Genomic DNA, 56,943 nt, shown 5'->3' on the forward strand with positions numbered 1-56,943 from the left:
AGATGTGTATAAGAGACAGGGCCTTGCCGCGAGCACCCTTCGCGCGCCAGCGCGCTTCCCACCGCCAAAGTGACCCGGGTCACGCTTGGTGAATTTTATGTGCATTTTCGGTGTCTACACGCTTCATGCGTGCTATAAAGTTCGCCACCTTCGTGGGTCCGTGCGTGCTAACGGACTTCCGAGACCGTGCCAAGTATAGGATTAATCTGAATTTTCGGCCTGGGAGGCCAGGTAAAGGAACAGATCCCGCAACGTGGGGTCGGAGAGTGACGCAGCAGCGCCCCGCAGGTGACGGGCCGCCGATGCGGAAAGCGGTTTGTGCCGGTCGGGAATCACTTCCACGGGCGGTAGGGGGGCCACTTTCACGGCAACCGAGTGGGCTTTCGCGCCGATGGCGCGGGCGGCCTCGAGGATCTGCGCCTGGTAAAGGCGCACCCGCGAAGCCCAGGCCGACGAGGGCGCAAGGAAGACGAGCCTGCCGTCGCGCAGGTCCGCGAAGCGGACCTGGTCGCACAACGGCGATGGCAGCGTCGCGCGCAGCTGGCGGTCCAGGCGGTCGAGTTCGCGGGCCCGTTGGGCCAGCGATGCGACGGGCCCGACGTCGCCGACGGACTTGAGTCCGTTGGTCGAGCGGCGGGACGGACTGGGCGGCGGTGGCATGGGCCGGCTTTGACTATTCGATGTGGAACGTATGCAGATCATACTCGTGTCTCGCGGCCAGAAAGGGCCGAAAACGATCGACCTGGCCTGCCGGCGCCTGCGCTGCAAGGTCGTGGCGGTCGCCCTGGCGGCGTTTATAGGCATCGCCGGCACCGGCGCCGGTGTGGCCCTGGCGGTAGCCGGTCCCAAGGCGTCCGCGCTCGGCGACATCGGTCATCTCAAGCAGCAGGTGGGCGACCAGGACGCGCGCGTGGCGGAGATCAAGCGCGATGCCCAGCGCGACCTCGATGCGCTGGCCGTGAAGCTCGGCCAGCTGCAGGCGCAATCCATCCGTCTCAATGCGCTGGGAGAGCGGCTGACCCAGGTCGGCAAGCTCGACGACGGCGAATTCGACTTCGACGACGAGCCGCCCCAAGGCGGCCCCGAACTGACCCTGGACACGCCCGCCTACACGTTGCCGGCCTCGCTCGGCGAAAGCATCGATCGCCTGGCCGGGCAGTTCGATACCCAGCAGGCACAGCTCGAAGCCCTGCGCGACATGCTGATGGATCGCAGCATCGAATCTAGCCTCCGGCCCACGGGCATGCCGGTGAACGGCTACATCTCCTCCTATTTCGGAGGGCGCCCCGACCCGTTCAGCGGGCATGCCGCCCGCCATACGGGCATCGACATCGCCGCGCCGAAGGGTACGCCCGTGACTGCCGTGGCCGAAGGCATGGTCACCTTCGCCGGTCAGCGCACCGGCTATGGCAACGTGGTCGAAATCGACCACGGCAACGGCTACATGACCCGCTACGCTCATAACAGCGGCATCGTGGCGCAGGTAGGGCAGCGGGTCCGGGTCGGCGACGTCATCGCCCAGGCCGGTTCCACCGGTCGCTCCACCGGCTCCCACGTCCATTTCGAGGTCTGGTACCACGACCGCGTCGTGAACCCGCTGGCGTACGTCCGCAGCCATCGCTGAAGGGCCGACGCCGGGCTTGAATCCCGGCCCGGCCGCCGCCACCCCGAGGAAAGCCGGGGGCGCCCGTAGTATGATCGTCCCTTCGTGCCGGCCGGCCATCGGCCTTCCGGCAACCTTTTCGTTTCAGATCCGGATGATCGATGTTCAATCGTGCCCTGACGAGTATTTTCGGCAGCCGTAACGAGCGTGTGCTGCGCGACCTCTCCAAGACGGTCAAGCGCATCAACGCCCTCGAGCCGGAGTTCGAAAAGCTTTCCGACGACGCCCTGCGTGGCAAGACCGACGAATTCCGCCAGCGCGTCGCCGCCGGCGAAACGCTCGACAAGCTGCTGCCCGAGGCATTCGCGGTCACCCGCGAGGCCGCCAAGCGCGTGCTCGGCATGCGCCATTACGACGTGCAGCTGATCGGCGGCATGGTGCTGCATGCCGGCCGCATCGCCGAAATGCGCACGGGCGAGGGCAAGACCCTGGTCGGCACCCTGCCGGTGTACCTCAATGCCCTCGAGGGCAAGGGTGTGCACGTGGTCACGGTGAACGACTACCTGGCGCGTCGCGACTCGGCCCAGATGGGCAAGCTGTACAACTTCCTGGGCCTTACGGTCGGTGTCGTGTATCCGGGCATGGACCACGCCGACAAGCGCAGCGCCTACCAGGCGGACATCACGTACGGTACGAACAACGAATTCGGTTTCGACTACCTGCGCGACAACATGGCGCTCAGTAAGGAGCAGCGCAACCAGCGCGGCCTGCACTACGCCATCGTCGACGAGGTCGACTCCATCCTGATCGACGAGGCGCGTACGCCGCTCATCATCTCCGGTCCCGCCGAGGATTCCCCGCAGCTCTACATCGCGGTGAACAAGGTCGTGCCGCACCTCACCCGGCAGGAAAAGGAAGACGGCCCCGGCGATTACTTCGTCGACGAGAAGCAGAAGCAGGTGCACATGTCCGAAGAGGGCATGGAACACGCCGAGCAGCTGCTGCGCGATGCCGGCGTCATCGACCCCGACAGCGGCCTGTACGATTCCAAGAACCTGGCCGTCGTTCATCACATGAACGCGGCCCTGCGCGCAAACGCCATCTACCAGCGCGACGTCGACTACATCGTGCGCGACGGCGAAGTCATCATCGTCGACGAGTTCACCGGCCGCACCCTGGCCGGCCGCCGCTGGTCGGACGGCCTGCACCAGGCGGTGGAAGCGAAGGAAGGCGTGCCCATCCAGCGCGAGAACCAGACGCTCGCCACGGTCACGTTCCAGAACCTGTTCCGCATGTACAAGAAACTGGCCGGCATGACCGGTACGGCCGACACGGAAGCCTACGAGTTCCAGACGGTGTATGGCTTGGAAGTGGTCGTCATCCCGACCCACAAGCCGATGATCCGCGTGGACAACCCGGACTCCGTCTTCCTCGCGCCCGAAGCCAAGTACAAGGCGGTCATCGCCGACATCAAGGCATGCCACGAGCGCGGCCAGCCCGTGCTGGTGGGCACGGCGTCCATCGACGTTTCCGAACTGGTGTCGGGCCTCCTGCGCAAGGAAGGCATTCCGCACGAGGTGCTGAACGCGAAGCAGCACGAGCGCGAGGCGCACATCGTCGCCCAGGCCGGCGCGCCGGGTGCGGTCACCATCGCCACGAACATGGCTGGCCGCGGCACCGACATCGTGCTGGGCGGCAGCCTCGAGGCGGCATTGGCCGCCCTTCCGGAAGGTGCGTCCGACGCCGATCGCCAGAAGGTACGCGAGGACTGGAAGAAGCGCCACGAACAGGTGCTGGCCGCCGGTGGTCTGCACATCATCGGTACCGAGCGCCACGAATCCCGGCGTATCGACAACCAGCTGCGCGGCCGCTCCGGACGCCAGGGCGATCCGGGCTCGTCGCGCTTCTACCTGTCGCTGCAGGACAACCTCATGCGCATCTTCGGCGGCGAGCGCATCGGCCGCTGGATGCAGATGTTCGGCATGAAGGAAGACGAAGCGCTGGAAGACCGGCTCATCACGCGCCAGATCGAGAAGGTGCAGCGCAAGGTCGAGCAGCACAACTTCGACATCCGCAAGAACCTCCTCGAGTTCGACGACGTCGCCAACGACCAGCGCAAGGTGATCTACGCGCAGCGCGACGAACTGCTGGAAACCGACGACATCTCCGACATGATCGTCGACGTCCGCCAGGACGTGGTGACGGCGCTGGTGCGCAAGTACGTGCCGGCCGACAGCATTGACGACCAGTGGGACATCGCCGGTCTCGATCGCGAGTTGGCGAGCGAACTGAACCTCCGTCTGGACGTCGCCCATTGGCTGGAAGGCCAGCAGGACGCGGACGCCGACTCGATCCTCGAACACGTGCGCGAAGGCGTCGATGCACTGTTCGCCGAGAAGGAAGCCCAGGTCGGTGCCGAGACGATGCGCTCGCTCGAGAAGCACGTGATGCTGTCGGTCGTCGACAACGCCTGGAAGGAACACCTTGCCAGCATGGATTACCTGCGCCAGGGCATCTACCTGCGCGGTTACGCGCAGAAGCAGCCCAAGCAGGAGTTCAAGCGCGAGTCGTTCGAACTGTTTGCCGAGATGCTCGACCGCATCAAGGGCGAAGTCGTGCAGATGCTGGCCCGCATCCGTATCCGCAGCGAAGAGGAAGTGCTCGCGATGGAGGCGGAGCAGCAGCGCATGGCGGAAGCGCAGCGCCTGCAATTCCAGCACGCCGACGCGCAGGCCATCGGCCAGGGCGACGGCAACGTCACTGCCGCGGCTCCGGCCATGGCGCCGGTGCTCAACGATGGACCGAAGGTAGGCCGGAACGATCCATGCCCCTGTGGTTCAGGCAAGAAGTACAAGCATTGCCACGGTCAGCTCAGTTGATATGAAAAACCCGCCGAAAGGCGGGTTTTTCATTTGGATCAATCGTCTGGCTCAGTCACCGCCGCCCTTCGGCTTCTGTCGATACGGCTCGGCATCCACGGTGATGTAGATTGGCTCGGGCGAGTCGAGGCGCATGGCGGTGAGCTGTCCGCCCCAGACGCAGCCGGTATCGATGGCGTAGACGCCAAGACCCGCGAAGCGGCCGAGTGCCGACCAGTGGCCGCAGACGATCTTCGTTTCGCGGCGGCGCACACCGGGCACTTCGAACCACGGGTAAAGGCCGGGCTTCTGCGTACCGGGTACGCCCTTGCCCTCGAAATCGATGCGGCCGTTGACGTCGCAGTAGCGCATGCGCGTGAGCGTGTTGATGGTGGCGCGATGGCGCTCCACGCCCTGGAGACGATTGTTCCAGCCCGGCGGACGGTTACCGAACAGGTTCTTGAGGAGGCGCTGGTGACGCGGACCGCCGAGTTCGCGTTCGACCTCGAGCGCCGCACGCTGCGCCTGGCGAAGGGTCCACATGGGCGCGAGCCCGGCGTGGATCATCGTCCAGCCCAGCGCTTCGTCGTGGTGCAGCAGTTTCTGCATGCGCAGCCACTCGAGCAGCACCGGTGCATCGTCGGCGAAGAGCACTTCGCGAAGTTCCGGGTTCACCCTCGCTTGCGCGTCTTCTCGCCGCTGCCCGATCGCGAGAAGCGAGAGGTCATGGTTGCCCAGGGTGATGATCGACTGGTCGCGCAGCGAATGGATGAGCCGCAGCGTGGCGAGGGATTCGCCACCGCGGTTCACCAGGTCGCCACAGAACCAGAGCTTGTCGGCGGAAGGATCGAAACGGAGCTTGTCCAGCAGGCGCTGGAGTTCGGGATAGCAGCCCTGGACGTCGCCGATTGCGTATACGGCCATCAGTCCGGTTGCTCCAGCGGTGTTCCCTTATGGCCGTTCCCGGCGTGCGCGCAGTCCATGGTTTCGATCCTAGTGGAGCGTGCGGGGTATCGAAAGCACGAATGTGGGAATCGGCGCATCGAAATGCGTGCCGTCGTCCGCCACCATGCGATAGCTGCCTCCCATGGTGCCAACCGCGGTTTCCAGGACGGCGCCGGAGGTGTATTCGAACGAGTCGCCCGGACGCATCCACGGTTGTTCGCCGACGACACCGTCGCCGCGTACTTCCTCGACCTTGCCGTTCGCATCGGTGATGACCCAGTGCCGTGTCAGCAGTTGGGCGCCGGTTTGGCCGGCGTTGCGCAGCGTGATCGTATAGGCGAACACGTAGCGGTTGTCCGTCGGTTGCGATTGGTCGGGAACGAAGCGGGTTTCGACCTCCACGTCGATCGTGTAGGGGGATTTGGAATTCATGTAGGGATTGTCGGGGACGCGGAGGGGGTGGGCAAGTGTGCCCCGAAACCACGGTTACATCACGTTCGCGAGCTTCACGAAATCCGTGGGTGCCAGTGTTTCCGCCCTCGCCCTGGGATCGATGCCCACGGCGCGAATGCCGGCCTCGTCGACCATGCCCTTCAGCGTGTTCGAGAGGGTCTTGCGGCGCATCGCGAAAGCCGCCTTCACAATCGCGTGAATTTTTGCCGGATCGCCCGCTGGGAGCTGTTCGGGAGGCAGAGGTACCAGCCGCACCACGGCGGAGTCGACCTTCGGCGGCGGCCGGAAGGCCCCCGGCGGCACCGTGAAGAGCGGCGTCACGCGGCAGGCCAGCTGGAGCATCACGCTGAGTCGCCCGTACACCTTGCTTCCCGGCTCGGCCGCCATGCGGTCCACCACTTCCTTCTGGAGCATGAAGTGCATGTCCTGGATGGCGGCCGCGTGCTCCACGCAATGGAACAGGATGGGGCTGGAAATGTAATAGGGCAGGTTGCCGGCTATGCGCAGGCGTTCCGCACCCAGTTCCCGAGCGAGTGCGGTGAAGTCGACCTTCAGGACGTCGGAATGGACGATTCGCAGGTCGCCGATCGGCGCGGCCCGCTGCTGGAGGCCGGGAATGAGGTCGGTGTCGAGTTCGATGGCCGTCATGCGCTTCGCCACGGCGAGGAGCGGCATGGTCATGGCGCCTTCGCCCGGACCGATTTCGACGACGGTGTCGCCGTCCTTCGGGGCGATCGAGGACACGATCCGGTCGATGTAGCGCTTCTCGTGGAGGAAGTGCTGTCCGAAACTTTTCTTGGGGCGTGCGTTCATGGCTGCCTGCGCTGCCGGGCGAGATCCATGGCCATGCGGGTGGCTGCGAACAGGCTGGCGGGGTCCGCCGTGCCGCTGCCGGCACGGTCCAGCGCGGTGCCATGGTCCACCGAGGTACGGATGAAGGGGAGGCCGAGGGTCACGTTCACCGTGCTGTCGAACGCTTCGCTCTTGAGCACCGGCAGGGCCTGGTCGTGGTACATGGCCAGCACGGCGTCGTAGCGGTCGCGCATGGCCGGAACGAATGCGGTGTCCGCCGGCAGGGGACCCATGAGGTCGACGCCTTCTGCGCGTAGCCGTTCGAGCACGGGCACGATGGTATCGATCTCTTCGCGGCCCATGTGTCCGCCTTCGCCCGCGTGCGGGTTGAGGCCCAGCACCGCGATACGCGGCTGCGGGATGCCGAAAAGCGACACCAGGGCCGTTCGCACGATGCGAAGAGTGCGCTCGAGCAGGGCCGGGGTTATCGCCGAAGGCACGGCCGACAGCGGCAGGTGGGTAGTGGCCAGGGTCACGCGGAGCCGGGGCCCGGCGAGCATCATCACCACCTCGGCCGACGCGCGCTCGGCGAAGAACTCCGTGTGGCCGCTGAAGGCGATGCCGGCATCGTTGATGCTGGATTTCTGGACGGGTCCGGTCACCACGCCGTCGAAGTCGCCGGCAAGGCACCCGTCGGCTGCGAGAGCCAGCATGTGCAGGACGTGCCGTGCATTGCGCGGGTCCGGGCGGCCCGGCGATTCGTGAACGCCGAGAGGCACGTGGCGAATCCTGATCTGCCCGGAAGGGCGTGAGGCAATGCGCTTGCCGTCGTCGTCGACGATGTGCAGCGCCAGGCCGCATGCGGCAGCGGCACGGTGCAGGAGTTCCCGGTCGGTGATGGCGACGAGGTCGGCGGCGCAATCGCTTGCGGCGAGGCGGGCGACCAGCTCGGGTCCCACCCCGGCAGGCTCACCGGTGGTGACGGCGAGCCGTGGCAGGGTGGTCGCAGTCATGGCTTACGGCGTGGCCGAAGCCTGCTTGTCGTCCGGGTCCTTCAACTCCGGCACGCGGATGTCGACGAACGAGGTCGAACGCAGTTCGCGGAGGTAGTTCTCGTAGGCTTCGTCGGCCTTGCGGTTGCCGATGGCCTGGCGCGCCTGGTCGCGCTGCAACTGGTCGGTAAGGTCGCTCTGGCGCGAACCCAGGCGCTGCAGCACGATCCAGCCGGCATCGGTCTGGATGGGGTGCGACACCTCGTTGTCCTTCAGCTGGTCGATCTGGGTGCCGATGGCCTGGCCCCAGGCGTCCTTCACGAACCAGCCCATGTCGCCGCCGTTGTTGGCCGTGGTCGTGTCCTTGGACTCGTCCTTGGCCAGCTTGGCGAAGTCTTCCTTCTTGTCGACGACGCGGGTGTACAGATCCTGCGCCTTCTTCTCCGCCTGCTCCGGCGTGACGATTTCGGACGGTTTGATGAGGATCTGGCGGGCGTGGTATTCGGTGACGATCTGCCGGCCCGGCTGGCGTGTTTCCACCAGCTTCAGGATGTGGAAGCCGGTAGGACCGCGAAGGGCGGGAGTGGTTTCGCCGGCCTTCAACGTGGAGACGGCGTCGGCGAACGCCGGCGGTACCTCGTCGAGGCGGCGCCAGCCGAGATCGCCGCCGTCGAGGGCGTCGGGCGCGTCGGAGTACCGGATGGCGGCGGCGTTGAAGTCCATGCCACCCTTGATGGCCTTGATGGCTTCCTCGGCCTTGGTCTGGGCCTGCGCGATATCGCTGGCGCCGCCACCGGCCGGGGTGCTGATCTGGATGTGCGCGAGGTGGACTTCACCCGCCTTGTAGGTGGGGCTGGCGAGCAGGTTGTTCACTTCCGCGTCGGTGACGGTGACCTGGTCGCGGACCACGCTCTCGTGCAGCTTCTGCGCGACGATCTGGTCGGACAGCTGCTGGCGGAACGCCGCATAGCTGAAGCCGTCCTGTTCGACCGCGGCGCGCAGCTGGTCGAGGCTCATCTTGTTCTGCTGGGCCACGTTGCCGGCGGCCTGGTCGATGTCCTGGTCGGACACGCGGATGCCCTGGTCGCTGGCGCGCTGGACCTGCAGGCGCATGAGGATCAGGCGGTCGAGCACCTGGCGGGCCAGGACGTCCTTCGGGGGCAGCTGGCCTGGATTGGAGGCGTACTGGCGCACGATGGCGTTGATGGCTTCGTCGAGCTCGCTCTGCAGGATGACGTCCTCTTCCACGACCGCCACGATCCGGTCGAGCGAGCCGTTGCCGACGCTCATGTTGCCCTGGGTGGGCTGCGCCGAGGGCATCAGCTGGGCGTGGGCGGGAGGCACGGCCACCAGGAAGGAGGTGGCGAGCAGGGAGTACGCGAGGATCTGCTTCATCGAATAGGGAGCCCGGGGCACCTGCCCCATTTATTGATAGCCAAGGATAGCACGGCGCAGGTAGGCGCCCGACTGCGGGTTGAGCGAGCCCAAGCCCTTGAATTCAACCTCGAACATGACCGCGTTATCGGTCTTCCGCAGGTAGTCGTGCACGTAGTGCCGGCCGAGTACCCGGAAGGCGACGCAGCAGCTGTTGTATTCCACGCCCGCAGCGGCCTCCAGCGTGCGGTGCGAGAAGGTGAACGTACTGTAGGGGGTACCATTGGGGAGGGCGCCTTGCAGGACGTCGCGACGGGCGAAGACCCAACGGGCCAGCGCACGCCACCGTTCCGAGATGGGAAAGACCACCGAAGTGTCGAATTGTTCCATCACGTTGCGGCGGTACCGGTAGGAGAAGTTGACGATGCCGTCGCCCCTGATGCGCCGCTGCAACTGGACGGTGGCGAGGTCGGTCTCGCGACCCTGCTGGAATGGCAGGCCCTGGTCGTTCGGGTATGGGTTTGGCCGCTTGTTCGGGTCCCACTGGTAGGAGCTGTTCAGGCGCCACTTGTCGTTCAGCTGGATAGCCAGTTGTGCCACGTAGTTCGACTTGGAGAAGTCGGTGGTCAGCACGCCCGGCATCTGCACCTTCTGGTCGCTGAAATACTTGATCTGGCCGATGCTTGCCGAAAGGCGCTCCACGCCGCTGTCGTCCAGCAGGCGGGTGGTGAGTGCCGCCGTGAGGTTGTTCGCGTCCATCTGCCGGTCGGCACCGGAGAAGCGGTTCGTGGTGAACAGCTGCCAGAAGTCGAACGACATCTCGTTGGTGTCGAAGGTCGGCAGGTTGTTCTGGTTCCGGTACGGCACGTAGAGGTAGTAGATGCGTGGCTCGAGCGTCTGGGTGTAGTCGCTGCCGAAGAGACTGGTGTGCCGGTCGAAGATCAGGCCGGCGTCGAGGCTGCCGATGGGCACCGAGCGCGACGGGCTCTGCTCCGGGTAGGCGGCCCGGTTGTAGTCCGAATCCAGCCGGTACGCCGTGTAGCGGTATTCCACGCGCGGCCGGACGAACCAGGAGGCGCCAGAGAAGTCGGCGGCAAGATACGGCGCGAGATCCAGGCGGTTGCCGTCGATCTGGCCCGGGGCCCTGTCCACTTTGCGGAAGGCTACGGCTTCGCTATCGACACCGACATCGAGCCAGCCGTTTACGGGTGCTTCCAGATTGAAGATAGCCCGCGGCCAGCGGCGATAAGGCACCACGTAGTTCGGCAACGAGGCATCCACGTTCTGGTAGTCGTCGGCGCCGAGGGCCGCGCTCCAGTACTTGCCGGATTTCGTGATGTACGCGCTCGACGAGAGAATGCCGATCGCGGATTGGTAGAGGTCGTTGCTGAAGTCGCGGAAGTACTGATTGTCGGAGGCGCGATTGATGTTCGCGCCGAAATTGAACCCGTCGCCGAGGTTGGTCGAGTTGGTGATATGGACGAAGTACCGCTGCTTGGACCCGTCGCGGTCGCTGGTGTTGCTTTCGTCATCGTCGGGCCCCCTGTCGCGGGCCATGTAGTTCACCTCGAAGGTGCCGTTGGAACGCGGCAGCAGGTAGCGGAATTCCGCGCCCAGCATGAAGCCGCGGTCGCTGTAATAGCCCGGCGTGATCGTGGCGTCGTAGTTCGGCGCGAGATTCAGGTAGTAGGGCAGGTTGAGGAACAGGCCCGAACGGCTGCTCGACCCGAACGTCGGGTAGAGGAAACCGCTCTTGCGCCGGTCGTCCAGCGGGAACGTGAAGTAGGGCAGGTACATGAACGGCACGCCCTTGAAGCGCATGGTGGCGCTGCGCGCCTCGCCGACGCCCGTTTCCTTGTTGAGGTTCATCGTCTTCGCACGGAACTCCCACATGCGGCTGCCGACGTCGCACGTGGAGTACGTGGCGAGGGTGAACCTGCCATGTTGCGGGTCCATCACCTTCGCATGGTCGGCCACGCCGTTGCCGCGCGATTGCAGCAGCTGGTAGCGGACGTTATAGGCATCGCCCTGATTGGGCGTGGTGGTGCCGGTCATGCGGTCGGCCGACACGAGCATGCCGGCTTCCTGGTACTTCACGTCGCCGCGTGCGTCGTAGGCGGTGGAGTCGGAGTTGTAGGTGACGTCCTGTGCGCGGAGCACCTGGTCGGCACGTTCCATGCGGACGCCGCCGGTCATGTGATAGACGTTCGGCTCAGGGCTCTCGACCTTCACGCCGCCCTGGTTCCCGTCGTCGATGCCGGAGTGGACATCGGTCACCGCCGTATCGCGCAGCGACGTGTCCTTGGTGATCGAAGGCTCATAGAAATCGAGCATCGCGTTCGGCCGGCACAGCGCATAGCTGACCGGACGGGGCGGGCAGATGAACGAGCCCAGCGGGCAGGTTTCCGCGGCGACCGGTGCGGCGGGAGCGGCGACGGTGCGCGTTTCCCCCTGGGCCGGCGCGCTCTGGGCGGGCGCCTCGAAGGCGTAGCCGGAAACGATGAAGGCGACGGCGGTCGCCAGCAGGCGGCGTTTAGGCAGGATGCTGATGCGTGACGTCACGGGCGCGGTCTTATCCGGTCGAAAGGCGGCCAACTTAGCAGAATCGCCAGCCCCACCGCACGATGGCACGTCGCCCATGAGCATGATTCCCTGAAAGGCGCGGTCCGCATGGCCGCACCGGCCCGGCGAGCTTACACCGGGAGGACGCCCGGCAGCTTTCCCGTGTCTTACCCGCGCGGGCGGCGTTCGTGCTCCCAGAGCACCTCGCCGTGGCCGCTGCGGCGCGCCATGACGCGCGCCATCACGAAGAGCAAGTCTGAAAGGCGGTTCAGGTAGCGCCGTGCCTCGGGGCGGACATCCTCCTCTCGTCCGAGCGCCACCACTTCGCGTTCCGCGCGGCGACAAATGGTGCGAGCAAGGTGGCAGGTGGCCGCCGCCATGCCGCCGCCGGGCAGTATGAAGTCCTTCAACGGCGGAAGGTCCGCGTTGAAGCCGTCCAGTACCGTTTCCAGGCGGTCGATGTCCTTCGCCTGGATCATTGCCATGCCGGGGATGCAGAGCTCTCCGCCGAGGTCGAACAATTCATGCTGGATCTGGAGCAGGGCTTCGCGCATGTCGTCGTCCAGACTTTCCGCGGCGACGATCATGCCGATGGCGCTGTTCAGTTCGTCCACTGTGCCGTAGGCCGCCACGCGGAGCGAGTCCTTGCCGGTGCGGCTGCCATCGCCCAGGCCGGTGCTGCCGTCGTCGCCGGTGCGTGTGTAGATCTTGGAAAGTCGATTACCCATGCGCGGATTCTAGAGTGTCCTTGGCGGCGCGGGGGTATGATTCGCGCATGAGCCAGTCCGAACCCATCCTCATCGTCGGCGGGGGCCTGGTCGGCGCCAGCCTCGCCATCGCACTCGACACGGCGGGCCTCCCGGCCGTACTCATCGAGGCGTCGGCACCCCGCATCGGCGAGCAGCCCAGCTACGACGAGCGCAACCTTGCCCTTGCCCGGGCGACGGTGAACGGCCTCGATGCCATCGGCGTCTGGGACCATGCCAGCCATCGTGCCACGCCCATCCGCCACATCCATACCAGCCGCGCCGGCGACTTCGGCAGCGTACGCATGGACGCGGCGGCCGAAGGTGTCGATGTCCTTGGCTGGACACTGCCGGCGCGGGAATTGGGCGCGGCGCTCCTGCGGCGACTCGAGGATTGCCGCCATCTCGTGCGCATGGCCCCCGCGCGCGTGGAGTCCATTGCGCCCACCGCCGCCGGCTGGACGGTGAGCGTGCTCAGCGGGAACGAGAGGCGCGACATATCGACGCCCCTGCTGGTCGCGGCTGACGGAACCGGCTCCGGCGTTCGCACTCAGTTGGGCATTGGTGTGCACGAACACGACTACGAGCAGGCGCTCTTCGTCACCACGATGATGCCCGAGCGCGATCCCCAGGGCAGGGCCTTCGAACGCTTCACCGACGACGGGCCTGTCGCCGTTCTGCCGCTCGCCGACCGCCGGGTGGGCGTGGTCCTTACCGTAGCGGCCGATCGGGCCGGCGAGGTGGCCGCGCTCGACGATGCTGCGTACGCGGCGTTGGTGCAGGAGCGTTTCGGTTGGCGCCTGGGCCGGCTGAGCCGGCCGGGCAAGCGGGTGCCATACCCCATTCGCCGGGTGGCCGCGACGTCGCTGACGTCCACGCGCGCCGTGCTCGTGGGGAATGCGGCGCAGACCATACATCCCATCGGCGCGCAAGGCTTCAACCTCGGGCTGCGCGACGCCCTCACGCTCGCCGAACTGGTGGCGTCGGCCGCCGATCCCGGCGGCGCGCCCATGCTGGCGGAATACGTCCGACGCCGCACGCCCGATCGCGAAGGCACCATGGCGATGAGCCATGGCCTGGTGCGCCTTGCCTGCATGGACCAGCCGCTCCTCGGCCCCCTGCGCTCGGTAGCCATGCTGGCGTTCGATCGGCTGCCGCCGTTGCGGCACGCCCTGAGCCGTCGCGGCATGGGATTCCGTCCGCATGCGCCGCTGGCCGTGAGGGAGAAGACCCCGTGAGTGATTCCTGGAACGATCCGTCGCCACGCCGGCGCGGCCAGGTCCTGGACGTGGCTGTGGTCGGCGGTGGCATGGTGGGCGCCGCGACCGCGCTGGCCCTCGCACGCGCCGGATTTTCCGCCGCGCTCGTCGACGCGCGCGAGCCCCCGCCGTGGGCCGTGGCGAACGAGGTGGACCTGCGCGTGGTCGGTCTCGCACCCTCATCGATCGCCTTGCTCGACGACTTGGGCGTCTGGCACGCCATCGCTTCCGCGCGCGCGTCCGGCTACGACCGCATGGTGGTCTGGGACGCGGAGAGCGGCGCCACGATCCGCTTCGACGCCGCCGACGAAGGCCGCGATGTGCTGGGTTACATCGTCGAAAACTCCCTTGTGCAGGCTTGCCTGTGGCACGCCCTCGACGATGCGGGGGTGCGCCGGATCGTTCCCGCCGAGGTGGTGGGACTGTCGCAGCGAGAAGACCGCGCACAACTGGAACTGGCTGACGGCCAGATGGTTTCGGCGCGTCTGGTGGTCGCAGCTGATGGCGCGGAATCGCCCTTGCGCGCGATGGCCGGCATCGGCACGCATGGCCGGGACTATGCACAGCGTGGCGTTGTCGCGCACGTGGAAACGGCGCGTCCGCACGAGCGCACCGCCTGGCAGCGATTCCTTCCCACCGGCCCCCTCGCGATGCTTCCCCTGGCCGACGGGCGCAGTTCGATCGTCTGGTCCTTGCCCGAGGCCGAGGCGGTGCGCGTCCTCGCCCTGGACGACGACGGGTTCCGTGAAGCGCTGGGTGTCGCCAGCGACTTCCGCCTCGGCCCCATCGCGGCCGTGACGCGCCGGGCTGCCTTCCCGCTGCGCCTCAAGCTGGCCGATCGTTATGATGCCGACCGCATGGTGCTCCTCGGCGACGCGGCACATGCGGTGCATCCGCTGGCGGGGCAGGGCGTGAACCTCGGATTGCGCGACGTCGTGGAACTGCGCGACACGCTGGTACACGCGCGTGACCTCGGCCGCGACATCGCCGCCGCGCACGTACTGCGCCGCTATGCCCGGCGTCGCCGGAGCGCCGACGGCCTCGATGCGTGGTCGTTCGATGCGCTGGCGCGCATCTATGCGTGGCAGGCTCCCCCGCTGGTGGCGGCGCGCGCCGCCGGAGTCAGGATCATGGACGCGCTCGGCCCGTTGAAGCGCAAGCTGGCAAGGCACGCCGCCGGCCTCTGAGTCGCGGCTCCCCCGGGCGCGGCGGACATCGCGACAGGCGGGTCCCGGGCGCCTATGCTTGGCGCACTTTCCACAGGGAGTCACGCCATGCGACGTTCATTGCTCATCCTGTCCTTGCTTGCCTTCGGTCACGTCGGAGCCGCCGCGGCGGCGATGGTCGCCAAGCCCGTGCAATGGACCGACCACGGCGTGACCTACAAGAGCTTCCTCGTCTACGACGACGCCGTGTCCGCGAAGCGCCCGGGGCTTGTGATGGTGCCGAACTGGTTCGGCGTGAACGACGTGGCGGTGGCCAAGGCCAAGGAAATCGCCGGGAAGGATTACGTGATCCTCCTCACCGACATGTACGGCGGCGATATCCGTCCCGCCAATGAAAAAGAGGCGGGCGCCGCGGTGAAGCCGCTCTACGCCGATCGCAAGGTCATGCGGCAACGCGTCTCGCGCGCTTTCGAGGAACTGAAGGCGCAGGCACGGCAGGCGCCGATCGATGCGTCGAAGCTGGGTGCCATCGGCTTCTGCTTCGGTGGGTCTGCCGTGCTCGACCTCGCACGCGAGGGGGCGAACGTCGCCGCGGTGGTCACCTTCCACGGCCTCCTTGCCACCGACGAGAAACTCCCGTCGAACATCCACGCCAGCGTGCTGGCCTTGAACGGTGCCGACGACGAGAACGTGCCGATGGAACAGCGTGCCGCCTTCGAGGACGAGATGCGCCGGGCGAAGGTCGACTGGGCGATGGAAGACTTCGGCGGAGCGGTGCACTGCTTCACCGAGAAGGAAGCGACCACGGCAACCGGCAACTGCCGCTATGACGCGAAGGTGGCGCATCGCGCCTATGCCGCGATGCACGCCTGGTTGAAGGAAGCCTTCGCCGGGGCGAAGTAGGCGCCGCTCAGAAGCGGCGTTCGACCGAGTAGTCGGCGAGCGCCGCCAGCGCGTCGCGGAACGGCGAGGGCGCCAGGTCGGCCAGGGCCTCGCGTGCCGCCGCTGCATGTGCCACGGCTTTCTCGTTGGTGCGTTCCAGCGCCCCGGAATCGCGGATGGCGGCCACGATGCGATCCAGCGAATCCAGCCCGCCATGCTCGATGGCGTGGCGAAGCGATTTCAGCTGTTCCGCATCGGCTGCCTGCATGGCATAGATGAGCGGGAGCGTCGGCTTTCCTTCGGCGAGGTCGTCGCCGATGTTCTTGCCGAGCGTTTCCGAATCCGACACGTAGTCGAGCAGGTCGTCCGCGATCTGGAATGCATAGCCCAGTTCCATGCCGTACCGGCGCAGCGCGACGACCTGCGTGTCGGGCAGGCCGCCAAGCACGCCGCCGAGTTCCGTCGCCGCGGCGAACAGCACGGCGGTCTTCCGTTCGATCACGGCGAGGTAGGCGGCTTCGTCGACATCGGCGTTGCCGATGTTCAGCAGCTGCAGCACTTCGCCTTCGGCGATCGTGTTGGTGGTGTCGGCGAGGATGCGCATGATGCGCATGTCGTCGAGCTCCACCATCAGCTGGAACGAGCGCGAGTAGAGGAAGTCGCCGACCAGCACGCTGGCCGCGTTGCCCCACAGCGCGTTCGCCGTTTTCCGGCCGCGGCGCATGTCCGACTCGTCCACCACGTCGTCGTGCAGCAACGTCGAGGTGTGGATGAACTCGACGATGGCGGCAAGCTTCGCGTGTTCCTTCCCGGCGTAGCCCGCGGCTCGCGCGGCAAGCACGTGCAGCATCGGCCGCAGGCGCTTGCCGCCGCCGGCGATGATGTGGTCGGCGATCCGGTTGATGAGCACCACGTCGGACGAAAGGCGGTGGCGGATGAGAGCGTCCACCTCCGTCATGTCGTCTGCCGCCAGTGCGCGGACGCCGGCGAAGTCGAGGGAGGAAGGGGCGGCGGCGATGGAGGACATGGACCAGGTCGTATGCGACATATCAGCGGCCATTATAGGGGTGGAAGCGTGTTTGTCGGCGTGTACGGTCTCGCCCTGCCAAGCACGGGGGACCAATGCCTCGCTCACATTCCTCCCGGGCATTCGCCGACCTCGCCTTGCGGTGTCGACCGCGAAAGTGCCTGTGCTCGTTGAATTTTTCAGAATTTGCGTATCGAACGGCGGCCTCGGGCGTGCGCAGACTGAGCCCGACACGCCGGCCCGCGGCGTGTTCCAGCCATCGAGGACATCGCCATGCACAGACCATCCATCGCAGCGACCCTGCTCGTTTCCACCCTGGCCGCGGTTTCGTCCGCGAGGGCGGCGAACGACGGCACCATCGAGATCACCGGCACGATCACGTCGGCCACGTGCCTGGTCGAAGGCCAGCAGCCGGGCAGCGGCGGCATCACGAAAAGCGTGCCCCTGGACACCATCAGCGCCGGTGCGCTCGCCCAGGTGGGCCAGACCTACGGCGACCGGGGCTTCAGCATCCAGGTGGGCGGCAATGAGGAGTGCGCCAACGATACGAAGGTGAAGGTGCGTTTCGACCCGGCAAGCCCCGCCATCGATCGCCTCAGCGGACGGCTCAACGTCGATGCCGGCGGCACCGCGGCGGGCGGCGTACAGATCCAGATCGCCAATGGCGACGGTACGCCCATCAATGTGTTCACCGAAGACTCCAAGAGCGTGATCGTGGCCGACAACAAGGCACAGATCGACCTCATCGCACGGTATTACCGCTCCGGCGAGGTCACGCCAGGCGCCGCGAACTCCCGCGTGGGCTTCCAGATCGCCTACGAATAAGCGCGGCTAGCGCGTGTGGGGCCGGACGGCATCGTCGTCCGGCCATGGTCACCGTGACAAAAGGAACCGTCATGCTACGACTCGTCCCGGCCCTGTTCGCCGCTCTCCTCTGTGCCGATGCCGCTCGCGCCGCCGTGGTCATCGGTGGCACGCGCGTCGTCTTTCCCGGGCAGGCGCGCGATGTGTCGCTGAAGGTGGAAAACAAAGGTACCGAACCGGCACTGGTGCAGGTGTGGATCGACGATGGCGACGAAACCTCCTCGCCATCCACGGCGCATGCGCCTTTCGCCATTACGCCTCCCGTTTTCCGCATCGATCCGGGACAGGCGCATACCCTGCGGATCGTGCACGTCGGCGAGGACGCGCCGAGAGAAAAAGAAGACCTCTACTGGTTGAACGTGCTGGAGATCCCGCCCAAACCCGCCGAAGCGCACGGCAGGAACGTCCTCCAGTTCGCGTTCCGTCATCGCCTCAAGCTCTTCCACCGCCCCGAGTCTTTACCGGCGCCACCGGAGCGGGCGGCCGCGGGGCTTCGCTGGACGCTCGAGCGCGACGGCGAAGCAGCGTCGTTGAGGGTCGACAACCCGTCGGCGTACCACGTGTCCTTCAACACCGTGGCGCTGGCGCCGGAGAAAGGCGTCGCGCCCTTGGCACTCGGCGGTGGCATGGTCGGGCCGGGTGCGGCCATGCGCTTCAGCGTCCCGGCCAAGCGACACGACATCCAGGGCGGCAAGGTCGACTTCGTGACCATCAATGACTTCGGCGCAGCCATCCCCGGCTCGGCGAATCTTGAGCGATGACGCTGGCGATACGCACATGGCGCGCGAGTCGGCGGTGTCGGCCGGTCGTCGGCATGAGCTGTGCGTTCGCATGTTCGCGCGCCGTTTTTTCGGTGTGTGGCTCACGACGGTGCGTTTCGCTCATGCACAGGAGGCTGGCGAGGTGGATTTCGACGCCTCCTTCCTCTCGTCGGACGAAGGGCCGGTACTCGACGTGTCGCGCTTTGCGCGTGGCAACCCGGTCCTGCCCGGCACCTATCACGTGGATATCCGCTTGAACGGCGAATGGCAGGCACGGCGGCCGGTTCGCTTCGAGTCGCCGACCGACGGCGCGGATGCGCATCCTTGCATCGCTCGCGCCGAGCTTGTCGCCTACGGCGTCGCTCCGGCCGCACTCCCTGCGACGGAGGACGACGCACCCTGTCTTCCGCTCGAGCGCCGCCTCGATGCCGCGACTACCCGTTTCGATGTGGGCGAGCAACGCCTCGATATCGATGTGCCCCAGGCGGCCATGACGCGGCGGCGTGCCGGTGCCGTTCCTCCGGACCAGTGGGACGACGGCATCGCCGCCGGGCTGCTGGGGTGGCGGATGAGCGCGCGCCACGCATCCGGGGCGCGGCGGAACGATACGACGTTCCTTGCCTCGGGCGATGCGGGGCTCAACCTCGGAGCGTGGCGCCTGCGCCATGCCGGGTCCTGGGCAGGCGGGCGATATGGCTACCGCCATGCGTTCCTGGAGCGTTCCCTGCGAACGTGGCGAGCGCGCGTCCGTCTCGGTGACGTACCCCTGACGGGCGGACTGCTTCCGCCCGTCAGGCTGCGCGGCATCTCCCTCGCGAACGACATGCGCATGGCGGCCGACGGCACGGACGGGTACGCGCCGCGAGTGAAGGGCGTGGCGATCGGCCGTGCCACGGTGCGGATTACGCAGGCCGGTGTGTTGTTGCGCGAGCTCGTCGTCCCGGCCGGGCCGTTCGAGATCGACGACCTCTATGCCTCGGCGCGTGGCGGCGACATCGAAGTGCAGGTCGAAGAACAAGGCCGCCTCCGGACCTTCCGCGTGCCGTATTTTCCAGCGCCCGAGCTTCTGCGCGAGGGCCGCACTTCGTATGCGTTGAGTGCCGGTCGTGGTGTCGTTGCACGCGGCAAGGCGCCGGTCATCATGCAGGCGAGTTGGCGGCACGGATTTGCGGGTGGCCTCACGGCGTTCGCGGGTGGCCGCGCGTCGAGCAGCAGCGTGTCCGTGCTGCTTGGAAGCGCACGGTCCACGCGTGTGGGTACCGTTTCCATGGACGTCACGCGTTCGCGTTTGCACTCTGGCGGAAACGGCATGGTGTGGCGCATGCGTCATGGCAACCTTTGGGGCAGGAGCACGCTCGTTTCGATGGGCGTCACGGCGGGACATGAGGGCACCGTTTCCTTCCCGAATGCGTCCGCATCCCGCGACCGCTCGATGCGGCGCTTCGACATGCTCATGCAGCGCGAGCTTGCCGGACGGGGCGTTCTCGGCGTGAGCGTCTCCCATACCGCCTATGGGACCCATGCCGCCACGCGCGACCAAGCGATCTCATGGGCCGGCACCCAGGGTCGCCTCAGCATCGACTTCACGCTCAGGCGGTCCCGCCGCAGCGGCTTCCTGGGCACGTCGTCGGAAGCAACCGGACAGCTGAGCCTGTCCATGCCACTGGGTGGCTCGACATCGGGCGCGACCATGTACGCAACCTTGCCCGGTGGAACGCGTACCGGCGGGACCCGCGTGGGCATGCACGGCATCGCTGGTGTGGATGCAGCCACCCAGTATGGACTCGCACTTTCCCGTCACTCCAACGGCGCGCCCGGCGTCGACGCTTCGCTGTCGCAACGTTTGCCTTGGGGAGAGGTGGCCGGTTCGGTCGCCCGCTCGACCTCGGTACGAGCGGCCTCGGTATCCGCGTCGGGCGGCCTTGTGGTCCATGCGGGAGGCTTCACCACGGCACAGCGCCTCGGTGATGCCGTGGCGCTCGTGCGTGCCCGCGGCGCGCATGGTGCGGGCGTCGCGGCAGGCACGGGCACGCGCATCGACCGGCGCGGCTATGCCGTGGCCCCCCATATTTCGCCGTACCGATGGAATGCCATCGATCTCGATCCGAGCGGGACGTCCCTCGACATCGGCTTTGCGTCCACCCGCCGACGTGTCGCGCCCACGGCGGGAGCCGTAGTGCTGGTGCCTTTCGAGACCGACGTGGCGACGACATGGCTCGTCACCGCGCGCTTTCCCGACGGGTGGCCGGTGCCCTTCGGAGCCGACGTGCTGGATTCGGCAGCGCGTTCCGTCGGCCTGGTGGGGCAGGGTGGCCGAATCTTCCTGCGCACCGACGATCCCGCTGGCCGTTGGACGCTGCGCTGGACGGACGGCGCGGGCGGCCAGTGCAGGCTGCGTTTGCATACCACCGCCAAAACCACCACGCCGACGCGATACACGGGAGTATGCGAATGAACAGGATCGTTGCAGGTCGCCTGGTAGCCGGCCTGCTCACCGTGTGGCCTGGGCTCGCAGCGCCGGCCGACGACCATCTGGCATTCCAGGTGCGTGGCTCCATCACGCCGTCCTGCGGGCTCGTAGCCGATCGCGTCCGAATCGACCTCGGCACGGTGGCGGCCGGTGAACTGGCCGGTGTGGGCGCCAGCAGTCCCTGGCGGGGGGCGGCATTCACCGGCAGGGACTGCATCGGCGCGACGCGGGCGGTCGTCACCATGCGCGCCACCCCCTATCCCGGCCATCCACGCCTCATCGCCCCCATCGGCGAGGCCGCGGGTGTGGCGATCGAGATGCGGTCCGCCGGAGGCCAGCCCTTGCCGCCGGACGGCAGCAGCGCCGTGGAGTTCTCCTGGGCAGGCGGTCCGCCGGAACTCGGCTTCGAGGCCCGTTATGTCAGGGTAGGCCCGCTTCGGCCAGGAACGGCGGGTGCCACGGCCCAGGTCCAGATCCGCTGGGAATGACCGCTCCGGGCCCACGCGGGGCGTCGGGCGGCCTTCCCGCCGTGCGTTGCCAGCCGCCCGACCATCGACGAAACTACCCGGTCCAGCCCGCCCGCGCATTCCGCGCGCCGTTATCATGGGCGGGTACACGCATACGAGGTAAATCCATGGCACGCGGCATCAACAAGGTCATCATCGTCGGCAACCTCGGCGCGGACCCGGAAACCCGCTATACCGGCAGCGGCACGGCGATCACGTCCTTGCGCATCGCCACGTCAGAGGCCTGGACCGACAAGCAGAGCGGCGAGAAGCAGGAACGCACCGAGTGGCATCGCGTGAAGCTGTTCGGCAAGCTTGCCGAAATCGCCGGCGAATACCTGAAGAAGGGCCGGCAGGTCTACATCGAAGGCTCGCTGCGCACCGACAAGTACACCGACAAGGACGGCGTAGAGCGCTACTCCACCGACATCATCGCCAACGAGATGCAGATGCTCGGCGGCCAGGGTGGCGGTGAAGGTGGCGGCTTCGCCGGCGGTCAGGGTGGTGGCCGTCCGCAGCAGGCCCGCGGTGGCCAGGGCACGGGTGGCGGCGGTGGCGGCGGCAACTGGAGCAGCGGTGGCGGCCAGCAGCGTAGCGGTTACGCAGGTGGTGGCTCGCGCGGTGGGGACGACTACGGCCAGCCGCGCGGCGGCAATGCGCCGCAGCGTTCGGCACCGCCCGCGAACGAAGGCTTCGACGACGACGATATTCCGTTCTAGCGAACACCGTTCTGAAAGTTTATTTAAGTTTAGGAAGCCCCCGCTCTTGCGGGGGCTTTTTTCGCTGTCGATGACCAACGACTTTCCTCAGCCATCGATTCCCGAGTTGAATACCGCCCCCGAGCAATACGACGAAAATGCGATCACCGTCACCGGTTGGTGGTGTAATCCTTCCCTTCGGCAACGCGAAGCTGTCGACGGTGCCAGCGTTAAACCTTTCTCCCTCGTCAGGCATCCATGAGCTTTCATTGCCGCCAGGGGACAGACATGAAAATGGGCATCGAAGAATCCGGGCTGTTCAAGGCATGTCGATTGCCCAATCACCCGAGAGTCGGAATTACGCTTCCGGACAACGATGAGGACGAATGAATGAAATGGAGTCTCGCCTTTTTCCTGTTGGTTGTGTCGAGCGCCGTCGGCGCGGTCGTTACCAGGACAGACGTTGAGGAAGCCAGATATCGAGTCCCGGCTTCGGCGTTTCCGGCGCTGGTAGACATGCCGGGTGAGGGGCATGGTGTGCTGATTGCACCTCGGTGGGTCGTAACCGCGGCGCATGCAGCACCCATGCAAATGCAAGGCATGGATGGCGAAGTGTCGATAAACGGCGTGGCGCGCAAGGTCAAGCGCGTCATTACGCATCCCGGCTACAAGAAAGTACCCGATCAGCTGATAAAGGAAGTACTGGCAACCGGCGACCTGACCAAGCTGCATGCATTCCTCGGCTCATCGGACGACATTGCGCCGATCGAACTCGCATCGCCAGTCACGGATGTGACTCCCATCCCTCTCTATCGCGGGAACAAGGAAGTGGGGATGACCGCAGAGCTTGTGGGCAAGGGCGCAACGGGGAATGGCACCAACGGCCAGGATCCTCACAGCTCGCATCGCACCGTCCTGCGCCATGCCTTCAACGTGATCGTTGGCGACGACGCGCGCTTTGTCTGGTATCGATTCGACGAGCCACCGGCCGCGGTGCCTCTTGAGGGTATCACGGGGAGCGGCGACAGCGGTGGCCCCTTGTTTGTCGGGGATGGGAGCTCAAGGCAGCTCGTCGGGCTGGCATCCTGGAGTAAATATCCGCCGGATCATCCATTCCTGAAAACGTGGACACCGGATCGCCCGCTCGTGGAGGGCCTCTACGGCGAAATCGTGCATGCCGTTCGCGTCTCAAGCTATATCCCATGGATAGAGGGTGTGATAGCCGCACCCCTGAGTACCGGTAGCCAAGGTAAGCCAGCGAAGGGGTAACCATTTATTTCAGCGAAGACGCTACGGCAGTCGGTAATACGTTGATAAAAGAAAAGCCCGCGAGCGCTATGCTCGCGGGCTTTTTTCATGAGGGCGGCATCAGTAGCAGAGCCCTCGGGCCTGCAATCAGGCCTTGCCGTGCAACGCGTGCTTCAGGTCACGCATCTGATCATGACCCGTCTTCACCGATACATAGGCCTCGTCGATCGCCGAACGGGTGCCGGCGGAGACGTCGTTGTCCTTCAGCGCGTCTTCGTATTTGTGCTTGATGTGGTCTTCGCCGCGCTCGACTTCGTCCACGATGGCCGTGTCGTCCTTCGAGCTCATCTTCGCGCGCAGTTCCACGAACATGCGATGGGCCTTGGCAAGGACGGTGCCGTCGTCTTCGGGATTGCCGCCGAGCGAGCGGACCTGCTGCTGGAGGCGCTGCGTCACCTGGCGGCGCTCGGCGGCACGCTGCTGGAAGACAGCTGCGTAACGCGTATTCTCCGCGTCTTTCGCCGCTTCGCCGTAGCCCTCGGCGCTGTCGATGGTCGTTTCGATCAGATTGTTCAGGACCTTGATGTCGTGGTCGGTGCTGCTGGTCATCGTCGTGGGCTCCTTGTGACTCTGGGGGGAGTCGTTTTTGGGAAGACCAGCTTCGCGGTCGGGCCGTGCACGGAGTCGTGAAGGGCGCGTCTGGGGGGTGAGCACAAACCCTGTTCGTTCATTCATGCGAGGTCGTTGCATACTCCTGCCTCACATCGTGACAACGGAAGACATCCATGGCATCCAACCGCCGCGCCCTGGTCACGGGCGCATCTGCCGGTATCGGCGAAGCCTTCGCCCGCGAGCTTGCACGGCGCGGTCACGATCTCGTTCTGACGGCCCGCCGCGCCGACCGCCTGGAGTCGCTGGCGAAGGAGTTGCGCGAACGCCACGCCATCGAGGCGATCGTCGCGCCGCTGGACCTCGCGAGGCCTGACGGCGTCGAAGCCCTTGTCGCTGCCCTGGATGCGCAGGGACTTTCGATCGACGTGCTCGTGAACAACGCGGGCTACGGTATTCCGGGCTACTTCGAAGACCAGCCGTGGTCGACGCACGCCGCCTTCATCCAGGTGCTGATGACCGCGCCGACCGAACTGGCGTACCGCCTGCTGCCGGCCATGAAAGCCCGCGGCTATGGTCGCATCCTCAATATCGCCTCGTTGGCGGGCCATGTCCCCGGTTCGGCGGGCCATACGTTGTATGCCGCTTCGAAGGCTTACCTCATCAAGTTTTCGCAATCCCTTGCGCTCGAGTGCGACGGCACCGGCGTGAACGTCACCGCGGTCTGCCCCGGGTTCACCTATTCCGAGTTCCACGACGTCACCGGATCGCGGGAGCTGGTCTCCCGGATGCCCGGCTTCATGTGGATGGACGCGGGCACCGTGGCTCGCCAGGGCCTGGAGGCCGTGGAGGCGGGCAGGGCGGTTTACGTCACCGGCCGCGTCAATCGTGCGATCAAGGGGCTGTTCAAGCTGCTGCCCGATGCCGTTGCGCTGAAGATGGTCGCAAAGCAGGGCCGCCGCTTCCGCACCGGGCCCCGGCAGGGCTGATCCGTTACCCGTGACCTTTGGCATAGGCCCTCGCCGCCATCGGGGGGCTAGCCTCATCCGGTTTGCGGTGCGTCCCGCGCCGCCCGAGCCGTCCATGGGGACCATCGATGTCGACCAAACGTAACGCGGCGCTGTCCGGCGCCGTCCTCCTCGCCCTGATCGGGGCCTCCGCCGCGACCGCGGCGGTCACCACCGACGATTACCGCCGCGCGGATTCGTTCCTCGCCAACAACACGATGCCGCTGGTGGATCACGCGGTGCAGCGTGTCACCTGGATCGACGACGGGCACTTCTGGTATCGCGACCACGACAAGGACGGCGACCAGTTCATCAAGGTGGACGCCGCGACGGGCCAGGCATCGCGCGCCTTCGATCGCGACAAGGTCGCCGCCGCGCTTTCTGCGGCCACGGGCAAAAAGGTGGACGCCGGCAAGCTCCCGGTGACGGGTTTCGTCGTTCGTCCGGACGACGGCCTGGACATCACGTCCGGTGGCAAGAACTACGTTTGCGACAAGGCCATCGGCAAGTGCGAACTCACCGCCGTGAAGAAGGATGCCAACGGCAAGCCCTACGGCGAAGAACCCGGCATGAAGTCGCCGGACGGCAAGTCCGAAGCCTTCATCCGCCACTGGAACCTCTGGGTGCGCGACGTGGCGACGGGCGCGGAAACGCAGCTGACCACTGATGGCGTGAAGGACTACGGTTACGCCACCGACAATGCCGGCTGGAAGCACACCGACGAGGCCATCCTGGTCTGGTCGCCGGATTCGAAGAAGATCGCCACGTTCCAGCAGGACCAGCGCAAGACCGGCGAGATGACGCTCGTGAGCGTCAACGTGGGCCATCCGAAAGTGGACACCTGGAAGTATCCGCTGCCGGGCGACAAGGACGTGACCATGATCGAGCGCGTCGTGATCGACGTGCCGACGAAGAAGATGGTCCGCTTCAAGATGCCGGCCGACCAGCACCGCTCCACCATCTGCGACGACATCTCGTGCAGCCCCGGCGTGTGGGACGACGTGCGCTGGGCGGCCGACGGCAAGAGCGTCGCTTTCGTGTCCACCGCGCGCGACCACACCCATGAGTGGCTGCGTATCGCCAACCCGGAAACGGGCGAGGTGCGCACGGTCTTCGACGAGAAGGCAAAGACCTATTTCGAAGGCGGCAACGACAAGGCCAACTGGCAGTACGTGCCCGAAACCGACGAGGTGATCTGGTTCTCCGAGCGGAGCAACTGGGGGCACCTGTACATGTACAGTCTGAAGACGGGCAAGCTCGAGCACGCCATCACCCAGGGCGACTGGAACGTGACCCAGGTGCTGCACGTCGACCCGAAGACGAAGACCATCTGGTTCCGCGGCGTCGGTCGCGAAAAGGGCGTCGATCCGTACTACCAGCAGTTCTACAAGGTAGGCTTCGACGGCAAGGGCCTCACTCTGCTGACTCCGGAAAACGCCGACCATAGCGTGTCCATGTCGAAGGACGGCACGTACTTCTTCGATTCGTATTCCACGATCGACACGCCGCCCGTGGCTGTCGTGCGCCGCTCCGACACCGGCGCCACGGTGAAGGAAATCGCGCGTGCCGACATCTCGCGCCTGAAGGCGAAGGGATGGGTGCCGCCCACTGCGTTCACCGTGAAGGCGCGCGACGGCAAGACCGACCTCTACGGCCAGATGTTCAAGCCCGCGAACTTCGATCCCTCGAAGAAATACCCGCTCGTGGTCTACATCTATCCGGGTCCGCAGACCGGTTCCGTGCGCACGCGCAGCTTCATTCCGTCGCATGGCGACAACCAGGCGCTGGCCGAGCTGGGCTTCGTCGTGGTGGCGGTGGACGGCATGGGCACCCCGTGGCGCTCGAAGGCGTTCCACGACGCCTACTTCAAGAACATCGGCGACAACACGCTGCCCGACCAGGTCGCGGCGGTGAAGCAGCTGGTGACGAAGTACTCGTGGCTCGACGGCGACCGCGTCGGCATCTGGGGTCATTCCGGCGGCGGCAACGCCACGGCCACCGCGATGTTCCGCTACGCCGACGTCTTCAAGGTGGGTATCTCGGAGTCCGGCAACCACGACAACCGCAACTACGAAGACGACTGGGCCGAGAAGTGGCAGGGCCTCCTGGTCAAGGACAAGGACGGCAATTCCAACTACGACGACCAGGCGAACCAGAAGTGGGCCCCGGGCCTGAAGGGCCACCTGATGCTGGCCCACGGCACGTCGGACGACAACGTGCCGCCGTATGAAACGCTGCTCGTGGTCGACGCCCTGATCAAGGCGAACAAGGACTTCGACCTCGTCATGATCCCCAACGCCCACCACGGCTACGGCGCCGCCACGCAATACATGACGCGCCGCCGCTGGGATTACTTCGTGCGCTACCTGAAGGGCGAAACGCCGCCGAAGGAATTCGAACTGACGCCGCTGACGCCTCCGGGCCATTGATAAAAGAACCCCGCCAAACGGCGGGGTTTTTTTAAGCCTTCACAGGCACAAAGTGCATCGCCGCCGCGTTCATGCAGTAGCGGAGGCCCGTCGGATCGGGGCCGTCGTCGAATACGTGGCCGAGGTGCGCGTCGCAGCGCGCGCAGTTCACCGCGGTGCGTTCCTCGATCAGGCTGCGGTCGGTCTTCTGGGTGATGTTCCGCTTCGAGATCGGCTGCCAGAAGCTCGGCCAGCCCGTGCCCGATTCGAACTTCGTCGCCGAGTCGTACAGCGCGGTGTCGCAGCCGATGCAGCGGTAGATGCCGTTGTCGTGCCGGTCCCAGCCTTCTCCCGTATAGGGTGGCTCGGTGTCCTCGTGGCGGGTGACGTAATAGGATTTCGTGCCCAGCTTCGCCTTCCACTGCTCGTCGGTGAGCACCACGCGCGGCTCCACGCAGGTGCCAAGGGGCTTCTTGTCGTCGGCGAAACAATCGAGGGTGACGTTGCCGCCCTTTGGCGCGGGGGCGTCGGCCGCCATTGCCGGGCGCGTGGCGCGGAGCACGAAGGGCAGGGACGCGGACGCGGCCACGGTGGCGGCCAGTACGCCGAGGAACCGCCGGCGCTCGGGTTCGATACGCATATTGCCTCCGGAAACGGGAAAGGCGCCCGGGTGGGCGCCCTTCCCTCTAAGACCGGGCCGGAGCCGCGGGGCTTACACCGGCTGGCTCAGTCGTCCACCCAATGGCAACGGCGCTCGGTGTGGTAGCTGGCGTTCTTGTCCTGGTGATTCTTCTGGACGCGATTGCCCACGTAGCCGCCGCCCACGGCACCCGCGACAGTGGCCAGGGTCTTGCCCTTGCCGCCGCCTACCTGGTTGCCCAGCAGGCCGCCCGCCACGGCGCCCACGCCGGTACCGATCAGACGGTTGTCGTCCTTCGAGTTGATCTGCTTCACCTGCACGTTCTCGCACACCTGGTGCTGGCTGCGCCGGGACTGCGCCTCCGCGGGCGGTGTGGCGAGAGTGACGGTGCCGGCGAACGCAAGCGCGGCAATGGCGAGCAGCGGGGTCTTCATGGCGCATCCTCCTTATCGATGGCCTTCAGGGATACCTCCGGCTTCGTGACGGACGGGTCAATCCCGGCCCCTGGAGAGGGCCTGGTCGACATCGCGTATGGCCGCGGTTTAATCGGGGTACCGCGGGCCTCGGCGACCGCCTCGGTCAGTTCCGCCCCGAGCAGCAGGATCAGCGCCGAGTAGTAGACCCATACGAGCAGCACCACCACCCCGCCGGCCGGCCCGTAGGGGCCGCCTACGTTGCTGCGGTCGAGGTATACGGCGATCGCGAACTTGCCGATGGCAAAGAGCAGGGCGGTAAGCGTGGCGCCGATCATCGCGTCGCGCCATTCGATGATCGCGTCCGGAAGCACCTTGTAGATGGCGCCGAAGATCAGGACGAACACACAGAGCGAGATGGCGATCTCGAGGATCTGCCACCCGGTGGTGCCGCCGCGCACGAATACCGCGATGAGTGCGCTCGCGGAGAAGGAGATGACCAGCAGGAAGGCGAGGGAGAGAAGCAGGCCGAGCGCGTGCATGCGTGCGCGCAGCCAGCTCAGGATGGCGCCCTTCGTGGTGCCGGGGCGGGGTTGCAGGCTCCAGACGCGGTTGAGCGCTCCTTGCAGCTGCGCGAACACTGCGGACGCACCCACGAGGGTAACGCCGAGGCCGATCACGCCGGCCATGCTGCCCACGCTCGGCCGCTGCTTGGCGTTCTCGATCACCAGACGCACCGCTTCCGAGGCGCGCGGACCCACGAGACCGTTCAGGCTGTCCACGAGCTGGGCCTGCCATTCGGGGCGCAACGAGGCGACGACCCACAGCAGCAGCACCAGCAGCGGCGCGAACGACAGCGCCGAGTAGAAGGCCAGCGCCGCGGCGCGGGTCATCAGTTCGTCGTCGCTGAAACCCCTGGCCGTGGTCCTGACCACCCGCCAGCCCATTGCCAGCCTCGAATGCACGATGGCGCCTCCGTCAGGGTTCGGGCGCCAGCTTCGCGGGCAAGGCGCGAAAGAAATGTCGAATCAGGCCGCGTGCATCCGTGCGATGGCCGCGGGAATGCCCGCGGCACCCGTCACTTCGACCACGCGGTCGCCTATGGCGAAGTCGCTTACCAACTCATGGGCCCAGGTGCTGTGATAAGGCATGTATACGCCCCATCCACCCAGGTTCACCACGGGCGCGATGTCGGATTTCAGCGAATTGCCAACCATGGCGAAGCGCTCGGGCGCCACGCCGAATTCGGTAAAGAGGCGCGTATACGCCGCGGTGTCCTTCTCGGACACGATCTCGATGCGATGGAAGATATCGGCCAGCCCGCTTCTCGCCACCTTGTATTCCTGGTGGAACAGGTCGCCCTTGGTGATCAGCACCACGCGATGTGTCGCCGCCACCGCGGTCACGGCCTCGCGTATGCCGGGCAGGAGTTCCACCGGATGAGCGAGCACGTCCTTGCACAGGCGCACGATGCGATGGATGTCCCGGGATTCGATGCGTCCATCGGTGAGATCGATGGCGGATTCGATCATCGAGAGCGCCATGCCCTTGGCCCCGTACCCGAAGAGCGCGATGTTGCCGCGCTCGGTCGCGAGCAGCGCGTCGTGCAGGCCTTGGCCGCCGAGGTCCACGTACCGGCCCAGGATAGCCTCGAAGGCCTCCTGCGCCCTGTCGTAGAACTCCTGGCTGCGCCAGAGGGTATCGTCGCCGTCGAAGCCGACCAGATCGATCATGTCAAGAATCCCGCATGTTCCGCAGCGGGATAGGATAACAGCGCTACGAGGCGGAACCCGTTGCGGGCCGCCGTAGCGGCCCGCACTGGCGCTTCTCTTAGAACGCGATGCTCGTCTTCAAGCCCAGCACGAAGGCGTCGTCGTTCTGCTTGCTGCCGCCTGGATCCTTGATGTACTGGAGGTTCGGCCGGATGGCGATCGAGGGAATCGGCGACCAGCTGTAGAACACTTCGGCCACCTTTTCGTAACCGTCGTTGACAATGCCTTCCTCGCCCGGATGCGTCGCGTTGAACAGGCGCTGGTTCCTCGCGGCATAGCCATTGGCATGCGTGCCGGCGATGGCGGCGCCCACGAAGTCGTTCGGACGCCCGAAGATGCCCTTGTACTCCATGCCGAGCGCGATCTGGTTGTTGGTCGCCGACGTGGCGTGGTCGGCGGACGTGACATTGAAGAACACCGTGGTGCCCCTGCCGCCCGCTTCACCGGTTACCTGCTGCTGGAAGCTGATCCACGCGCCCTTGCGCGAGCTGCGCTGCAGCGGTTCGCCGCCCGCGGTGGCAAGCGGCTGGCGGTCCTCGTTGAGGTAGAGATCGTCGCCCTTGGACGTGTTGTACCAGACGCCAGCGCGGTAGGAACCGGGGAGGCCGTTGAGCGTGGGCTTCCAGCCGAACTCGAGCGGGATCAGCGCGCCGGTGGTGCCGCTGGGGAAATCGAGATCGAGGCCGCGGCGGCGGGCATACGAATCGTCGACGTACTTCGGATTGACCTGGAAGGCGGCGATCTGGACGAACGTGTCCTTCGTGGTGTTGAACTTGAGCACAGTGGCCCACATGCTGGTCGGCCAATTCACCCAGTAGTCGCCGACGACGTTGCCGGGCTGCGCGCCGCAGAAGCTCAGGTTCATGAAGTCGCAGGAGAAGCTGCCCACTTCCTCGCCGACGGGCATGCGGCCGACCTTCCAGGTGAGACGGTCGTCGAAGAAGGTCTGCTCCAGCGCGAACATCGTGAGGTGCCAGGTCTGGCCGCGACCGTACACTTCCTGGATGAGCTGGTTGTTGCCGATGTGCGCGTCGGCGCCGAGGTCGCGGCCGTTGCGGTCGGTCACGATGAGCTTGAAGGTGGCGCCGTGCCACCCCCAGAGCTTGTCGAGGTCGAGCGTGGTGCCCAGCTTCCACTGGTCGGTATAACGCGTGATGCGGCGGTCGCCGCCGGAATAATTATGGCCGGCCTCGAAGCCGTAACCGAAGTCGAAGGTGATGCCCTTGTCGGCGAGACGGGTGCGTTCCCCGTTCCAGTCGCCGAAGAGATACTTGCTGGCGGTGCTGTCGTCGGCATGCGCGGAAGAGGTGCCGAAAGCGATGCAGGCGAGCACGGCGGCTGCGAGGGGACGCGTTAGCAATGAAAGGCGCATGAGGCTTCTCCCTGAAGCGATTTATGATTTCGAGTATGTCGTTTTCGTTTTTCTTGGTTGCAATGCAGTACATCATTCCATGCAGGCAACCGCAGCATCATAGTGTCGTTGACGCACGAAAAAAGGCATGGAGTACGCATAAGCAACCCATGCTTCCGTCGATGTTCAGTCAGTCGCGTGTACCGGCGTCATGTTCGTGAGAACGATCGCAACTTCGCGCGCGTGCGTGTTGACCGCCCGTGAAAAACACCATGACTTTGCCGAACTTGTGTCGCGGTTGATTGAATGGGCTTGTCGTGCCGGTGGATACAAGGCTGGGGTCACCTGGCGTCCACCGGGAAACCCACCTGCCGCAGCCGTGGGCCGGCAGGCATAATGCGCATCCGGTCCTTTACGAGATTTCGCATGCCATACGATCGCAGTTGGATGGGCTACGGCATCGTGGGCGCCCTGGAGACAGGGGGCATCGCCTTGCTCGTGGGCATCGTCGTGTATGGCCTGCTACGCGTGCTGGCCCGGGGCAGCGGTTGGAGCCACGGCAAGGAACTGGCACTTGCCTACGTCTTTGCCGTCGCGCTGTCGGCCGGTCAGGACCTCTGGGACCTGTTCTATTTCAACATGGCACCGCTGCAGTCGTTGACGCTGCTGAAGCTGAAGCTGGCCGCGGTGCACGATCCGGATGCCATCGGCCTTCGCGTGTTCTTCGAATTCGTGGGTGCGCTGGTGGGCGTCTGCATCGGCTGGTCGATCTTCTCCGGTGGCATGAAGCACCTCTTCGACAGCGTCCGCCGTTCCTGAACCACAGGAGCCGGCATGCCGGCTCCTGTGGGGGCGCGCGGTCAGCGCTTGTGGCTGAACATCCAGTCCCACAAGTCCGGCGTGGCATAGGCCTTTTCCCAGGAACCATGGCCGACGCCGGGAAACTCGGTGTACTTCACTTCCTTGCCGCGCTTCACGAGCTCGGCGTTCATCCTGCGCGACTGTTCGGTGGGGACGACGTTGTCGTCGCCGCCATGGAAGATCCACACGGGAAGCTTGCCGATACCGTCCGCCACGCGCGCGAACGGATCGGTGCCCTTCGGTACGCCATGGACGTAGAGGCGGTCACGGTCGTCGTCGTCGGAGGCGACGCCACCGCAGATGATGGCTGCCGCGGCGAAGGTGTCGGGATGGTCCACCGCCAGTTGCCATGAGCCATAGCCACCCATGGACAGGCCGGTGAGGTAGAGGCGCCGGCGATCGCCGTGGAATTCCTTGATGCTCTTTTCCAGGGCGGCCATGGCCATGTCCGCCTCCGCCGGGTCGGTCCATTCCGTGTTGTCGGGCGCCTGGGGAATGACGACGACCGCGGGGAAATCCATGTGCTGCTTCAGCCACGGTGGAAGGCCCTGCGTCATCTGCTTCTGGTTGTCGCCGCCGCGTTCGCCGCTGCCGTGCAGGAACAGGACGACGGCGGGATGCTTCGCGGTATCCGCCGGCACGAATACCTGATAGCGATACGTCTTGCCGTGGAGATCCACGCTTCGCTCGACGAAGCGTGCGGGATCGGCGGACGCGGTACCCGCCAGGGCAATGGTCAGGACGGCTAGGGCACGAAGCATCGTGAATTCCTCAGAGGATCGGGTCGAAGAGGCGCGCGACATGGAGCGCCACGCGGCGGAAATACGAAAGCCGGCGGTAATCGTTCGGGTTCACTTCATCGCTGTTCGCGAGGTCGTCTTCCAGCATGGCTTCGACGGAAGCGGCGAATGCCTGGTCGACGTTCAGTGCGGCGATTTCGAAGTTCAGGCGGAAACTGCGATTGTCGAGATTCATGCTGCCCACTACGGCGGTGTCGTCGTCGACGAGCATCACCTTCTGGTGCAGGAAACCCTGCCGGTAGCGAAACATGCGGATACCGGCGAGCGTGGCCTCGTGCGCATACAGCGTGGACGCCATGAACACGGTGCGGTGGTCGGGCCGGCTCGGTATGAGGATGCGCACGTCCACGCCGCGGAACACGGCAAGCCGCAGTGCGCCGAATACCGCCTGGTCGGGAACGAAATAAGGCGTGGTGATCCACACCCTTTTTCGCGCGGCCTGGATCGCCTGGACGAAGAACAGCGAGCAGCTCTCCTGGTGGTCGGCCGGGCCGGTCGCGACGATCATGGTCGCCGCCCGTCCGCAGCGTTCCGGTGGCGGGGACGACGGCGGCCGCCGCCCCGTAACCCAGTACCAGTCCTCCGCGAACACGCGTTGCAGGTCGGCTACCGCGGGGCCTTCGATCTCCATGTGCGTATCGCGCCACGGTGCGAGCGGAGGCTTGTTGCCGAGGTACTCATCCCCTGCATTCAACCCGCCCACGAACCCGCGTACGCCATCCACGACCAGCACCTTGCGGTGGTTGCGGAAGTTCAGCTGGAAGCGGTTGCGCCAGCGGCGCGTGGCGAAGCGGCGGGCGTGCACGCCACCCGAGCGCAATCGCTCCACATACGCATCGGGCAGTGCATGGCTCCCGATACTGTCGTACAGGAGGCACACCTGCACACCCGCAGCGGCGCGCTCGAGCAATGCGTCGCGCAACCGACACCCAAGCACGTCGTCGTGAATGATGAAGAACTGGACCAGCACGTAGCGTTCGGCGCGGGCGATAGCGGCGAACATCGCTTCGAACGTGGCCGCGCCGTCCACATGCAGGAACAAGGCGTTGCCGCCGTGCATCGCCGTCTGCAGCATCCTGCCGATCGCGTCGTAGCGTTCGTCGGGCACGGGCATGGATCGGGCAAGCAGGCCCAGGCGTCCGTGGTGGATCGCCTCCTCGTGCAGCATGAAGAAACGTGCCTGCCGTTGGCGGTGCAGGTCCACGTAGCCACCGAAATGACTGGCGCCAAGGAACAGGTAGGGCACCAGCGTCACATACGGAAGGAGCACGAGGCCCAGTACCCACGCGAAGGCACCTTGCGCCGTGCGTGTGTGCATGACCGCGTGCATCGCGGCGAACACGCCCGCCACGTGAAGGCAGAGCGCCGCGACGGCGACCAGGCTTGCGATCATGCGCGCCCGGCCTCCATGCCGGCTACTTCGCGGCGACCCGCCGGCTTTCTTCCGCCAGGAGCATGTCGGCCACGCCCTGGGCCTGCTTGCGGATCTCCGGCATTGCGGTGGATTCCCATAGCGCCCCGCGCAGGAGGCTGCCGACCGCGAACAGGTTGGGCCGGGGCCGACCGTTGCCGTCGAGCAGGTGGCCGTCAGGCACGGCGGAGAAACCCATGCCGAGCGGGTCCGGCGTGACGATGCCGTCGACCACCAGCTGGCGAACGAGCCGGTGTTCCGTTCGCTGCGTGTCGGTGTTGAGGCCCACGGTCTGGATCACCACGTCGTAGGCGTCGGTGGACTCGCCTCCTCCGGCCAGGGCATGCACCACGTCGAGTGAACCCTCCAGCGAGAGGCGCACCGAGCGCATGCGACCGCGTGAGCGGGTGAAGCGACCCTCGGCCTCGAGCCGGGCGATCTGCGCGGACACCTGCGGTGGCATGCGATGCCGCGCGCGTTCCCACGCCCAGCGGGCGTGGCGCAGGAATCGGGCACGCTCGTGCAACGGCAGGTCGCGCCACAAGGATTGCGTATGCGGACGCATGCCGTCGACGACCGTCCGCCAGTCTTCGGCGAGCTCGGTCGCGTCGCGCATGCGGCGCATCCACACGCGCAGGTTCGGGTCGTCGCGCATCGATTCGATCAGTTCGCCGCCGTCGTCGTGCGGGGCGGAGGCGGCGGCCAGGTGCGGTTCGGGCAGCTTGCCGTGCCGGGACAGTGCGTCGAAGTGCGCGTTGGGCCAGCGGGCAGACAGCTCCAGCAGCACGTCGACCGCAGTCAGCCCCAGGCCGATCACCAGGACGCGCAGCGGCCGATCGTCGGGCTCCGCCGAAGCGAGGAAGGGCCAGGGATCGGTGACGTAGCGTCCGCTGGCTATCGCGGCGTCTTCCACACCCGGCAGGGGGCGCGGCGGCAGCGAGCCGATCGCCAGCACTGCGGCGTCCGCGCGAGAGGATTCGTCGCCATAGCCGATGACGATGCCGTTATCGGACGGCACGATCGATTCGGCGGCGAAGGGCACGATGTTGACGTCGTGGCCGAACGATGCCGCGTTCTTCACGGCCTGTTGTACCCGCGACTGGAGGAAGTCGCCGTACATGCGGCGCGGCAGGAAATCGGAGCCCTTGACCGTGGGATCGAGGGCCTGGGCATATTCGAGGAAGCCGCCGGGCTTGCTGACGAACATGCCCATGGAGGCGGCACGCACGTTCAGCAGGTGCCGCTGCGACGGCGTGCCGTACGCCACGCCACGGCCCGCCTCCGGGCCGCCGGTGTACCAGTCCAGGTGCAGCGGATGACGCGTGCGCCGCTCGAGCAACTCGCTGGCTAGCGTCGCCGCCGCCGCGCCACCGCCGATGATGGCGACCTTGTGAAACATGCTTTGGTCCTTCGCCCGATGGGTGGGGTGGAGGGCCGTGAGACCGTCAGGCCGTCAGGCGTCCCGCGATGATCGATTGCCTCGGTCGTGCGATCCAGTGTCCGGAAGGACCGGGCTGCTCATACGCGAGGTACTGTGCCAGATCGCCACCGTACACGTGAAGCGTGAGTGCCGTGTCGTGCCGCGACAAATTGCGGCACCGATGGGCGTGGTGGTCTGTGGCTTCGAACCAGGTGGCATCGCCCGGCCCCAGCCAGGTGCGGCCGACGCTGCGCAGCGCGTGGTCGGTTTCGCCCTTGGCGAAGGACTCGACCTCGAGCGCGCCCGAGATCGTGGCCTCGAGCCCCCAGAGGCCGCCGTGGTCGTGCACGGGCGTGGCATAGCCGGGTGGCCAGGCCAGGACCAGCACGCTCACTGGAGGCCGCGCGCGCTCCGCGAGGATCCAGCGCTCGAAGCCGCGCCGGCGCTCGCGCAAGGGACCCAGCGTGTCCGCCAGCTCGGCGCTGCGACCGTGCAGCACGCTGCCCAGCTCCCGCCCCATGGAGGCAAGGTCCGGATGCGCCACGTCCGACAGGTCGAACGCAATGTCCCGCAGGGTTCTGATGATGGAAAAACGCTTACCCATGGAGGGTGCCCGCTGAATACGACTGGCGGGGAGTGGATCATGCGGATCGTTAAACCGTCGTAACTCCCGTCTTTCAGGAACTGCTTAAACCCTTTCACGCGACCGGGCATCGAACTTGCGACCGCCACCCCCGGGGCGGTCGTCCCGACCACGGAGAGCCCTGTCATGTTCTTCCTTACCTCGCTTGTCGTCCTTGCCGTCGGCTTCTGGCTCGTGTTCGCCCTCGTGGGCGTGCTGCTGAAGCTCGTATTCGGCATCATCGGCGGGATGTTCAGCCTTCTCGGCAGCATCCTCGGTGCACTGATCGGCGGTGTGGTGATGCTGGCGGTGGCACCGGTGGTCGCGTTGGCGTTGCTTCCCGTCCTGCTGCCGGTGGGCCTCCTGGCCCTCATCGTCTGGGCGGTCGCCCGGACAAACCGCAAGCCCGATGTCGTGGTGATGCCACGCTGATAGACGGAGCGTGCGGGAAGCACGCTGGTGGGGGAAAGGCGTTCCTCAGGCCCCGGTCCCGCGCCAGCGCGCTTCCTCCAGGGACGATCAGGTCTTCCTGAGGTCGAAGCTGACAGGAATGCGTGCCCAGGCACGCACCGGCTTGCCGCCGGCCGTGGCCGGCTGGAATCGCCAATTCGCCAGCACCTGTTCCCGCGCCGCCTTGTCCAGTACCGCGTGGCCACTGCTGCCCTCGATGACGACGTCGATCGGCTTGCCCGTTTCGTCCACCAGCACGCGCAATGTCACCGTGCCTTCCATGTGTGCGGCGATGGCCATGCGCGGGTAGGTGGGCGGTGGCGCGGCGACATATGCCAGCGTCGCTTCCACGGGCGCGGAAGGCTCGACTTGCGGCGCGGTTTCGGCTGGGAGCGGCGCGGTGAGGGGCACCGTGCCCTCGTCGCTGGGCACGTCCGCGGCGACCGGCGGCGGAATGGTCACCGGCTTGGCGACGGGCATGGTGTGCGCGACCGGTTTCGCGGGCAACGGCTTGAGCTGGACCGGTGGTGGCGGAACGGGCTTCGGTTCCGCCGGATGGTCGATCAGGCGCAACGCCGGTGGCGAGGATGCCGCGGTGGACAGCGTGGCGGCGATGGGCCGCAGGGCGGCGAGAAGCGCGGCGGCGTTGAGGGCGATCGCCGCGCTCATGGCGACGATTCGAACGGTATCCGGATGGACTCCGGCGACGGACTGCGGACGAGCGAACGACATGTGCCACCTCCTGCAACGTGGGGGAAGGTGATGCGCGGTCGGGAACACGGCCGGTGGGGACCGGCGGGGATCGTGTTCGGGTCCGGGACCAGATTAGGCTCGGTCAGCCGGACGTTGCAATGGAGCGGCCTTTCAGTGCGCGACGAGCATCGGCACGTCGGATTGCATGAAGAGGAAGCGCGTGGTTCCGCCCAGAACCATTTCGGAGAGGCGCGAACGCCCCCAGGCACCCATGACGATGAGGTCGGCACCCTCGGCGTGGGCCGTGTCGAGCAGCGCGGGCCCGGGTGCCGCCAGGGCCTTCTCCTCCAGGCGACGGACATCGGCCTTCACGCCATGGGAGTCCAGCCAGCCGCAGATGTCGGTGTCGGGAAGGGCGCAGGTGCCCACGTCCTCGTCGCGGCTGCCGTCGATGACGGTGACCCGGTTCGCCTTGCGCAACAGCGGAAGCGACGAGCGCACGGCCAAGGCGGATTCCCGGCTGCCGCTCCATGCCACCAGCACGTGTTCGCCCAGGGTCTCCACGGGTGCGGCTTCCGGCACCACGAGCACGCCGCGACTGGACGCGAACACGGTACGGGACACGATGCCGAAGCCCACGGGAGCGTCGCCGCGCATCGTCGAGGAGCGCTCCATGACGACGAGGTCGTAGCCGGCCGATGCATGCGCGAGCAGCGACACCGTATCGCCGTTGCCCACGCGCCACTTGCCTTCCAGGTGGCGGGAGGCCAGCAGGGCGGCCCAGTCGGTCGCTACCGCCTTGGCATCGGTGGCGCGCTGGCGTACCGCGTCCAGTTGCATGGGAACCGCTTCGGGAACGGTGTACGCGGCGGCGGGAAGATCCACCACGTGCAGGGCGTCCAGGCGCGCGCCCAGCCGGGTGGCCATGGCGAGCGCGGCACGCAGGCCCGCGCCCTGGGGCGGGAGGCGTCCGATGTGCACTAGGAGTTCGAGAAGCATGACCCATGGAACAACGCCGGGCATGGGGCGGTCAATGGCCGCGGAGGCTCCGGGGACCGCCCGCTTGGGCTAATCTCGGCGATCGGGTCACAGGAAGGAGCAGTCATGGTTCTCGACAGCGCGCAGCCGCGCTATCCCTTCGCCGAGGAAATCGCCAGCAGCGTCATCCACGGCATCGGCCTCGTGCTCAGCATCGCCGGCCTGGCCGTGCTCGTCGCATTCGCGGCCATGTACGGTGGCGCTCGCGCGGTGGTGGCCAGTTCCGTCTTCGGTACCACGCTGATCCTGCTCTACACCGCGTCGACGCTTTACCACTCGGTGCCCGGCGACATGCCGAAGCGCGTCCTGCGCACGCTCGACCATATCGCCATCTTCCTGCTCATCGCCGGCACCTATACACCCTTCACGCTGTTGGCCTTGCCGGGCGCCTGGGGCTGGGGACTGTTCGGCACGATCTGGACCCTGGCAATCCTGGGCAGCGCGGCGGAGCTTGGCCTGCTCAAGCGGTACCGCAAGGCCGCGGTGGCCATGTACGTGGCGATGGGCTGGGTGGCCGTGATCGCCATCGAACCGCTGCGGGACAATGTGCCGGCAGGGGGTCTGGCGCTGCTGTTCGGCGGGGGCGTGGCCTATACGGCGGGCGTGCCCTTCTACATGGCGCGAAAACTGCCGTACCACCACGCCATCTGGCACTTCTTCGTGCTGGCCGGCAGCGTGCTGCATTACCTGGCGGTGCTGCTCTACGTGATTCCCGGGGCCAAGTGACCCGTGGGAGCGATCGTCTTTGTGGGAGCCGCTTCTGCGGCGACGGGTGCTCGCGGCAGGCTGGCCCGCTGCCGCGGGATCGCCGGCATAGCCGGCTCCCACAACTCCACTTCGGGCGTGTATGTGGGAGCCGCTTCAGCGGCGATTCCTTCTATTTCTTTTCCTGCTCCGGAATGAACCGCGTGCGCACCGCTTCCGCGAGCAGGTCCGGCGGCAGTAGCCCCTGCGCAATCAGGAAATCGTTGAACGCCTTGCGATCGAACTTCTCGCCGAGGCGCGTCTGGGTTTCCGCGCGCAGTTGCAGGATGCGCGTGTACCCGTAGAAGTACGCCGTGGCCTGGCCGGGCGAATTCAGGGTGTAGCGATCCAGTTCCTGGCGGGCCATCGGCTCCGAAAGGCCAACGTCGTGCACGAGGATCTCGTGCGCGCGTTCGCGTGTGACCATGCCAAGGTTGAGCATCGGATCCAGGAATGCGCGCGCCGCGCGCAACAGGCGGAACTGCAGCGCGATGAACTGTCCCGCGGGCGGCTCATAGGGCAGCATTTCCGCTTCGGCATAGAGCGCCCAGCCTTCGACGTTCACGCTGTTGAAGGCGAACAGGCTGCGCGTGAGCGACACGCCCTGTTCCACCATCGCCGCGAACTGCAGCTCGTGGCCCGGCCTGCCTTCGTGGGCGGTGAGCGTCCACGCCGCGGCCTCGAAGGTGAAGTCATCGTACATCTGCGTCTTGTCGCCGTCGGCCGGCGGGTTGCCGGTGGTGAGCACGAAGGTGCCGCGCTGGCCGGTGTTGCCGATGAAGGGCGGGGGATCCATGTGCGGTGCCGGCGTGCGTGCGTTCTCCGCCTCGGAGGCCAGACGCATGGCCATTTCCCGCTTGGGCAGCTCGACGATGCGGCGGGTGCGGATGATGTCCTCGATCTTGCCGATCACTGCATGATAGGTGGGCTCCACCTTTTCCTTTGCCAGCTGCTTCTTCTTCAGCGCCTTGAGCACGTCGCGATAGTCGCCGTCGGGAAGGCCTTCCGCCTTCGCCACGATGGGGGCGAGCATCTGCATGGCGTACGTGGTTTCCATGAACTCCAGTTCCGCGCGATCGATGAGTTCGCGCGGGGAAATGTCCAGCCCCACTTGCTCGAGGTTGTATGCATACAGCGGCTCGGGAAGGCGGAAATCCGTGCGCGCGCGCGGCAGGACCGTCTTCTTCACCCAGGCGTTGTAGTCCTTGAGTTGCTGGTCGAGCTTCGCCATCGCCTCTTCGGTGCCGGCGATCTTCTTCTCGGCGAACAGTTTGCGGATGCCGTCCACGTAACGCTGCGTATTGCCCAGCTTCTGTTCGACGTCGGCCTTGACGGGCCCCAGCAACGATTTGTTGCCCAGTTTTTCGGTGGTCCGGGCCTTCGCCTGGTCGACCAGCGGCGTGCAGCCCGGCGTCATGCCGACGTAGCACTTCAGGCGGCCCAGGGCTGCCTTGTTCTGGTCAGGCTTGCTTTCGGCGTTCAAGAGCGAGAATTCGCCGCTGAAGACGATCTGCCCCGCGTCGAACCAGGGCAGGAGGTACTTGTCGTTGAGGTCGATGCCCTTGATGCTGCCATCGATCTGCTTGAGCAGAATCTGAAGATCCTGCTTCACGTTCGGATCCTTTTCCTCGGCAAGCCGCTTCTTCACGGTGTCGCGCACTTCGACCAGGGCCGCGCGCTGGCGCTTGTCCACGTCAGGACCGAGGTCGACGGTTTTCTCATCGAAACCCTTCAGGCCGATATCGGTGGCCGACTCGGGACTGAAGCGGGCGGTGACGTCGAGCAGCGGCTGCGCGTCCGCATTACTGCGGGCGATCCAGGCAGGCTGCGTGGCGGGTTCGGCGTGCAGGCAACCGACCGCCAGCGTGACGGCGGCGGCGAGCGTGAGTCGTCGGAACATGCGTGTCTCCCCGTTGAAGTCAGCCGAGACTAGCCGTTGCGGACGAAGCGCGCCAATGTGCCGAATGGCGGTCAGCTGAAAAGGAGGGCGAGCCCGGCCATGCCGATCATGAGGAACGAGATGACCACCTTCGCCAGCATGCCCACGAGCATGCCCACCCAGGTGCCCACGCCCACGTGAGCCGAGCGCAGGACGCTGGTGCCCGACCAGAGTTCGCCTGCCATGGCGCCGGCGAACGGTCCGACGATCAGCCCGGGTATGCCGAAGAACATGCCGATCACCGTGCCGGCGCCGGCACCCCACAAGGCGCACGGACTGGCGCCGATGCGTTTGGCGCCCAGCGACGCCGAGACGAAATCCAGCGCCACGCCAACGGCACCTACGATGCCGATTGCCACCAGCCAGCCCCAGCCGAGGTGACGGTACTGATCCACCGCGGCCGCCAGCCAGATGCCACCGAAGATCATGGGGATACCCGGCAGCACGGGCAGGATCGCGCCGGCCACGCCGCCCACCACGAGTGCCGCGGCGAGGAGATAGAGCGCGGCGTCCATCAGCGGAAGGCCTCGCGGAATTCGGGTTTCAGGTAGGAAGCGAAGGCCTCGCTGGGTACGTCGACGGCCTGCGGGCCCGCGGCGTACGACGCCACCTGGTAGGGCGGGAAGATGAAGGTGAGCCCGTGCACCTTCTCGTCCGGCCCGGTGAGCAGGCTGAACACGCGGTAGCGATCCCTGCCGGGTTCGGTGCCCTGGTCGATCTGCTCGCTGCTCGAGGCCAGGGGTTCGTCCTGGTCGTCGAGCGCGGTGAGCAACTGGCGCCGCGCCTCCGTTGCGAACGCGTTCTCGGCCGCGCGAGGGTCGGCGAAAAAGTCATCGATGCCCACGATGCGCCGCTCCTTCAGATCGAAAGTGAAGCTGTCCAGGATCGGCGCAGGATGCGCGCCCCCGGTGAACGCGGAGCCGTCGACCTGCACATTGATGAAGCGGTCCGAGCGGGTGGCCACCGCGATGTCGAGGTAAAGGTCCCAGGGAAGGTCCCGCGCGCGGGCGCGGGCGCCCGGCGTATCGAGGCTGGCGAGGAAATCGCGCTTCTGCCGCTCCACGTAATGATCGACGGCTTCGCGCAGCGGCTGCGCCGTTGGTGGCAGGTCGGGCAGCTTCACTTCCATCGTGTAGAGGCCTTCGCTCGCCGATTGGGTATCCTTGCCCGTACCTGCCCTCTCGGGTGGTGGCGAATCGTGTCCGGCTTGCCGGTCGGCGTCGCGGCAAGCGGCCAGGCTCGCCGTGGCAATGGCCAGCGACAGGATGTGTCGCAGCAACATCGTGCGTTCTCTCTCCCTGCGAAGTTCGCATCTTAGGGCCTTAGCGTAGCTGCCGGTATGGGCACGGCGCGTCAACGTAATGAAGGAAGAGCGTGCATAGCGCGACCACGGAATCCATCACCCTGCTCAAAGCCGACGAACTCGGCCGTATCGAACGCGTGGAGCGGGATGGCGTGACGCTGATCCGGCGCGACATCGGCAGCGCCCGCTGGTGGGCGCGCGCCTTTGCACGCCGTGCCGCCGCTCGCGAGGCACGCGCGCTCGCGCGTCTCGACGGCCTGGACGGTGTGCCTCGCCTGCTCGCGTGGAATGGGCGCGTGCTGGAACGCAGCTACATAGCGGGGCAGCCGATGCAGATCGGCAAGCCCGTGGATCCCGCGTACTACCGTGCCGCGCTACGCCTGCTGGCGGTGCTGCATCGCCACGGTATCGTGCACAACGACCTGGCGAAGGAACCGAACTGGCTCGTGCGCGAAGATGGCACGCCCGGCCTCGTGGACTTCCAGATCGCGTGGACCCGCGGCAGACGGGGGCCGCTGTTCCGGCTTCTGGCACGCGAGGACCTGCGTCACCTCCTGAAGCACAAGCGCACCTATGTGCCCGAGGGCCTGACGCAGAGGCAACTCGCCATGCTGGCCCGTCCCGCCGCCCATTCCCGGCTTTGGCGCGCGACGGGCAAGCGTCTGTACAAACTCATCGCGCGGCGCATCTTCGGTTACTGGGACAACGAAGGACAGGGCCGCATCCGGCGCTGATCGGCGGCCCGGATTTACTTCTCGACGAAGGCTCGTTCTATGACGTAATCGCCCGGCTCGCGCGTGCGCGGCGATGCCTGGAAACCCTTGCCATCGAGCAGCACGCAGATGTCGTCGAGCATCGAAGGGCTGCCGCAGAGCATCACGCGATCTTCGGCAGGATCCAGCTGCGGAAGACCGGTGGCGCGGGCCAGTTCGCCGTCGGCGATCGCATCCGTGATGCGGCCACGATTGCGGAACGGCTCGCGGGTAACCGTGGGGTAGTAGATCAGCTTTTCGCGTACCAGGTCGCCCAGGTACTCATGGTTCGGCAGCTCGTTCTCGATGTAGTCGGAATAAGCCAGGTCGTTCACGTGCCGCACGCCGTGCGCCAGCACCACCTTGTCGAAGCGCTCGTACGTGTCCGGATCGCGGATGATCGATAGGAATGGCGCCAGCCCCGTGCCCGTGCCGAGCAGGTAGAGGCGCTTGCCCGGCTTCAAATCGTTGAGGACCAGGGTGCCGGTAGGCTTGCGGCTGACGATGATAGGGTCGCCAGGCTTCAGGTGCTGCAACCGCGAGGTGAGCGGACCGTCCTGCACCTTGATGCTGAAGAACTCCAGGTGTTCCTCATAATGGGCGCTGGCGATGGAATATGCGCGCATCAGTGGCCGGCCTTCCACTTCGAGGCCGATCATCACGAAATGCCCGCTCTCGAACCGGAAGCCCGGATCGCGCGTGGTGCGGAAGCTGAACAGGCTGTCGTTCCAGTGATGCACGTCGATGACGTGTTCGGTCGCCAATGCCACCATGGTTTGCTGAACCTCGAAAACGAAATAGACGGGCCATCGCGCGATGCGCGATAGCCTTCGGGCTGGCTGGGGAAGCGGCCCTGAGGGCCGCGCTGCCTCGCGCGTCGCGTCGCACCCGTGGGTGCGCGCTCATGGGGCGCAAGTTTAAGGCATCTCGGCCCGGGCCGCCCGGGGGCCGGGCTGGACTAAGATGCCGGGTCCCGACAGAACGCAGGTACGAGGAGAATCGCCGGTGAGCAAGCCCCCCTATGCCGTGGGCCAGGCCTGGACCTATCGCACCCGCCCGGGCGAGGAAGCGTCCCGCGTGGCGATCCGTCGGGTCGATATCGAGCCGGAAGACGGGGAGGTTTTCCACGTCTCGATCCTGGGCGTGAAGTTGCGCAATCACCGGCTCCCCGGCGGCCTCCAGTCCGCCATGAATCATGCGGCCGTGTCCCGCGAGAGCCTCGATGCCAGCTTGCTGGAACTCGCTGGCGAAGCCGATGCCGACGAGGGCTGGCGCGATGGCTATGACGTCTGGCGCCAGGCCTATGACAACGGCGACGCAGGCATTTTCGACCTTCCGCTGGCCGAGGTCCTCGGCTACATCGAGATGGTGGTCGCCGCCTCGGGCGAGGCGCGCTGACCCTCGTAGAAGCGCCGCGGACGAACCAAAAAAAGAGCGCCCGGTCTACGGAAACCGACTGGGGAGGAGCCGGTTTCCGTAGAGGGGCGCAAGTGTCACACAGGGATCTGCTTGGTTTTAGGCAACCTTAGAAGTCGTAGCTGACTGCCAGGCGGGCGTAACGCGGGTCCTGGGTGTACAGCGGGACGCGGTAGATCGGATGCGCCGTACCGCGCGATTCCCACTCGGTGGGATAACGGAACGTCGGACGCTGCTGGTTGAGAACGTTGAAGACGTTCGCGGAGAACGCCAACTTCGAACCCGCCCACTCCGGCCGATAGGTCACGCCGAGGTCGAGCTGGAAGGTCCAGGGCAGGCGGCCCTTGTCGCCCGGGGGCGACGGCTGGCCATCGCACCAGTGGTACGAGCTGCCATAGTGCGCCGGGTCTTCCTGGTTCGGACCCCAATAGCCGAGACAGACTTCCGGTGCACCGGAGATCGCCTGGAGGTTGCCGGACAGCTGCCACTCGGGGGCGAATTGCCAGTAGCCGTACGCCTTGAACACATGGGTGTGGTCGTTGCCGAGCGGACCGTTCGCATAGTCCATCACCCAGTGGTTATCCCAATCCACGCTACCCGCGGCACCCGACTGGCGGGTGTCGGTACGGGCCTGGCCTTCCGTGTTGCCGTACGAGTGCGACCACACGTAGTCGAACTTGCCGTACCACGTGCCGTCGAACTGGTGCTCGGCGTAGAACTCGGCGCTGAGGTAACGGCGCTTCGTCTTCGGCATGCCCATTTCTTCACGGCTGAGCGGCACGACGAACGGGTTGCCCGCGGTGTCGATCAGGGTGAACTTGTTCGAGTGGCCGCCGTTGACGAGGTAGCAGCTGTTCGTCGAGCCGACCGTGTAGCCCAGTGCCGTGGCCTTGTTGGTGACCACGTCGAGGTCGCAGAAGTCGTCGATGACCGCGTTGAGCTTGCGCTGCGTCAGCTTGACGCCGTAATTCCAGTTCTCGTTGAAGGTCTTGTCGAAGCCGACGATGAACTCGTCCTGGTTCTCCGACTTGAGGTCCTTCGCGGCAACCGTGCGCGGGTCGGGCGGAATGCCGTACGAGTTGTTACCCGAGACCACGCCGCTGAACTGGGTGAGGCCGGTCGGATTGCCGGTGACCGGATCGATACCCGAGTAGGTGAAGTACTGCTGCGTGGCCGTGTAACCGGCAGCCGCGCCCGTGGCGGGATTGAGCGGCAGCCCGAGGTAATAGCGTCCGGCGTTGGCGTAGAGCTTGAAAGTACCGTCGCCGTTCACGTCCCACGACGCACCAAGGCGCGGCGCCCACTGCGGACGCGTCTGCTCGATGAAGGGCTGGCCGAACTGGTTGTAGTCGGTGAACTGGTCGTTGCGCAGACCGAGCGAGAGCAGCCAGCGATCGCTCACTTGCCACTTGTCCTCGATGTACTGCGCCTTCTGGTCGGAGCGCACGTCCACGAGGTTGTTCACCACGTTGCGGCTCACCCAGTAACCTTGCTCACCATTCGGGAACAGGCCCGGTGCAGGCACGAAGTTACGCCCCGGTGTGTTGTCGAGGGCTTCCATGGGATCGTCGGAATGGCCGTAGCCCCAGACGTAGCCAGGACCCGGACTCTGCGTACCGAAGTCCTCGACACGCGAGCGCACGTTGTCGATACCCACCGAGATCGTGTGGTTGCCCAGCACGTACGCAACGTCGAAGCGGAAGTTGGTCGACTTGTTGCCGCGGCCGGGCGAGCTGATGTCGCCGACCTGCGTGTTCTGGATCGGGGTGCCGCCGTTCAATGCCGGATTCTGGCGCACCGGGTTGTCGACGCGAATCAGGTTCGGATCGTACTCGGTCGGCTGGTCGTAGTTCTTGCTCGACATCTTGCCGTACATGGCGCTCACGGTGAGGTTGTCCGTGATGTAGCCGGTGTACTTCGCCACCCACAGATCGCCACCGGTCTTGGTGTCGTTGAGGTCGCCGATGCGGGCGGTGCGCGAGAGGTTCGCGTAGTCGTAGCTGTACCGCGTACCCGAGCCTTCACGCTTGTCGCCGGCGCTGGTCAGCTCGAGGATGTTGCTGTCGTTGATGTTCCAGTCGAGCTTGCCGTACCAGCGCGGGTTACGGTAGGTCTTCGTGTCGGCGGGCGTGTTGCTGCCCACGCTGTTCACTTCGCGCAGGCCCTGGCGCTCGAACTCGCCACCCAGGAAGAAGAACAGCTTGTCCTTGATGAGCGGACCGCTGGCATAGGCGCTGACCGTGGTGGTCCACTTGTCGTTCTGGCTCTTCGGCTGGTACAGGTCGCCTGCCGGCGCCGATTCCGGCGTGTTGGCGTAATGCAGGTTCGGGCCCGATGCGCGCGCGAAGGCCGGCTCCCAGAGCACCTGGGCGCCGAAGTGCCACTGGTTCGTACCGCGCTTGCCCACCTGGCTGATCACGCCGCCGTCGGAGCGACCGTACTGCGCGCTGTAACCGCCGGTGTACACCTCCTGCTGGTCGATCGCACCATACGGAAGCTGCAGGCCGCCGAGCGCATTGAGCGGATCGGTGGTGTTGAAGCCGTTGACGTAGTACGCGTTCTCGTTAGCCGCGGCGCCGCCGAAGCTGGCGACCGAGTGGCCGGTATCGCTGACGAAGCCGCCGCCGTTGTTGACCACGCCTGGCGCGAGGCGGGCGATTTCTTCGGCGGAACGGCCGAGCGGAATCTTCGAGAGCTGCTCGGACGTGATGACGGTGCGCGAGTCGACGGCGGTCACGTCGATGCTCGGAAGCGCGGTGCCGGTCACGGTCACCCCTTCCAGGCTCTCCGCGTTCGCCGAGGTAGCCGGTGCGCCGTTGAACGACACATCGGTGCTGGCGCCGACGCGCAGGGCCACGTTCTTGCGGGAATCGACGGCCGCGCCGTCGCGCATCAGGGTCACCGTATAGGTGCCCAGGGGCAGCTGCGAGACGGCGTAGCGGCCGCGCTCGTCGACCTGCACCTCGCGGCGGAAGCCGGTGCCGCTCTCGATCACGATGGTTTCGTTGGCCGCAGCCGGAGCGGAGCCGTTGATGGCGCCGGTGGTGGACTGCGCGTAGACGCTCGAAACGCCGCTCAGGCAGGTACAGACCGCCAGTGCGAGTGCGCTCCTGCGAGAGAGAAACTGCTTTTTCATGCTTTCCCCGAAAAGTGATGCCCCGAAAAGACGAATCACGCGGGAAGTGCGACCCGGGCCCCCGCCCGGTGTGACGACTGCGGGCCCTCGATGCCCCTCCCCGCGCTCCGTCGCTAGCTATCCATTTGCCTCGATCCAAATGGAATGAACCAAAGATTTACAGCAGGCCGGGGAGCTTGTCCAGCGGCCAGTGGAAGGAATCCATGCGGCAGGACCCTGCGATCGTAGCTTGTTGCGATGCAGCAGAAAATTATCTAACTACAGGTATTTACGGCAAATAGCAGCGCGCAGAGGCTTGCCGAAAACGTGCAACTTCATCCGCGAACCATCCGTAAAAATTTGTTGGCGGAGCACGAACGATTTCGCCAAGAATCCGCAAAAACGGGAAAGTCTTTGGATCGAGGCAAATCCCATGCCAACGCATGGGTGTTCCCTCACCGTTCCTCGACTCGCCCTGCCCGAAAGTCGCGCGATGAAGATCGCCACATACAACGTCAATGGCATCCGGTCCCGTCTGCCCAATTTGCTGGAGTGGCTGGAACGCGAGGCACCCGACGTCGTTTGCCTCCAGGAATTGAAGGCCGTCGACCAGGGCTTTCCCATCGGCGCGATCAACGATGCGGGCTACGGAGCGCTCTGGGCAGGGCAGGCATCGTGGAATGGCGTCGCCATCCTCGCGAAGGGCGTGGATCCTGTCGAAAGCCGCCGCGGCCTGCCTGGCGATGCAAAGGACACCCAAAGCCGCTATCTCGAGGCCATGGCCCACGGGGTGCTCGTCGGCTGCATCTACCTCCCCAACGGCAATCCGTGGCCGGGGCCCAAGTTCGACTACAAGCTCGCCTGGTTCGAACGTTTCCTCCGCCATGCACAGGGCTTGCTCGATACCGGACAGCCGGTCGTACTTGCCGGGGACTACAACGTAGTTCCCACCGACGAGGACATCTACGACCCGAAGCACTGGCGCCGCGACGCTCTCCTGCAGCCGGAGAGCCGGGACGCCTACGCCCGTCTTCTCGCCCAGGGTTGGACCGATGCGCTGCGCGAATGCCACCCGGACGAGCGCATCTATACGTTCTGGGATTACTTCCGGCAGCACTGGCCACGCGACCGTGGCCTGCGCATCGACCACCTGCTGCTGGCGCCCGTGCTCGCGGGGCGCCTGAAGGACGCCAACGTGGACCGCTGGGTGCGCGACCGTCCCAAGGCCAGCGACCACGCGCCCGTCTGGATCGAGCTGGATGCGCCGGTGCGCCGGCGCGCGCCCGCGAAGAAGACAGCAGCGAAAAAGGCGGCCGCGAAGAAGGCCACCACAAAGAAGGTCGCGGCGAAGAAGGCGCCCGCGAAGAAGGCCGCGAAGACACCGTCTGGCAAGTCCGCCACGAAAAAAGCCGCCGCGCAGGCGCCGCCACGGCGCGGCCGCGGCCCGACCTGAGCCCAACCTTAGTCGCACTTGCCTCCGGCGGCAGGTTTACTAGACTAGGCCGCTATTGGGGAAGCCGGACCAGGCGGAATGAAAATCGACGACGGGAGCGGCAGGCGCGCCGAACCGGTGATGCTCGGTGAGGTCGCCGCGCGGCTGCGCAATCCCCGTATCGATCGCATCGTGGCGAGCTTCCGCGAACACCGCGTCGCCCTGATGCGCGCGGTGATCCTCGGTTTCATCGTCGTCTGGACCGCGGCGTGGCTGCATGGTCCGGACAAGATGGCCATCGAGGCACAGCGTGCCGTCCCCGTCGCCCTTGCGCTGTTCGTGCTCAGCACGGTGTGGATGCTCGGCGTGCGCGCCGGCTCCCTGCGCCAGAACACGGCGATAGACGCGATCGGCAGCGTGGCGAACTTCGTGATGGTCGCGATCCTGCTCAAGACCGCGTTCATGCTGCTCATCACGCTGACCGCGGTGCTGCCGTTCCTTTCGGTCGCGCTGGGCGTACGTTACAGCCGCAAGGCGTTCGTAGCGGGCGTGGCCGCTTCGGTGCTCATCCTGCTGAATGTCGCGCCGGACGGCTACTGGGTCGCCCGGCCCGCCTATGCGCTCTATGCGCTGGGCCTCGTGATCGTGCTCCCGATGACGCTCTACAGGATGACCGAAGCCTTGCGCGAGGTGTCCGCGGAAGCCATCGCTTCGCGCGAGGCGCAGCATCGCTTCATTTCCATGATGAGCCATGAGATGCGGACCCCGCTGGGCACCGTGATCCATGCCGCCTCGCTCATCGATACGTCGGTGATGAGCGACGACCAGCGCGGCCTGGTCGCACTGCTTTCCACCAACGCCAACGCGCTGCTGCATCGTGTGAACGCGGTGCTCGACGTGGCGTCGTTCGCCGGCGGCAGCTTCACCTTGCGCCACCAGGTGTTCGCGTTCGACGAAGTGCTGGCGACGGTCGGCGCCGTCTGCCGTCCGTTCGCCGCCGAGAAGCGCATCGTTTTCAGCCTCGCACGCGACGCATCCGTGGAAGGCGTCTTCACCGGCGATCCAGGGCGCATAGAACAGGTGCTGTCGAACCTCGCGTCGAATGCCCTGAAGTTCACGCCGCCGGGCGGCTCGGTGGACGTTCGCATCGAACTCGTCGAGAGCGGCGCCGGACGCGATCCCACCATCGTCTGCACGGTGACCGACACCGGGATCGGCATCGCCGACGTCGACAAGCAGCGCATCTTCGACCCCTTCCACCAGCTGAGCACCGGGGAGACCCGTCGCCAGGAGGGCGTGGGGCTGGGCCTGTATATCGTGCGCAACGTGTCGGAACAGATGCGCGGGCAACTCGACGTCGCGGACAACCCCATCGGCGGTTCGGTCTTCAGCTGGCGCTTCCCCCTGCCGCGCGCCGCCGCCGGTGCGCGCAGTGCGTCGGAGATGCCGTTGGCCGATTTGCTGGACGACCATCGCGGTCGCGTTCCCTCGCAGCGCTGCCTCGTGGTCGACGACAATGCCGCGAACCGCGAGATCGTCGGGCGCATCCTGGAGCGTGCCGGCCATCGCACCGTCTTCAGCGCTGACGGTGACGAAGCCCTTGAGCGCCTGGCCAGCGAGCCGTTCGACCTTATCTTCATGGACCTGCACATGCCCGGCAGTTCCGGCTGGGATGTGCTGGGCCGGATCGAGGCCGCGCGCCGCTCGGGCAGCGTGCCGCCTATCGTGATGCTCAGCGCCGATTCGAGCCACGACGCCGTGCGCATCGCGTTCAAGGCGGGCGCGCGCGCCTACCTCACGAAACCGATCGCGGCGCAGCGCCTGCTCGACGTGATCGAGGCCGTGGCGGAAGAACGCCGCCTGGAACATGCCGCGCGGCTCTGGCAGCCGATGGTGGAAGCCGTGCCGGCAAGGGACGCGTCGCCGCTCGACGACATGCGCGCGCTCAGCAGCCGCGAGGAATTCGGCGAGTTCGTCGAGTTGTGCGCGCGCAGCGCGGCCAATCAGCTGGAGAACCTGCGTGGCGCCATCCTTTCCCAGGATGTTGCCGCCGCGTCCGAGGCCGTGCATGCGCTGCGCAACGTGCTCGGCAACCTGGGCGTCCCCGGCACCCGTCGCGTCTGCGACGACATCGCCGTGATCGTCGAGGCAGGCATCGACATGCGCGCCGCCATGGCCGAGGTGGAAAGCCTCACCCGATCGGTCCATCGCTTCGTGACCGTGCAGCGGGAGCAGGTTGGCGCGGCGGCCGACGCGTGACGGCACTGGACGATCTCGCGGCGGACATCGAGCGAAAAGAACGCACTGTAGCGGGCCTCAAGCCCGACAACGAAGCGCGGATCGTTTTCGGCACAGGCCTGCCGCATACGAGGCAACCCCGCGCCGTCGTTTACCTGCACGGGTTCACCGCCAGCCAGGCGGAAGGCGCGCCTGCCCATCGCACGATCGCCGAGGCCTGTTCCGCGCACCTGTTCCTCAATCGCCTGGACGGACACGGAAGCGAGTTGCCCGATGCCATGGCGGGAATCACGCCGGAGCGTTGGCGCGTCAACGCGGACGAGGCGCTGGACATTGGATTGCACCTGGGAGAGCGCGTCGTGCTCGTCGCCACCTCGATGGGCGCATCGCTCGCACTCGACCTTGCCGCGCGCCGTCCGGAAGCCGTCGAGGCCCTGGTGGCGTGGTCGCCCGGCATCCGTGTGCACGATCCCGAGCAACTGCGTGCGGCCGTTCTGCTGCAAGGGCCGGTGGTGCCTCCCGGCGAACGCTCGCCCTTCCAGCGACGCTACTGGTCGTCCGTGGTGCATTCCGACGGCTACCGCGCCATCGCCCGGCTCTTCCTCGAATGGATGCGGCCCGAGCACCTGGGCCATGTCACGTGCCCAGTGTTCTTCGGCGTCTGGGACGGCGGTGAAGGCGACCGCGACACGCTTACTTCGGTCGCGGCCATGCGCGAGGCGTTCGCATGGCTGGGTACGCCGGCGGCGTGCCGGCGGTTGCAGGCCTACGATCACGCGGCCCACGTGCTCGCTTCGCCGGAGCGCTCCCCGGCGGCGGCTCGTGTGCTGGCCGATTCGCTGGAGTTCCTGCGCGAGATGGGTATCGCCCGCTGAGCGACGTCCCGCGCTATCTTTGCCAGCTGATCTGAGGACCGCGAATGCCTTCGAGGCGTGCGACGACCGTGTGGACGTTTGTCTGGCTGCTTGTGGCCGGATGGCTGGCGTTCGCACGCATGGCGCAGGCGATGGACGAGCGCGATCGCAACATCGCGCAGTACTACCACACGGCTTGGACGGTGCGTGAAGGCGCGCCCGGGCAGGTCACGGCGTTGGCGCAAACCGCGGACGGTTACCTGTGGCTGGGCACCCAGACGGGCCTGTACCGTTTCGACGGTGTGCGCTTCGAGCGCTACCGGCCGCGGACAGGTGGCGACTTCCTCGCATCCAGCGTCGCGTCGCTGTACGCGCCGCCGTCCGGAGGACTGTGGGTCGGGTTCCGTTATGGCGTGGCCAGTTTCGTCGATGGTGACCGGGCCACCCACTATGCCGCCGCGGCGGGGCTCCCTTCGGGAACGGTCTACGCCATCGGCGGCACGCCCGATGGCCGCATCTGGGGCGCTACCTTCAACGGACTGGTGCAATTCGAGCACGGGCGCTGGCGGCTCGTGCAGGCGTCGATGGGCTTGCCGGGCGCGCGGGCGCGCAATCTCTCGGTCGATCGCGAAGGTCGCCTCTGGGTCGCCACGGAAGACGCGCTTGCCTGGCTGCCCCCGGGCGGCACGCGCTTCGAGGTCGCCACCCGCTCCGTCGGCAGGGTGAACCGTATCGCGGAAGCACCCGACGGCTCGATCTGGGTGGCCGAAGCCGACGGGGGTGTGCGTCCGGCATGGACGGGCAGGGGCGATCCCGGGGCTGCAGGCCCGGTGTTGCGGCTCGCGTCCGCGGGTCTTCTGTTCGATCGCGACGGTGCCTTGTGGATGCCGACCCTCGGCGACGGCATCCGGCGCGTGCCGCGCGTGGGAGACCTCGCCGGGAGGGAGATCGGTGCGGAAGGGCAGGAGGCCCAACGTTTCGTGGAACGTGACGGCCTCAGTTCCGATTACGTCAGCGCGGTACTGCAGGATTGCGAAGGCAATATCTGGGTGGGTGGCAGCAGGGGCCTCGACCGTTTCCGCGTGAGCCGGTTGCTGCCCGCGCTGACATCACCCGGCGCCACCGATTTCGCCATGGCCGCGGCGCCCGGCCATGGCGTGTGGGTGGGTACGAAGAACCGGCCGCTGATGCGGATGGATGCCACGGCTGCGGCGTCCACGCCGCTGCACGAGCCGATTACCGCCGCAAGTCGCGACGGCGACAGCACGTGGCTGGGTGGCCCGAACGGGATCTGGCGTCTCCACGGCGGGGTGCCCGAACCGTACGCGGCCTTGCCGTTCGCCGATTACTCCGGCGTGCAGGCGATCGCTGGCGATGGTGCGGGCGGGGTCTGGGTCTCGATCAACCGCCCCGGGGTGTTCCATTTCACCGAAGGCGGCTGGGAACACGATCCACTCCCGGCGTTCGCCAACGATCCCTCGCCGCTCGTGCTTGCCCGCGACCGCAAGGGTGGCCTCTGGATGGGCTTCGCGCGTAACGCCATCCTGGTTCGCCGGGGCCATGAAGACACCCGCCTCGGCGCCGCCCAGGGCCTGGCCGTGGGCAATGTCACCGCCTTGCTCGAGGACGGCGAGGCGATGTGGGTGGGTGGCGAACTCGGCATCGGAGTCGTCGTCGGGGCGCGCGCGCACATGGTCGGCACGCTGGGCGAACCCCTGCGCGGCGTCTCCGGTCTGGTCCGCGACCGCCGCGGCGATATCTGGGCGAACGCCGCCCAAGGTATCGCGCACATCCGTGCGCAGGACATGGCCCGTGCGCTGGAGGATGTTTCCTACCGGCCGCCGGTAGAGTGGTTCAATTCGCTTGACGGCCTGCCGGGAACGCCCGCGCAGTTCCGGCCGCTTCCGACGGCCGTGCTCGCGGAAGACGGGCGCCTGTGGTTCGCCACGACGAGCGGCATCGTGTCGATCGATCCCGCGGACGTGCCGCGGAACCGTCTGCCGCCGCAGGTGTCGATCCGCAGCGTTTCGACCGATGTGGGAACGTGGCCCGCGGCGCCCACGATGCATCTGCCCGCGGGAACGGAACGCCTGCGCATCGCGTTCACGTCCACCAGCCTGACCATGCCCGAACGCGTGCGCTTCCGTTACCGGATGGAAGGCCTGGACACGCGCTGGCGCGACGCCGGCGACGATCGCGAGGCGGTCTACACGGATCCGGCGCCGGGGCAGTATGTATTCCACGTGACCGCGACGAACGAAGATGGCGTCGCGAACGATGCCGGCGCGTCGATCACGGTCACCGTGGCCCGCGCGTTCTACCAGATGCCGTGGTTCTTCCTTGTTTGCCTGGCGCTCGTGGCCGTGCTGATCTGGGTGGCTTTCCTCATCCGGCTGCGCAGGATCGCGTCGCAGCTGCGCGCACGCCTGCAGGAGCGCCACGCCGAGCGCGAGCGTATCGCGAGGGAGTTGCACGACACCTTGTTGCAAAGCATCCAGGGCCTCTCGATGCGATTCCAGGCGATCGCCAACAAGGTGCCTCCTGGCGACCCCCTGCGCGACGCCATGGAGCGTGCGCTCGACCGCGCCGACGAAGCGCTGGTGGAAGCACGCGATCGCGTGCGCGACCTGCGCGCGCACGTTGGCGAATCCACGCGCCTCGATGTCGCGCTGCGCGCTCTCGCCGCCGCCTTTGCGGCGGAACATGCTGTACCGGTGGTGGTGAACGTGGATGTCGACGTACGCAACCTGGGTGCGCTGGCGCGTGACGAATTGTTCGGTATCGCCCGCGAGGCGGTGCACAACGCCATCGCCCATGCCGACGCCACGCGCATCGACGTCGACCTCCGCGTCGACCGCTGCGATCTGGTGCTCGCCGTGCGCGACGATGGCCGGGGTATCGACGAAGAACTGCTGCGCGACGGCCGCGAGGGCCACTGGGGTTTGCGCGGTATGCGCGAACGCGCCGCCGCAATGGGCGGTACCGTATCCATCGCCGTGCGCAGTGCGGGCGGCACCGAGGTGATGGCGCGCCTGCCGCTGGAGCGCGCGTTCCCGGGCCTCCACACGCCCGTCGGGCGGTGGTGGCGCCGGTTACGCGATGCCGTTCGTCAGCGGTAGCAGCCGTTCGCGAACTGGCCCTTGGCCACGGGACAGAGGATGGCCGCGAATCCGCCGTTCACCGGCACGTCGAAGGACAACGATCCATCGGCGGTGACGTTCTGAGCCGAGTGCAGCACGTCGCCGCGGCCGCTCCCGTCGCGCACGATATCGGCGTGCCAGGGGCCGACGCCGAGCGAGGCAAGCGGCACGGTAAGGCGGCGCGCGGGTCCGGCGGCGATGGCGCCGATGAACCAGCGGTCCCCGCTGCGCCGGGCGAACACGGCGTCCTGGCCGGGGGTGCCGGCAACCAGCTTCGTCTCGTCCCACACCGTAGGTATCTGGTCGAGGAAGGCGAGTGCCTGCGGCCGCTTTTCGTATGCTTCCGGGCGGTCGGCGAGGTGCGTCCAGCCGGACTCGAACACGATGGGCAGGGCCACTTCGTGCGCGATGGATGCTTCCTTTCGTCCGGCATCGAGCGCCACCGGCGTGTAATCCATGGAACCGACCACGTTCCGCGTGAATGGCTGGATCGTGTTGCCGACAGCGGGCGGATCGTTCTCCGCACCACGTACGCCTTCCATGGTCATGAGGTGCGGCCACGTGCGGGCCAGGCCATGCGGAATGGTGGCGCCGTGGAAATTGATCATGAGCTGCAGCCGGGCGGTGTCGGCAAGGGTGGCGTCGTACCAGCGATAGCGGGCCTGCGAATCCGATTCCATGAAATCGACCTTCACGCCCTTCACGCCCCATCCTTTCACCTTCGTCAGCTCGGCCATGCGCTTGGCCGGTGTGTCGAGCTTCGACCAGTGGAACCAGAGCAGGATGTCGACATGTTTCGCATTGGCGTAGCGCACCAGGTCAGGTACCCACGCGTCGCTCCAGCCTTCATCCACGAGCACGTAGGGAATGCGATTGCGCGAGGCGAAGTCGACGTAGGCCTTCTGTCGCTCCGCGTTCGACGGACTCTCGTGTTCGCTCAACCACGACCACGCCACCTTGCCCGGCCGCACCCAGGACGTGTCCGCGAACCGCGCGGGATCGGCAAGGTCGTCGACCAGCGTGGACTCGGTGACCGTCGCCAGGTCGCCCGCGATCACGGTGCGCCACGGCGTGACGCCCGTGCTTTCCACACGTGCGTCGGCGAGTGTCAGCGTGTAGGTTCCGCTGTTCGCGGCATGCGTGAGGCGGCTGCCGTCGTAGCGGCCATCGGCGTTGGCTTCTGTCACGAGCACATAGTTGTCGCCGATGCGGAACAACGATGGGTAACCGAAATCTCCCGTGGCGGCAGCGCCTGCCGTGGTCTCGATCCGCTCCTTCTCGTACTGCGGGTTGTACGGCAGCAGCCACG

At 66.4% G+C, this 56,943-nt stretch carries 49 protein-coding genes (1 of these 49 only partly in view); 22 read left to right on the top strand and 27 right to left on the bottom strand.

Translation table 11 applies throughout. The features are described from left to right. Positions 1–201 precede the first annotated feature (201 nt). Positions 202–660: a DciA family protein gene (locus tag ACPYOD_RS09240; protein WP_481301449.1), complete on the bottom strand. Its 459-nt coding sequence runs from the start codon at positions 658–660 to the stop codon at positions 202–204. 31 nt (positions 661–691) lie between these two features. Here ACPYOD_RS09240 and ACPYOD_RS09245 point away from each other — a divergent pair, with 31 nt between their 5' ends. Beyond that, positions 692–1,624, top strand: coding sequence for a M23 family metallopeptidase (locus ACPYOD_RS09245; RefSeq protein WP_481301450.1), 933 nt, complete (start codon positions 692–694; stop codon positions 1,622–1,624). 140 nt (positions 1,625–1,764) lie between these two features. Further along, a complete protein-coding gene (gene secA, locus ACPYOD_RS09250) occupies positions 1,765–4,482 on the top strand; it encodes a preprotein translocase subunit SecA (protein WP_481301451.1) in 2,718 nt (905 codons plus the stop codon). Between the two features lie 51 nt (positions 4,483–4,533). On the opposite strand, the gene ACPYOD_RS09255 is transcribed toward secA, so the two are convergent. From ACPYOD_RS09255 to ACPYOD_RS09285, 7 genes are all read right to left on the bottom strand, one after another. After that, the gene (locus ACPYOD_RS09255) at positions 4,534–5,385 is read right to left on the bottom strand and encodes a symmetrical bis(5'-nucleosyl)-tetraphosphatase (RefSeq protein WP_481301452.1); all 852 of its coding nucleotides are present in this window, start codon (positions 5,383–5,385) and stop codon (positions 4,534–4,536) included. A 69-nt stretch (positions 5,386–5,454) separates the two neighbouring features. Further along, positions 5,455–5,838 carry a Co2+/Mg2+ efflux protein ApaG gene (apaG, locus tag ACPYOD_RS09260; protein ID WP_481301453.1) on the bottom strand — a complete coding sequence of 128 codons (384 nt, stop codon included), beginning with the start codon at positions 5,836–5,838 and terminating at the stop codon, positions 5,455–5,457. A 54-nt stretch (positions 5,839–5,892) separates the two neighbouring features. Beyond that, a complete protein-coding gene (rsmA, locus tag ACPYOD_RS09265) occupies positions 5,893–6,672 on the bottom strand; it encodes a 16S rRNA (adenine(1518)-N(6)/adenine(1519)-N(6))-dimethyltransferase RsmA (protein WP_481301454.1) in 780 nt (259 codons plus the stop codon). Further along, complete coding sequence (pdxA, locus tag ACPYOD_RS09270) at positions 6,669–7,664, bottom strand: 4-hydroxythreonine-4-phosphate dehydrogenase PdxA (protein ID WP_481301455.1); 996 nt, start codon at positions 7,662–7,664, stop codon at positions 6,669–6,671. The genes rsmA and pdxA overlap by 4 nt, the downstream gene beginning before the upstream one ends. Positions 7,665–7,667: 3 nt before the next feature. After that, on the bottom strand, positions 7,668–9,038 hold the full coding sequence (locus ACPYOD_RS09275) for a peptidylprolyl isomerase (RefSeq protein WP_481301456.1): 1,371 nt from the start codon (positions 9,036–9,038) through the stop codon (positions 7,668–7,670). Positions 9,039–9,068: 30 nt separating this feature from the next. Continuing rightward, positions 9,069–11,579: an LPS-assembly protein LptD gene (locus tag ACPYOD_RS09280; RefSeq protein WP_481301457.1), complete on the bottom strand. Its 2,511-nt coding sequence runs from the start codon at positions 11,577–11,579 to the stop codon at positions 9,069–9,071. Positions 11,580–11,746: 167 nt separating this feature from the next. Then, a complete protein-coding gene (locus ACPYOD_RS09285; RefSeq protein ID WP_481301458.1) occupies positions 11,747–12,307 on the bottom strand; it encodes a cob(I)yrinic acid a,c-diamide adenosyltransferase in 561 nt (186 codons plus the stop codon). Positions 12,308–12,354: 47 nt separating this feature from the next. Between ACPYOD_RS09285 and ubiH the strand changes: the two genes are divergently transcribed. The 3 genes from ubiH (at position 12,355) to ACPYOD_RS09300 (ending at position 15,653) form a co-directional block, all read left to right on the top strand. Further along, complete coding sequence (gene ubiH, locus ACPYOD_RS09290; RefSeq protein WP_481301459.1) at positions 12,355–13,563, top strand: 2-octaprenyl-6-methoxyphenyl hydroxylase; 1,209 nt, start codon at positions 12,355–12,357, stop codon at positions 13,561–13,563. Continuing rightward, entirely contained in the window at positions 13,560–14,771 is a 1,212-nt protein-coding gene (locus tag ACPYOD_RS09295; RefSeq protein ID WP_481301460.1) for an FAD-dependent oxidoreductase, read from the top strand. The genes ubiH and ACPYOD_RS09295 overlap by 4 nt, the downstream gene beginning before the upstream one ends. Positions 14,772–14,858: 87 nt before the next feature. Then, positions 14,859–15,653: a dienelactone hydrolase family protein gene (locus ACPYOD_RS09300; protein ID WP_481301461.1), complete on the top strand. Its 795-nt coding sequence runs from the start codon at positions 14,859–14,861 to the stop codon at positions 15,651–15,653. 7 nt (positions 15,654–15,660) lie between these two features. On the opposite strand, the gene ACPYOD_RS09305 is transcribed toward ACPYOD_RS09300, so the two are convergent. Further along, complete coding sequence (locus tag ACPYOD_RS09305) at positions 15,661–16,659, bottom strand: polyprenyl synthetase family protein (RefSeq protein ID WP_481301462.1); 999 nt, start codon at positions 16,657–16,659, stop codon at positions 15,661–15,663. Positions 16,660–16,932: 273 nt separating this feature from the next. Here ACPYOD_RS09305 and ACPYOD_RS09310 point away from each other — a divergent pair, with 273 nt between their 5' ends. From ACPYOD_RS09310 to ACPYOD_RS09335, 6 genes are all read left to right on the top strand, one after another. Next, entirely contained in the window at positions 16,933–17,484 is a 552-nt protein-coding gene (locus ACPYOD_RS09310) for a fimbrial protein (RefSeq protein WP_481301463.1), read from the top strand. Between the two features lie 71 nt (positions 17,485–17,555). Next, the gene (locus tag ACPYOD_RS09315; protein ID WP_481301464.1) at positions 17,556–18,284 is read left to right on the top strand and encodes a fimbrial biogenesis chaperone; all 729 of its coding nucleotides are present in this window, start codon (positions 17,556–17,558) and stop codon (positions 18,282–18,284) included. Further along, the gene (locus ACPYOD_RS09320) at positions 18,274–20,739 is read left to right on the top strand and encodes a fimbria/pilus outer membrane usher protein (protein WP_481301465.1); all 2,466 of its coding nucleotides are present in this window, start codon (positions 18,274–18,276) and stop codon (positions 20,737–20,739) included. Before ACPYOD_RS09315 ends, ACPYOD_RS09320 begins: the two co-directional genes overlap by 11 nt. After that, a complete protein-coding gene (locus ACPYOD_RS09325; protein WP_481301466.1) occupies positions 20,736–21,242 on the top strand; it encodes a fimbrial protein in 507 nt (168 codons plus the stop codon). Before ACPYOD_RS09320 ends, ACPYOD_RS09325 begins: the two co-directional genes overlap by 4 nt. Positions 21,243–21,388: 146 nt before the next feature. After that, entirely contained in the window at positions 21,389–21,979 is a 591-nt protein-coding gene (gene ssb, locus ACPYOD_RS09330) for a single-stranded DNA-binding protein (RefSeq protein WP_481301467.1), read from the top strand. A gap of 369 nt (positions 21,980–22,348) precedes the next feature. Continuing rightward, a complete protein-coding gene (locus ACPYOD_RS09335; RefSeq protein ID WP_481301468.1) occupies positions 22,349–23,227 on the top strand; it encodes a S1 family peptidase in 879 nt (292 codons plus the stop codon). A 126-nt stretch (positions 23,228–23,353) separates the two neighbouring features. Here ACPYOD_RS09335 and ACPYOD_RS09340 read toward each other — a convergent pair whose 3' ends face one another. After that, positions 23,354–23,815 (bottom strand): PA2169 family four-helix-bundle protein, encoded by a 462-nt coding sequence (locus ACPYOD_RS09340; protein ID WP_481301469.1) that lies wholly within the window; start codon positions 23,813–23,815, stop codon positions 23,354–23,356. Between the two features lie 176 nt (positions 23,816–23,991). On the opposite strand from ACPYOD_RS09340, the gene ACPYOD_RS09345 reads away from it, so the two are divergent. Next, the gene (locus tag ACPYOD_RS09345; RefSeq protein WP_481301470.1) at positions 23,992–24,804 is read left to right on the top strand and encodes an SDR family NAD(P)-dependent oxidoreductase; all 813 of its coding nucleotides are present in this window, start codon (positions 23,992–23,994) and stop codon (positions 24,802–24,804) included. 107 nt (positions 24,805–24,911) lie between these two features. Continuing rightward, positions 24,912–27,251, top strand: a complete 2,340-nt coding sequence (locus tag ACPYOD_RS09350; RefSeq protein WP_481301471.1) for a S9 family peptidase — start codon at positions 24,912–24,914, stop codon at positions 27,249–27,251. A 31-nt stretch (positions 27,252–27,282) separates the two neighbouring features. Here the strand turns inward: ACPYOD_RS09350 and msrB are convergent, their stop codons facing one another. The 5 genes from msrB to ACPYOD_RS09375 all read right to left on the bottom strand — a co-directional run bounded on the left by msrB (position 27,283) and on the right by ACPYOD_RS09375 (position 31,427). Next, positions 27,283–27,870, bottom strand: coding sequence for a peptide-methionine (R)-S-oxide reductase MsrB (msrB, locus tag ACPYOD_RS09355; protein ID WP_481301472.1), 588 nt, complete (start codon positions 27,868–27,870; stop codon positions 27,283–27,285). A gap of 86 nt (positions 27,871–27,956) precedes the next feature. Next, positions 27,957–28,304 carry a glycine zipper 2TM domain-containing protein gene (locus ACPYOD_RS09360; RefSeq protein ID WP_481301473.1) on the bottom strand — a complete coding sequence of 116 codons (348 nt, stop codon included), beginning with the start codon at positions 28,302–28,304 and terminating at the stop codon, positions 27,957–27,959. After that, the gene (locus ACPYOD_RS09365; RefSeq protein WP_481301474.1) at positions 28,301–29,248 is read right to left on the bottom strand and encodes a YihY/virulence factor BrkB family protein; all 948 of its coding nucleotides are present in this window, start codon (positions 29,246–29,248) and stop codon (positions 28,301–28,303) included. The genes ACPYOD_RS09360 and ACPYOD_RS09365 overlap by 4 nt, the downstream gene beginning before the upstream one ends. 63 nt (positions 29,249–29,311) lie before the next feature. After that, positions 29,312–30,016, bottom strand: a complete 705-nt coding sequence (locus ACPYOD_RS09370; protein ID WP_481301475.1) for an HAD family hydrolase — start codon at positions 30,014–30,016, stop codon at positions 29,312–29,314. Positions 30,017–30,113: 97 nt separating this feature from the next. Then, a complete protein-coding gene (locus tag ACPYOD_RS09375) occupies positions 30,114–31,427 on the bottom strand; it encodes a carbohydrate porin (protein WP_481301476.1) in 1,314 nt (437 codons plus the stop codon). Positions 31,428–31,832: 405 nt separating this feature from the next. Here ACPYOD_RS09375 and ACPYOD_RS09380 point away from each other — a divergent pair, with 405 nt between their 5' ends. After that, positions 31,833–32,225 carry a hypothetical protein gene (locus ACPYOD_RS09380; protein ID WP_481301477.1) on the top strand — a complete coding sequence of 131 codons (393 nt, stop codon included), beginning with the start codon at positions 31,833–31,835 and terminating at the stop codon, positions 32,223–32,225. 41 nt (positions 32,226–32,266) lie between these two features. Here ACPYOD_RS09380 and ACPYOD_RS09385 read toward each other — a convergent pair whose 3' ends face one another. Genes ACPYOD_RS09385 through ACPYOD_RS09400 form a run of 4 tightly spaced genes read right to left on the bottom strand, consistent with a single transcriptional unit; the run spans position 32,267 to position 36,502 of the window. After that, the gene (locus tag ACPYOD_RS09385) at positions 32,267–33,028 is read right to left on the bottom strand and encodes a carboxylesterase family protein (protein ID WP_481301478.1); all 762 of its coding nucleotides are present in this window, start codon (positions 33,026–33,028) and stop codon (positions 32,267–32,269) included. Positions 33,029–33,038: 10 nt separating this feature from the next. Beyond that, a complete protein-coding gene (gene cls / locus ACPYOD_RS09390; RefSeq protein ID WP_481301479.1) occupies positions 33,039–34,460 on the bottom strand; it encodes a cardiolipin synthase in 1,422 nt (473 codons plus the stop codon). A gap of 22 nt (positions 34,461–34,482) precedes the next feature. Continuing rightward, positions 34,483–35,877: an FAD/NAD(P)-binding protein gene (locus ACPYOD_RS09395; RefSeq protein WP_481301480.1), complete on the bottom strand. Its 1,395-nt coding sequence runs from the start codon at positions 35,875–35,877 to the stop codon at positions 34,483–34,485. A gap of 46 nt (positions 35,878–35,923) precedes the next feature. Next, on the bottom strand, positions 35,924–36,502 hold the full coding sequence (locus ACPYOD_RS09400) for a cysteine dioxygenase (RefSeq protein ID WP_481301481.1): 579 nt from the start codon (positions 36,500–36,502) through the stop codon (positions 35,924–35,926). 165 nt (positions 36,503–36,667) lie between these two features. Here ACPYOD_RS09400 and ACPYOD_RS09405 point away from each other — a divergent pair, with 165 nt between their 5' ends. Beyond that, positions 36,668–36,952: a hypothetical protein gene (locus ACPYOD_RS09405; protein WP_481301482.1), complete on the top strand. Its 285-nt coding sequence runs from the start codon at positions 36,668–36,670 to the stop codon at positions 36,950–36,952. Between the two features lie 87 nt (positions 36,953–37,039). Here the strand turns inward: ACPYOD_RS09405 and ACPYOD_RS09410 are convergent, their stop codons facing one another. Continuing rightward, positions 37,040–37,702 (bottom strand): energy transducer TonB, encoded by a 663-nt coding sequence (locus tag ACPYOD_RS09410; protein WP_481301483.1) that lies wholly within the window; start codon positions 37,700–37,702, stop codon positions 37,040–37,042. A gap of 132 nt (positions 37,703–37,834) precedes the next feature. Continuing rightward, complete coding sequence (locus ACPYOD_RS09415) at positions 37,835–38,662, bottom strand: universal stress protein (RefSeq protein WP_481301484.1); 828 nt, start codon at positions 38,660–38,662, stop codon at positions 37,835–37,837. Between the two features lie 105 nt (positions 38,663–38,767). On the opposite strand from ACPYOD_RS09415, the gene trhA reads away from it, so the two are divergent. Further along, positions 38,768–39,427 (top strand): PAQR family membrane homeostasis protein TrhA, encoded by a 660-nt coding sequence (gene trhA / locus ACPYOD_RS09420; protein ID WP_481301485.1) that lies wholly within the window; start codon positions 38,768–38,770, stop codon positions 39,425–39,427. A 151-nt stretch (positions 39,428–39,578) separates the two neighbouring features. Here the strand turns inward: trhA and ACPYOD_RS09425 are convergent, their stop codons facing one another. From ACPYOD_RS09425 to ACPYOD_RS09435, 3 genes are all read right to left on the bottom strand, one after another. Beyond that, positions 39,579–41,345: a DUF885 domain-containing protein gene (locus tag ACPYOD_RS09425; protein ID WP_481301486.1), complete on the bottom strand. Its 1,767-nt coding sequence runs from the start codon at positions 41,343–41,345 to the stop codon at positions 39,579–39,581. 71 nt (positions 41,346–41,416) lie between these two features. Next, positions 41,417–41,899 (bottom strand): DUF456 domain-containing protein, encoded by a 483-nt coding sequence (locus ACPYOD_RS09430; RefSeq protein ID WP_481301487.1) that lies wholly within the window; start codon positions 41,897–41,899, stop codon positions 41,417–41,419. Continuing rightward, positions 41,899–42,666, bottom strand: a complete 768-nt coding sequence (locus ACPYOD_RS09435) for a DUF3298 and DUF4163 domain-containing protein (protein ID WP_481301488.1) — start codon at positions 42,664–42,666, stop codon at positions 41,899–41,901. The genes ACPYOD_RS09430 and ACPYOD_RS09435 overlap by 1 nt, the downstream gene beginning before the upstream one ends. Before the next feature lie 92 nt (positions 42,667–42,758). On the opposite strand from ACPYOD_RS09435, the gene ACPYOD_RS09440 reads away from it, so the two are divergent. Then, entirely contained in the window at positions 42,759–43,421 is a 663-nt protein-coding gene (locus ACPYOD_RS09440) for an RIO1 family regulatory kinase/ATPase domain-containing protein (protein ID WP_481301489.1), read from the top strand. A 14-nt stretch (positions 43,422–43,435) separates the two neighbouring features. Here the strand turns inward: ACPYOD_RS09440 and ACPYOD_RS09445 are convergent, their stop codons facing one another. Beyond that, positions 43,436–44,212 carry a ferredoxin--NADP reductase gene (locus tag ACPYOD_RS09445; protein ID WP_481301490.1) on the bottom strand — a complete coding sequence of 259 codons (777 nt, stop codon included), beginning with the start codon at positions 44,210–44,212 and terminating at the stop codon, positions 43,436–43,438. Positions 44,213–44,444: 232 nt separating this feature from the next. Between ACPYOD_RS09445 and ACPYOD_RS09450 the strand changes: the two genes are divergently transcribed. Next, a complete protein-coding gene (locus tag ACPYOD_RS09450) occupies positions 44,445–44,837 on the top strand; it encodes a hypothetical protein (protein ID WP_481301491.1) in 393 nt (130 codons plus the stop codon). A 127-nt stretch (positions 44,838–44,964) separates the two neighbouring features. Here ACPYOD_RS09450 and ACPYOD_RS09455 read toward each other — a convergent pair whose 3' ends face one another. Continuing rightward, positions 44,965–47,991, bottom strand: a complete 3,027-nt coding sequence (locus ACPYOD_RS09455) for a TonB-dependent receptor (protein WP_481301492.1) — start codon at positions 47,989–47,991, stop codon at positions 44,965–44,967. Between the two features lie 472 nt (positions 47,992–48,463). On the opposite strand from ACPYOD_RS09455, the gene xth reads away from it, so the two are divergent. The 4 genes from xth (at position 48,464) to ACPYOD_RS09475 (ending at position 55,613) form a co-directional block, all read left to right on the top strand. Beyond that, a complete protein-coding gene (gene xth / locus ACPYOD_RS09460) occupies positions 48,464–49,423 on the top strand; it encodes an exodeoxyribonuclease III (protein ID WP_481301493.1) in 960 nt (319 codons plus the stop codon). A 78-nt stretch (positions 49,424–49,501) separates the two neighbouring features. Beyond that, entirely contained in the window at positions 49,502–51,661 is a 2,160-nt protein-coding gene (locus tag ACPYOD_RS09465; protein WP_481301494.1) for a hybrid sensor histidine kinase/response regulator, read from the top strand. Next, the gene (locus ACPYOD_RS09470; protein ID WP_481301495.1) at positions 51,658–52,515 is read left to right on the top strand and encodes an alpha/beta hydrolase; all 858 of its coding nucleotides are present in this window, start codon (positions 51,658–51,660) and stop codon (positions 52,513–52,515) included. Before ACPYOD_RS09465 ends, ACPYOD_RS09470 begins: the two co-directional genes overlap by 4 nt. A gap of 44 nt (positions 52,516–52,559) precedes the next feature. Next, positions 52,560–55,613, top strand: a complete 3,054-nt coding sequence (locus ACPYOD_RS09475) for a sensor histidine kinase (RefSeq protein WP_481301496.1) — start codon at positions 52,560–52,562, stop codon at positions 55,611–55,613. On the opposite strand, the gene ACPYOD_RS09480 is transcribed toward ACPYOD_RS09475, so the two are convergent. Continuing rightward, positions 55,604–56,943 carry the 3' portion of a glycoside hydrolase family 97 protein gene (locus tag ACPYOD_RS09480; RefSeq protein WP_481301497.1) on the bottom strand. The gene runs 463 nt beyond the window's last position, so only the last 1,340 of its 1,803 coding nucleotides appear in the window; the start codon falls outside the window, past its right edge; the stop codon is at positions 55,604–55,606. The genes ACPYOD_RS09475 and ACPYOD_RS09480 overlap by 10 nt on opposite strands.

Source organism: Luteibacter sp. HAY1-4A (assembly GCF_056755355.1).

Bases quoted from the DNA above. Each gene is read 5' to 3' on its own strand.
- ACPYOD_RS09240 (WP_481301449.1), bottom strand. From the start codon at position 660: ATGCCACCGCCGCCCAGTCCGTCCCGCCGCTCGACCAACGGACTCAAG.
- ACPYOD_RS09245 (WP_481301450.1), top strand. From the start codon at position 692: ATGCAGATCATACTCGTGTCTCGCGGCCAGAAAGGGCCGAAAACGATC.
- secA (WP_481301451.1), top strand. From the start codon at position 1,765: ATGTTCAATCGTGCCCTGACGAGTATTTTCGGCAGCCGTAACGAGCGT.
- ACPYOD_RS09255 (WP_481301452.1), bottom strand. From the start codon at position 5,385: ATGGCCGTATACGCAATCGGCGACGTCCAGGGCTGCTATCCCGAACTC.
- apaG (WP_481301453.1), bottom strand. From the start codon at position 5,838: ATGAATTCCAAATCCCCCTACACGATCGACGTGGAGGTCGAAACCCGC.
- rsmA (WP_481301454.1), bottom strand. From the start codon at position 6,672: ATGAACGCACGCCCCAAGAAAAGTTTCGGACAGCACTTCCTCCACGAG.
- pdxA (WP_481301455.1), bottom strand. From the start codon at position 7,664: ATGACTGCGACCACCCTGCCACGGCTCGCCGTCACCACCGGTGAGCCT.
- ACPYOD_RS09275 (WP_481301456.1), bottom strand. From the start codon at position 9,038: ATGAAGCAGATCCTCGCGTACTCCCTGCTCGCCACCTCCTTCCTGGTG.
- ACPYOD_RS09285 (WP_481301458.1), bottom strand. From the start codon at position 12,307: ATGGGTAATCGACTTTCCAAGATCTACACACGCACCGGCGACGACGGC.
- ubiH (WP_481301459.1), top strand. From the start codon at position 12,355: ATGAGCCAGTCCGAACCCATCCTCATCGTCGGCGGGGGCCTGGTCGGC.
- ACPYOD_RS09300 (WP_481301461.1), top strand. From the start codon at position 14,859: ATGCGACGTTCATTGCTCATCCTGTCCTTGCTTGCCTTCGGTCACGTC.
- ACPYOD_RS09305 (WP_481301462.1), bottom strand. From the start codon at position 16,659: ATGTCCTCCATCGCCGCCGCCCCTTCCTCCCTCGACTTCGCCGGCGTC.
- ACPYOD_RS09310 (WP_481301463.1), top strand. From the start codon at position 16,933: ATGCACAGACCATCCATCGCAGCGACCCTGCTCGTTTCCACCCTGGCC.
- ACPYOD_RS09315 (WP_481301464.1), top strand. From the start codon at position 17,556: ATGCTACGACTCGTCCCGGCCCTGTTCGCCGCTCTCCTCTGTGCCGAT.
- ACPYOD_RS09325 (WP_481301466.1), top strand. From the start codon at position 20,736: ATGAACAGGATCGTTGCAGGTCGCCTGGTAGCCGGCCTGCTCACCGTG.
- ssb (WP_481301467.1), top strand. From the start codon at position 21,389: ATGGCACGCGGCATCAACAAGGTCATCATCGTCGGCAACCTCGGCGCG.
- ACPYOD_RS09335 (WP_481301468.1), top strand. From the start codon at position 22,349: ATGAAATGGAGTCTCGCCTTTTTCCTGTTGGTTGTGTCGAGCGCCGTC.
- ACPYOD_RS09340 (WP_481301469.1), bottom strand. From the start codon at position 23,815: ATGACCAGCAGCACCGACCACGACATCAAGGTCCTGAACAATCTGATC.
- ACPYOD_RS09345 (WP_481301470.1), top strand. From the start codon at position 23,992: ATGGCATCCAACCGCCGCGCCCTGGTCACGGGCGCATCTGCCGGTATC.
- ACPYOD_RS09350 (WP_481301471.1), top strand. From the start codon at position 24,912: ATGTCGACCAAACGTAACGCGGCGCTGTCCGGCGCCGTCCTCCTCGCC.
- msrB (WP_481301472.1), bottom strand. From the start codon at position 27,870: ATGCGTATCGAACCCGAGCGCCGGCGGTTCCTCGGCGTACTGGCCGCC.
- ACPYOD_RS09360 (WP_481301473.1), bottom strand. From the start codon at position 28,304: ATGAAGACCCCGCTGCTCGCCATTGCCGCGCTTGCGTTCGCCGGCACC.
- ACPYOD_RS09370 (WP_481301475.1), bottom strand. From the start codon at position 30,016: ATGATCGATCTGGTCGGCTTCGACGGCGACGATACCCTCTGGCGCAGC.
- ACPYOD_RS09375 (WP_481301476.1), bottom strand. From the start codon at position 31,427: ATGCGCCTTTCATTGCTAACGCGTCCCCTCGCAGCCGCCGTGCTCGCC.
- ACPYOD_RS09380 (WP_481301477.1), top strand. From the start codon at position 31,833: ATGCCATACGATCGCAGTTGGATGGGCTACGGCATCGTGGGCGCCCTG.
- ACPYOD_RS09385 (WP_481301478.1), bottom strand. From the start codon at position 33,028: ATGCTTCGTGCCCTAGCCGTCCTGACCATTGCCCTGGCGGGTACCGCG.
- cls (WP_481301479.1), bottom strand. From the start codon at position 34,460: ATGATCGCAAGCCTGGTCGCCGTCGCGGCGCTCTGCCTTCACGTGGCG.
- ACPYOD_RS09395 (WP_481301480.1), bottom strand. From the start codon at position 35,877: ATGTTTCACAAGGTCGCCATCATCGGCGGTGGCGCGGCGGCGGCGACG.
- ACPYOD_RS09400 (WP_481301481.1), bottom strand. From the start codon at position 36,502: ATGGGTAAGCGTTTTTCCATCATCAGAACCCTGCGGGACATTGCGTTC.
- ACPYOD_RS09405 (WP_481301482.1), top strand. From the start codon at position 36,668: ATGTTCTTCCTTACCTCGCTTGTCGTCCTTGCCGTCGGCTTCTGGCTC.
- ACPYOD_RS09410 (WP_481301483.1), bottom strand. From the start codon at position 37,702: ATGTCGTTCGCTCGTCCGCAGTCCGTCGCCGGAGTCCATCCGGATACC.
- ACPYOD_RS09415 (WP_481301484.1), bottom strand. From the start codon at position 38,662: ATGCTTCTCGAACTCCTAGTGCACATCGGACGCCTCCCGCCCCAGGGC.
- trhA (WP_481301485.1), top strand. From the start codon at position 38,768: ATGGTTCTCGACAGCGCGCAGCCGCGCTATCCCTTCGCCGAGGAAATC.
- ACPYOD_RS09425 (WP_481301486.1), bottom strand. From the start codon at position 41,345: ATGTTCCGACGACTCACGCTCGCCGCCGCCGTCACGCTGGCGGTCGGT.
- ACPYOD_RS09430 (WP_481301487.1), bottom strand. From the start codon at position 41,899: ATGGACGCCGCGCTCTATCTCCTCGCCGCGGCACTCGTGGTGGGCGGC.
- ACPYOD_RS09435 (WP_481301488.1), bottom strand. From the start codon at position 42,666: ATGTTGCTGCGACACATCCTGTCGCTGGCCATTGCCACGGCGAGCCTG.
- ACPYOD_RS09445 (WP_481301490.1), bottom strand. From the start codon at position 44,212: ATGGTGGCATTGGCGACCGAACACGTCATCGACGTGCATCACTGGAAC.
- ACPYOD_RS09455 (WP_481301492.1), bottom strand. From the start codon at position 47,991: ATGAAAAAGCAGTTTCTCTCTCGCAGGAGCGCACTCGCACTGGCGGTC.
- xth (WP_481301493.1), top strand. From the start codon at position 48,464: ATGAAGATCGCCACATACAACGTCAATGGCATCCGGTCCCGTCTGCCC.
- ACPYOD_RS09465 (WP_481301494.1), top strand. From the start codon at position 49,502: ATGAAAATCGACGACGGGAGCGGCAGGCGCGCCGAACCGGTGATGCTC.
- ACPYOD_RS09475 (WP_481301496.1), top strand. From the start codon at position 52,560: ATGCCTTCGAGGCGTGCGACGACCGTGTGGACGTTTGTCTGGCTGCTT.